The following is a 47,574-nucleotide window of genomic DNA, read 5'->3' as shown; positions in this document are numbered from 1 at the left end:
CTCTGAATTGGTCTGGTAAAAAGATTTAACGCCTATTCTAAACTTCAAACCTTCCATTTCTTCTGTAATATATGGTAAACCATAAAAATTTACTGGTTCAAGGTCGAAATAAGAATCGTTTCTTTTTTTATTTATGAAATAATTTAAGGAAGTTATATTCGGGAACTTTTCAACCAATGCATTTAAAACTTCTTCAATTTTAGATGTATCCTCATCTGCTACTTGAAGTACCACCATTATCTCTCCCGTAGAGGCCGTGCGTATCATCACGTTTCTAAAGAATCCTTGATGAGCTACATGGTCATAAAAAGGTAAACCGCTGTCATGTGCATAATCTCTAAAAAAATCACGAATAGCGTTTGATGGATCTCCTTGTAAATAGCACTTGTTCACAGGCAATACTTTTTCGAATCTTTTAGGAATATGAAATCCCAAGGCATCTTTCGATATTTTTTTACCTGAGTTTACTTCTTCATTAGTAAGCCACCTAGAGTTGGAGAAAGTGTATTCAAGTTTATTTCTATAAAAAGTAGTTTTTTCAGAGCCAAGTATCGGAATAATTTCTCCAATTTCTACTTTTCCGATCCTTGTTAATTGATCAAAAACTTGTTTTTGCTTTTGCTCGAGTTGTTTTTCGTAAGGTATGTGTTGCCATTTACATCCACCACAAACACCAAAATGACTACAAAATGGCTCAATTCTGTCTTTTGAGAATTTATTTATTGCTAATATTCGACCTTCCGAAAATTTCTTTTTTGATTTCGAAACCACCATTTTCACTTCGTCACCAGGACAAACATTGCTCCCTTCTACGAATATTACTTCCCCATCGTTTTTGACAATACACTTGCCTTCAGCCGCAAAATCAAGTATTTCGATGTTTTCAATAATGCGATTTTTGTTTTTCTTCATTTATAAAGAATTGTATTTCTTGAGATGTTATAAAAAAAATATAGACTAAATAATATTAATATTCACTAAGTCCAGAATTCTATTGAGCAAATAATTAATTTTGCGAACTTTAAAAGTATTCAAAAATTAATGGTAAAAGATAAAAGGCTTAAATATTTTGACATAAAAAAAGCGATGAATTTTTGTGATCCCGCTGGGATTCGAACCCAGGACCCATACATTAAAAGTGTATTGCTCTACCAGCTGAGCTACGGAATCAAGAACATTTATCGTGTCTCTCAAATGAGGATGCAAAATTATGCAAAAATGCTAAGAATGCAAAAGCCCTTTTTAAAATTATTAGTATTATTTTTTGGGGTTTTGATTCAAAGCCTTGATTGTAAGGCACAAAATGATGTAGCTAAAAAAGCAGATTCTTTGTTTAATGCAAGAAAATATGAGGAAGCTGCAAAAATATATGAAATCATTTTTCTGGATAATGGGGTAAATAAGGAAAATATATCTTTGAAGCTGGCTTATATAAACGAGAATTTAGGAGATTTTCCGAAAGCTATCTATTATTTGAACAATTATTATAACCTAAATCCAAAAGATGAGGTCTTTGAAAAGATGAATAAAATGGCTTTAGAGAATAAATTTTCGGGTTTTGAGAGAAGTGATTTGAATTTTGCTCTTGTCCTATACCAACAATATTATATTTATATTCTTTATTCTGTTATTTTTATTGGCGTATTTATTTTGATTATACTTTTTCGGAAAAAAATTCACAATATAGATATTTTAAAAAGGCACTTGATTTTAGTGGCACTTTATATTGTCTTTCTTGTAGTATTTATTAATCTTCCTAAAACCTATCAATCGGCTATAATTAATAAAAAGTCATTTTTTAGGTCTTTCCCTTCTTCTGGTTCACCTATAGTTGGCTCTATAGACAAAGGAAACAAAATCAATATATTTGGCCAAGAAGATATCTGGTTAAAAGTCCTTTGGAATAGAAAGATCGTTTACATTAATAAAAACGACACTTGGCTTTTAAATAGTTAAATTTAAATAAAATTTATACTGATATTTTTTAATTAGCCTTTCTTTTATACTTTTGCGGCTGCTTTGGCGAGGTGGTGGAATTGGTAGACACGCTACTTTGAGGTGGTAGTGAGCGAAAGCTTGTGAGAGTTCGAATCTCTTCTTCGTCACAAGAAATATTAAAGAGCAATCATAGGTATTATGGTTGCTTTTTTAATTTAAACTTTTTCTTTCTGTAAGATTTTGGATTTTCAACATAAAAACATTTTAAAGGGCTTTTAGGTAAGCTATGATAGATAGGAATGAACAATCCTGAATAGACAGATATTCCTCGAGGATTAAATGTGTTAAGCCAGCCAGTGATATTGTCTGATCCAAAAAAGAAGCCGTAATATCTGACAGAAAATCCAATATTGAGGTTTTTATAATTATTGTCTATGCCAATTGGTAATGAAGCTTCAAAGCTTTTTTTCTCATACCTAGGAATGACAGTAGCACCGGAATATCCAATTATTCCTCTCCTTTTTCCATTCAATAAAGATTGCCTCCAGTTAAAATTTACGTAAAAGTTTTCTTTAAGATGGTAGTCTATTGTGAAAATCGAACTCGCTGGCATCAAAACGATAAATGAGTTATTTGCGGGGTTGGTGTTACTTAGAATTCCATTTGTGGTTGCAATTACATTTTCGAAACCTTTAAACTTTCCATAAGTATGCGGAAATATGGTACTAGAATTTCCAGAATAGCCTGTTGTCTCTGATAAATTCCCAAACTTAACAAATCCTACATCTACCAAAGAAAAACCAATTTTATATAAATATTTGTTCTGTGTAGGATTAGAATATTTTTTGCCTTTTATATTTCTATAATAATTTTGAAAATCTGGTCGATATTCATAAATGATACCCAAATCACCCCCAAAACCTTTGCCAATACCTGAAAATTGGGTCATTTGGCTTGTGAAATTTGACGAGTTAATAGAACTAAACTGACTAGCATCTGTCACAGATCCATATACATTACTTAATCTTAAATCTTGCCTGTCACTTTCCAAGGCATTAGTGGTTATTTTAAAATCAAAACTGTTTGAAAAAATATTGTTAAAATTATTACTAACGTAATATTTAGCACTTGCTCCAATTTTAATAAATTTACTATCCTCCTGAACTAATACCTTGCCTAGCGTCCCATAAAACTCATTAAGAAATATCGAATTTAAGTACCCATGTTCATTATTGTATTGGTTTCCTAGTAGATCTGGGGACTTTGTACCTTGAATAATAATTTTACCGACTTCGTCAGATGTTTTAGTTAAGGAGTTTAGGTATCGGTATCTGACACCGGCAGCTACACCTAATCCCCATTTTTTTATATCTAATCCTATGGCAGGTCCTCTTGCTTCGCCATTTACATAAATCGATAAATCCTTTCCGCTATCTGATGGTTTAAGATATGGTACTTTCCAAATCACCTTAGATTTATCAGCGTTTCTATATTTATCAGGAGTGGTTTGCGTTACAAACCTAAGCAATGAAAACGGAGCGTTCCATCTGACATAGTTGTTTTGAACATCGGCTCCAACAGCAGCTAAGTTAATAAATACGTTTTGTCGAGTATCGACTACATTAGCGGGATTTGTTTCTATTGAAAGTACTCCTGAATAATTACTACCAGTAATTCCCAAAAAATTTTGAGAAAAAACATTCGTGCTTAAGAAAAAAAGAAAGTAAATTTTGTACTTTAAGGGCATCAATGCTAAATAGAGATAATTAACCGCAAAAATATCACTATTTAAATAGTTTATTACCATATTTTACCAAAGAAAAATGAACAATAATTTTATTAACTACCAAACTAGCAATTATTATGACGAATTGATTGCTGCAAAAAATAATCCGCACAAAGGGATTGAGATGGTTTATGATTTTTTCAATGATATGAGCATTGATGAATTAAAAACTCGTCAAAAAGGCCTTGAAACGGCCATGATTAACATGGGTATTACTTTCAATGTATATTCTGAGGAAGGTGGTATCGAAAGAATTATTCCAATTGATATCATTCCTAGAATTATTAAAGCTAAAGAATGGACGGTTTTAGAGAAAGGACTTAAGCAACGGATATATGCTTTAAATGAGTTTTTGAAAGATATTTATTCTGACCAAAAAATACTTAAAGATAAAATAATCCCCTCTGAGGTTATCTTTAGTAGTAAAGGTTTTGTAAAAGAATGTATGGATATTAGGCCCTTAAAGGATATTTTTATTCACATAACAGGAACAGATTTAATTAGGAATGAGAAAGGAGAATTTGTGATTTTGGAAGATAACTTACGGTGTCCTTCTGGAGTATCGTACATGTTGCAAGGACGAGAATTGTCAAAACAAGGTCTTTCAAAATTGATTTCAAAAGCAAAGGTGAGGTCTATTAGCGAATATACCGATAAACTTTTTGATGTTTTGCAATATATTTCCGGCAAATCCGAGCCAACAATCGCTGTATTGACCCCAGGTATTTACAATTCAGCTTATTATGAGCATTCTTATTTGGCACAACAAATGGGCGTGGAATTGGTGGATTACAGAGATTTAATAGTTACAAATGATACCTTAAAAATGCGGACAACTAAAGGTTTCAAAACGGTTGATGTCCTTTACAGGAGATTAGATGACGTTTTTATAGATCCTTTGGCTTTTAATAAGGAATCAATGATTGGTATTCCTAATCTTTTTCAAGCCTATAAGAAGGGGAATTTAGGTCTTGCAAATGCACTTGGTACTGGAGTTGCAGACGACAAGGTAGTTTATGCATACGTGCCTCAAATTATCAAATATTACTTAAATGAAGAGCCGATTTTGAACAATGTTGAAACTTATCTTTGTGAGGATAAAACTAGTATGAAATATGTTCTAGAAAACATTGAGAAACTGGTCGTAAAAGAAGCTAATGAAGCAGGAGGCTACGGAATGTTAATTGGACCTAGATCAACAAAAAAAGAGCAGGAAGACTTTAAAGAAAGAATAAAAGCCAATCCTAGAAATTATATTTCACAGCCTACAATATCATTGTCAACTTCTCCTTGTGTAATTGATGATACCATTGAGGGTCGTCATGTAGATCTAAGACCATATATTTTATTTGGAGAGGAAATCTATGTTACGCCAGGTGGTTTGACAAGGGTGGCACTTAAGAAAGGTTCTTTGGTTGTCAATTCTTCACAAGGAGGTGGAAGTAAAGATACTTGGGTGTTAAAGGATTAAAATTGCTTTTTATTCGTATGCTTTTTTTGTAATTTTGTGAAAAAATTAATTCAATGTCGAAATCAGAAATAAAATTGGGTGTAGTTTTGGGTCTTTTAATTGTTTTGGCTGCAATGTCAAGATTAGTGGATCATCCTTGGAATTTTACCCCAATGACCGCAATATTATTAATTTCAGCTGCGTATATATCCAATAATTGGATGAAAATAGCAGTTCCTTTTGCTATTATTCTATTTAGTGATATAGTTTTAGAAATGACCACTGGTTGGGGATTTCATGATGGAACTACTTCAGTATATTTTGGATATTTTATTATCTTTATAATTGGCTTTTTTCTTTTAAAGAAGGTTTCAGTTCTTAAAATAGCTGGAGCTTCGATATTAGGTTCACTTACATTTTTCTTGATTACAAATTTTGCATTTTTGTATACACCAAGTGTTGTACCTAATCCTTTGCAAGGTACATATCCTCATAATATGATAGGTATTTTGGCTTCTTATGAGGCTGGTTTGCCATTTTTCAAGAATATGCTTTTTGGTGATTTAACTTTTTCTGCGATTCTATTTGCAGCTTATTATTTGGTTCAAAATTTCGGATTGAAAATGACCAAAGCGAAAGCATAAAATTATTTAAACCAATTGAGGGTATTTATGAATAATAAATACCCTTTTTTTATATATGTATTTAAAAAATATTACATTCTCGGTGCTGAAAGAAGTTTCCAATGACTTTGAAGTTTGGCTAAAACCTGAAATAGAAATAATAAAAATTTGGGCTGAGGAAGTCTCGATGTTCAAACTTTTGACACAGGTAGATCCAGAAAGTATTAACTACTCAATTCAATTTAGCTTTAAATCAAAAGAGCAATTAGACATCTTTATGCAGCTTAATTTGGATCAGTTTTTAGCTAAAACCCAATCAAAATTTGAAGGTAAAATATTGCATTTTGTAACCCTGCTTGAGAAGTTTTAATCAAACAAAGGCCAATCTACTTTTAATAAAAAGTTTCTAGGCATAGCTAAATAGTAAGGACTCGTGTAAAATCCTTGGTATCTCAATCCTTGATTCGCATGGCCAAGTTTGAAAGCTAACCTGACCTTATTTATATGAAAAGAAACATAAGGGTCTATTGTTGCAACGCCCCAAACATTAAAGTTGTCTTGAAGGTAGAATTGGTTTAAAATAGGCGAATAGGCATCTGCTGTGTATTTTGATTTATAAAAAAGATCTAAACCAACATTAAGCCTAAGCACTTTTGCGTATAAAAAATTAAATTCTACATTGGTATAGTTAATCACATTAGGTAATTTGTAAATATTCTTGGCATTATGAATATTATAGATAAATTGATTACTAATATGAAAATGATTTTTTGTATAGGCTAAATTTAAAATAACATTGCTTATGTTTATTACAGTATCTGTTTGAACAGGTTTCAAATTTTGATTGATATAAACATAGTTTCCTAAGAGTGTATTGGCTATTTCAGGTTGAAATTCAAAGTTTTTAAAGTTCAATTTATATTTTGCATTTATGTAAGTCGTTGAAATTCCTTTGAAATTATTATTCCACCTAATTACATTGTAATCGAAAGTATCATAAAACAATCCAACTGGAATTACAGATTGATAAAATGTAGCCTCAAGTCCCTTAAACGAAAGCTTAGAATTTAGCAAAAAGTTTTTCAAATTTGCTGAAAATTCGGCATCAGCATTTAGGAAGTTGGAAGAGTCCACAAAATAATATCCAAGTGAACCACCAAGGAAAATTTCGCTTTTTAAGTTTGTTTTGTAGATTTCCGAAAATTTATTGTCCAATTGATAAAATCTTTGACGAGCATGCAAAAGGTAATTAAAGCCTTTGTACCTACCTTTTACTCCAAATTTATTTGATAAAGTTTTGAAAGTGAAATTTTGATACAATGAATCAGTCGATATGGTAGTTTCAGGTATATTATAACTAGACTGCAAAGAATTTATATTAAAATCAGGATCAACATAAACATGTTTTTGATGTTCATAATCCAAAACGTGAAAGGCTTGAAAACCGTTTCTTAAAACAAATTGCTGGTAAAGGTGAAAATTATTCCACCGTTCAGTATTGTAGACGCCTTTTGTATACTCCGATTCATAGAATTTTCTATAGTTGCTTTTTAGGTCTTGAATATCAATGGAAAGGTTTTCTTTTTTTAGAATTCCTCCTTGTTCGTTTTGGGTATGGTTAAAATGATAAAATGTTGCTAAGAGGGCGTATTTTTTATTTTTAGAGAAATAGTTAGTCGAAATATCGTAATTCCAATGGTCAATTAATTTTTCCTCTGATGTAGTGGCGTCTATTTGTTTTGAAGAATTAAATTTTGATAAATTCAGTGTAAAGTTTAATCTTTCATTGATGTTTTGGCTATGTGTAAAATCGAGCCTCAAATGCCCTCCTGAACCCTGCATATAAAACAAATTGGTATAAGGCGACCGAGTATTGTAATATTTAAAATCAGAGGGTTTTGGTGCGTATAAAAGAAAAGAATTATATCCCAATTTGGTAGCGGGATCTGTATTTTCTCTAAAAAGTATCGGTTTTGATGCCGTTCCAATATTTCCAAGGTCTTGATGCAGCCAATTTTCTCTTACCAAAATATCCGATTTGAAAAACAAATTCAGCGTGGTGTCTGGATGATATTCGGTTGTATAGTTTTTTTGAACATCCTTTTCTAAAATATAAGAAACACTTTTCGGCCCATACACTTGCTTTGTGGAGTCGTCAAGTATTTGGGCTTGTGAAATCTGAAAGGCAAAAAATGTTAAAATAATAAGGGGTATAAACCGCATATAGTCGTAAATACAATTTCAAAATGCAAATATCGTCAATTTAGCTCAAATTGGCTTTTTTAATAGACCAAAAATACAATCTCTAAAATCAGACTCGTTAAAGAAAATTACTTGTTGGCTTGCTATATAGAACGAAGACATCTCTTCAAGATTTATCAAATAACTTATTTTAACAAAATCTTTCTCGCTACAAACAATTTTAGTAACCAGATATTTATCCAAAATGGTTCGTATTTCTACCTTACTGAAAGTGTGGTGGTCCTTAAATTTAAAGTGTTCTAAAATTTTGTATTTTTTTGAAAGTGAATTTTTAAATGCTTCATTATCAGCCAATGCAGAAACCAAAACTATATTTTCGTTTTCTTTCAATGTTTCATTTTTATTGTTTCGAGGTATCTCGCTTTTGAAATTTGCAAAGAAAATGGGTGAATTAGATTTAGAATATTTTCTTATTTCGGTATTATAAAATGCTTTTTCATTTTCTGATATTTTTTGAGGACACTTTGTAACAACAATAATATTAGCCCTTTTAGCTGAACTTCTTATTTCTCTTAAATTTCCCATTGGCAGCACAAAATCCTTAAAAAACGGCTTGTTGTAATCGCAAAGCAAAATATTTATGGTTGGCTTTAAATATCTATGCTGAAATACATCGTCAAATATAAAAAGATTGATTTCAGGGTATTTCTCAATCGATTTTTTGTAACCTTCCACCCTATTCTCTGACACAAAAAAGTGTTTTTTGGAATGTTTGTTAAAAAGCATAAATGGTTCATCTCCAACGCTTTCTGGAGAATTGTTTTTGCTTATTTGTATAAAACCTTTTGTTTTTCGACCGTATCCCCTACTTATAGTTGCAGTGTTATAGTCTTCAAACATTTGCATTAGAAAATCCACCATTGGCGTTTTTCCTGTACCACCAACTGTTAGGTTTCCAATGCCTATTGTTGGCACTATAGGTTCAAATACCGATAATATATTTAGGTCAAACAAAAGATTCCTTATACTTGTGATACTTTTGTAAAGTATTGCAAATGGGAATAAAAAATATCTAAAAATCTTTAACATAAATGGCTTTAAAGGCTCAATTCTACAAACATACGTTAAATTTTAGTTTTGATGCAGGAACTTCTCGAGGAGTTTTGAAAAAAAAAGACTCGTATTTTATCAAAATTTTCAAAAAAGATAATCCCGAAGCATTTGGATTAGGTGAAGCTGGACCTCTGTTTGGTCTCTCACCTGATTATGGTGAAAGTGCTAGCGATAAATTAAATTCTATAGCAAATGTTATAAATTCAGGAGATTTTGAAGATTTGGAAAGTTTAAAATTAGGTTTAGAAGAATATCCGAGTGTACTTTTTGCTTTAGAATCTTCTATTCTGGATTTTGAAAATGGAGGGAAAAGAGAAATTTTTAAAACTAGTTTTTATAATTCTTCTGAAAAAATAGATATTAACGGTTTAGTTTGGATGGGAACTCCGGATTTCATGCAAAAACAAATTGTTGAAAAACTGGAAAATGGATTTGATACGATAAAACTCAAGATTGGAGCCATTGATTTTGATGAGGAACTAAAACTTCTGGCTTTTATAAGGAAGCAATTTTCTAAGGATAAAATAACAATTAGAGTTGATGCCAATGGTGCTTTTTTGCCAAGCGAAGCTGTTGAAAAGCTAAAAAAACTTTCTGAATTTAATATTCATAGTATAGAACAACCAATAAAAGATGGTCAAGTAGAATTTATGGCCGAATTATGCGAAAAAAATATTATTCCAATCGCCTTAGATGAGGAATTAATCAAAAATTCGGGTAAGGAAAAGAATCTTCTAGAAACCATAAAACCTCAATTTATCATCTTAAAACCTAGTTTAATGGGAGGAATATCTGGTTCTTTAAAATGGATACAAACTGCAGAAAGTTTAGATATTAAATGGTGGATGACTTCTGCATTAGAATCTAATATTGGTCTGAATGCCATTTGTCAGTTAGCTTCCCAACTTAAAAACCCACTTCCGCAAGGATTGGGAACAGGAAAACTTTTCACAAACAATTTCGAATCTCCCCTAACTGTGAAATCCGGTCAGATTTTTTATGACGCAAATAAAAAATGGGAATTGGATTTTTTCAAATCCAATTAACGCCCTTTTTCAAAAATTGCTGCGTTTCAAATTCTTTTGTGCCCGGTTTCAATTCGACATTATAGTCCCAGTCAGCATGTGGCGGAAGGCTCATTAGGATTGATTCAGTTCTTCCATTAGTTTCCAAACCAAACTTTGTACCTCTATCCCAAACCAAATTAAACTCTACATATCTACCTCTTCTAAGTAGTTGCCATTTTTTCTCCTCTGAGGTATAAGCTTTTGAATAATTTCCATGCATTAATTCTGTATATATTGGAGCAAAAGACTCGCCTACAGATTTAGTAAAAGCAAATAATTCGTCTTTGCTATGGCTAGATTTTGTTTTGGATATTTCTTGATTAGGTTTCAAGTAATCATAAAATATCCCGCCAATTCCTCGGGTTTCATTTCTATGTTCTATGTAAAAATAATCGTCTGCCCATTTGTTGAATGCTGGATAAAAGTTGGAGTTATGTGCATCGCAAGCAGTTTTGAGTTTTGTATGAAACCATTTGGCTTGCTTTTCATCAATATAATGTGGTGTCAAATCAATCCCACCACCAAACCAACTTTGACCATCGGAAAGCTCAAAATACCTTACATTCATGTGAATGATAGGCACAAATGGGTTTTCAGGGTGCATAACGATGGAAACTCCAGTAGCAAAAAAAGATAAGTCATCCTTAACTTTCAGCATTTTTTTCAATGATTCTGAAACCATTCCTTCTACTGCTGAAAAATTCACCCCTCCTTTTTCAATGATTCTACCTTTGGATAAAACACGAGTTCTTCCACCACCACCACTTTGATGTTGCCAATTGTCTTCCTTAAATTTTCCCTTGTCGTCAGTTAGTTCTATACTTTTGCAGATATTATCTTGAAGGGATTTAAAGTATTCTGATATTTCGTGTTTCATATTTTTACTTTTCGAAAAGTAAAAATATCTATTTCAGATTAAATTCCTATGGCTTTTGTCTAAATTTGCACCTCATTATTTTTTATTTATGGATTTTAATCAATTAATACGTCCTCATATTTTAAGTCTTCAACCCTATTCTTCTGCAAGAGACGAATATTCTGGTAGTGAAGGTGTTTTTTTAGATGCCAACGAAAACCCATTTCATTCAGTTTCAGGAAATGATTTTAATAGATATCCTGATCCATATCAGTGGGAAGTAAAAGTCAAATTAGCCCAATTGAAAGGTGTAAAACCTGAGAATATCTTTTTAGGCAATGGATCTGACGAACCCATAGATTTATTGATAAAAGCTATCTGTGAACCTAAAGAAAGCAATATCGTTATTATGCCTCCAACCTATGGAATGTATAAGGTTTGTGCAGATATCCAGCAAGTAAAAATTCAACAAGCACCCTTAAGTGAAGAGTTCGAAATAGATTTAGACAATGTATTTGATGCCGTAAATACTGCCACCAAAATCATTTGGGTTTGTTCGCCAAACAACCCAAGTGGAAATTTATTGGATAAAAGTTCAATTATACAGATTCTGAAGGCATTCCCTGAAAAAATTGTGGTTGTAGATGAAGCATATATTGATTTTGCTGATACGGATTCATTTTTAAAAGAATTGCCAAATTTCGAGAATCTTGTGGTGTTGCAAACTTTCTCAAAAGCCTGGGGAATGGCGGGACTAAGACTCGGAGTGGCGTATTGTCATCCAACGCTTATTGGTATATTAAACAAAATAAAATATCCTTACAATATTAATATTTTAACTCAAAAAGAGCTTTTGAAGGCTTTGGATAAGGAGAAAGAGAAAAATGATTTAGTTGCTGAAATAAATGTTTTGAAAGACAAATTAAGAGATGATTTGCTCAAACTAGAATTTACAGAAAAGATTTTTCCTTCAGATTCAAATATGCTTTTGGTAAGGTTTAAAAATGCGAAAGCGATTTTCAAATATCTTTTAGACCAAAAAATTATCGTAAGAGACAGAACAAATGTTGCACTTTGCGACGATTGCTTGAGGATTTCAATTGGAACAAAGGAAGAAAATAAAGCTTTAATGGAAAGTTTGTCGAAATACACCAAATAATATTCCGGATTTTAAAACTAAAAAACCTTGCAGAATAATTCTACAAGGTTTTTTTGTGGAGAAGATGGGGCTCGAACCCACGACCCCTTGACTGCCAGTCAAGTACTCTAGCCAACTGAGCTACATCCCCGAATCGCTTGCAAATATAGACGGACAAATTTACATTTCAAAGGATTTACCAACCTGCAATCATAAAATTAAAACCAGATATAACAGATTGCTTTTGCCCATTATATATTGGCAAAGCAACATAAGGCTCTACTATCAAATATCCTAAAACATTTATTCTCAAACTCATTCCTGTTGTATAAATAGGAGAAGTTTTGAAATTGATGGCATTTGACCCAAATGACTCAAAATTGTAAGATTCGCCTATTTTTCGCTGTTTTGACCACACCAAACCACCATCAAAGAAGAAATTAAGATCAGACGGGATAAACTCCAATGGAATCAAAGCTAGTTTTTTGGGTCCTGTAAAAGGTAAGCGTATTTCAAAATTCGCCACGGCCATTTGTTCCCCTTGTAGATTTGCTTGGGTAATGTATCCTATCTGCTTTGTTAAAGCCCTTCCATAAAAACCGTGCATGTACCATGGATATCCCATATAAAGTGGATTTATTTGGTTTAATAATTCAAGGTTTTTAGGATTTAGCCTACCTTCATACAAAAACCTCCCCGCAATGGTAATTGGTTTTAGATATTTATATTTTCTAAAATCAGCCAAAATCGAATTATAACTCGTGCTACCTATATATTTTGCCATTTCTAGTCTATACCTGTAACCATTTAATGGTGCGACAGTGCCAAAAGTGGTCTTATCCCCTACCAATGCAGCATAAATTTGTGTTAGATTAAAACCTTTCAATCCTAAATCTTTGGCTTTTAGCTTTATTTGTTTTCCATATTCTGCTACATTATAATCATAAACATTTCCATCAGAACTTAGTCCAAATTCTCCTGAAGAAGGATAGCCATTTACCCCATAGTAATACCAATTCTGTGAAAAACCAAGTTCCATTCTGGTACTCTTGCTAAAAGGCTTAAATACAAAAGTTGAAAACTGGTCAACATACAAATTGACCACTTTTTGTACAATTTCACCATTATAATAATCAAGATTGTTTCTTCTACCCAAAGTATCCTTTGGGTAAATATCTGTTTGACCAACAAAGCTGTAGGGAATATGCGAAACCGAAACGCCGAATTGAATAGGGTGTTTTTGATTTAAATAAAACGCCTGACCTCCAAAGTTTTGTAGCCCGCCATTTAATGCAATTGTGCCCATTAGCTGGTTGTTATTCAACATATCACTAAAAAGGGCTGTTATTCCGCCTCCCATACCAGTGCCGAATCTGCTACTGCTCAAGCCCATGCCTGAATTTGCCAAATATTCCAACTTAAAGTTGGGTTTGAAAGATTGATTCTCTGTTTTAACCTTTTCAGCACTTGGATGCATCCAGGTTTTATCAAGGTTTTGTTGGACGATATCCATTCCAATCATGATTTTTCCTGGTGCCAATATACCAGCATCAGCTTCAGGATTTTTAGAAACTTCTTGGTTTAAAAAATGAGTCTCATTTGCTATTACAATATTATAATCTCCCTTATTGAAGTAATTGTAGGCAATTTCTCCTGTTTGACTTGCAACAGAAAACGCTGGCGAATACATCGTAATTCCGCTTATGCCAGTGAAATAATTGCTTAGTTTAGTGATTTTTCCAGAAGAAATATTGTACTTATAAAGATCTTTAAATCCATTTGGAGAAGAAATGAAATACAAACCAAATCCATCGGGGCTCATTTGAGGATTCATATTGTCAGTATTCTCAAACAGACTGATTGTTTTGGTTTTACCTGTTTCTAAATTTAATTCCGAAATCTGAAAATTTTCTTTTTCAAGTCTAATGCCTTTTCCACCTCTGTCACTTACAAAGTATATTTTCTTAGCATCTGGAGACCAACAAGGCTGAATATCAGAATACTCATCATTTGTAATATTAATTACTTCTTGTGATTTAATATCAAAAAGATATAAATCAGTTTGGCCTTGATTTATTCCCGAAATCACGATTTTATTGCCATCTGGAGACCATGCTGGGTTTGTAAATGCCTCTATGTTTTTTGGAGAAAATTCCTTTTTTTCTCCGTTTATGACGTCAATTACCAATAGTTTATTTTTGCCTTTGGTCTGAATAACAATTGCGAATTTCCTACTGTCATGCGACCAAGTACCTGATGTTTCTATAAAACTATATGAATCCACATGTGCTCCAAGAGTTCCGCTCTCAATTTTCCTGATAGTTTTACCTGTTTCAACATCTGCAATATATATATCCAAAGAAATGACATTTTTTGAGGAAATATAGGCTACATACTTTCCATCAGGACTTAAAGCAGGCGAAATATTCATATCATCACCTTTTTTTGTATTTCCCAAAAGATTCCCTCTGATTTCTATTTCCTTTCCTGCCTTTTGGGCTGTGTAATATTGAACCAAGTCTTTTTTGAATTTTTCAGAAAATGCGTCTGTATCCATTTTAAATGCTCTAATAAAAGCATTTTCTATTCCATAAATAGCGGTTTCTTTGAATAGCGGACGAATAATATCATCCCCATATTGAGCAGTTACATAAGCCCAAAACATCTGACCCCAGCGATAAGGAAAGTATTTATATTGTTTGGTAACCATGTCTTTTATGCTCGGAATATCATTGTTCAGTACTGCATCACGCATCCACATAGCTGTATGCGGGTCTTTTCTGCCTAAAGACATATATTCTGCGAGTCCTTCTACCATAAACAAGGGAAGGTTCTGAATATTGGCCAATGTAGTGGAGTCGCTTCCATAGTTCATGGTTTGGTATTGGAAGGCATGGACTAATTCATGGCCTAAAACATGATCTGTCTGCCTTTTTGTAAACATTAGCGGCATAACTACTCGAGTTCTTAGGCCTTCAGTTACACCACCTGTTCCTTCTCCTATTTCGCCTCCAATGCTCGTTGTTTCTTGAAAATCGGGATGGGTATTGTAAAGCAATATTGGATTTGGTTTAATAAATGCCAATTTGAATACCTCTTGATGCAGTTTATACCAGTTTTCGCTATTTTTTAAGAATTCTGTAGCTACTTCAGGTTTTTCTAAATAATTGTAAAGCTGAAAATGTGTACTTTGAAGAACTTTGAATTTATTGGTTTTATTTCGTGGTTTATTTTGCCCGAAATATTGTGTTTGTCCGAAAAGACTTGAAGTAAAAAGTAATAAAATACAACCTAAAGTGATGCTTTTAAGCATATTTCGGACAATTTTAAAATAATAACGAAAAAATCAGATGCTTGGTCTAGTGGCCTTTACAAATTTAGGCATCCAATACTTAGAAAGCAAATTATCTTCTCTAACTCCCAAAGAAGTTGAAGCATGCAAAAAATAGATTTCGTCCTTATTTTCAATTCGTGAAATAATACCAGTATGGTTTATTCGGCTACTTTTGACCTTGAAATAGATCAAATCACCAACATTTATGTCATCTTTTTTTATTTCTTCAAAATATTCAGCTTGCTTGTACGATACCCTTGGAATGTCCTTCCCAACTTCTTTAAATGCCGTAAAAATCAAACCTGAGCAATCCATTCCAGACTTTGAAGCTCCGCCAAATTGGTAGGGAGTTCCAACATAAACGTAACATTTTTCTACTAGAACTTTATTTACATTCGAAGTTTTAGGAATACTATTCTTTTTACAAGAAAAAAAGAGGAAGGCTAAAATGAAGGGATAAACTAATTTTTTCATTTTTTATAAAGCAAGCTTTCAATATGATTAATCAGAGATCTACCTTCGTCTGTAGAAGGTTCATCTAATCTCTCTGAAATAATTGTGCCAGTTTTATCAATCAAGAAATAGTTAGGTAAAATTTCTGTTAAATAATTGCTTTTTAGGTCTTTATTCCCAAAACCTGAAAGATGTGTACCGAAATGCGGTTCTTCTTTTAAAAACCTAGCAAATTCGCTTGGATTATCTAGATTTATAAAAACAAAAATAAGGTCGTTTTCATTTTTAAAATAATTGTCAACTATCCGCATACTTTGCATGTCTTCTATGCATGGACCGCACCAAGTGGCATAAAAACCCAAAACAAGGTTTTTCCCTTTAAAGTCTTTCAATGCAACAAGATTGCCTTTTTCGTCAGGCAAGATAAATTGCTTTGCTTCCTTGCCTTCTCTGAGATTTTGAAGTTTGCTTAATTTATCCAGCAATACATTTATATAAATTTTGTTTTTCGAGAAATTTTTAAAAGAACCTACCAAAAGTTTTGTTTCTTCAGTAGCTCCAAAATTGTCCAAATACAAGGATATTTTATTCGCTAAAATTCTTTCTATCAATTGTTTGTCAACAAGGTCCAGTGGAGAAAAGTAGGCCATAATAGATTCATATTCTAGCATTATGGATTGGTCATATTTCTTTCCAATCACATTATGATTTTCAATTAAAGCTTCCACAAAATGGCCAAAATCATAGGATTTGCTCTGTGTTTTACCGTTGAAGGTTTTCAATGAAAAACGTTTGAATTCTTCTTCGTTAAAAATATGGTGAAAATTCAAGAAACTTAACTCCAAAGCACTGTATTTGCCATAAATATCTGCTCTTTGTAAGGAATAAAAATCCTCTGAGAGATTTTGTTTGTATTTGTTGAGCAGATTGATTTGTTCTGTAATAAGATAGTTTGTTAGGTCGAAATACCCTTTTTTACTTACTTTTTTGAGGTTTTCAAGTTCAAAGTCCCAGTCTTTGTCAGTTTCAAATGCTTTTTTTTGGGCTAAAAGATAAAGCCATTTTTCTGAGCCTTCGCCAGATATTTTAAATGTTTCTTGGAATGCATTAAAATCAGCATTCAAAATTATGTTGTCTTTCGGTTCTATTTTCCATAAATAAAAACCTTCATCACCAATATTTATGTCGCAATAGGCTATTTCTTCTAATGGAAACTCTACAACAAAATTTCCTTTTTTATCTAATTTCAACTGTAAATCTGTAGGTTCTTCTACCCAGTTTTTATAAAGAGTAAAGGAAATAGCATCCTCATCGAAATTCTTTATGTTACCCGAAAACTTAAAAAAGTCTTGTGCATAAAGTGATTTACCTGAGACAGATAATAAATTTAATAGAAGAAATACTGTAAATTTTCGCATCATAAATTTTGATATACTTCTAGCATTATTCCGTCTTTTAATCCTAAATCAGGCACAAACATTTTGGTAGATCTGGCCCATTTCATAGCTGAAAAATAAATTTCTGAAGCATATTCTATTACATCTGCCCTATCTGGATTCATTTTCAGTTTATTTATTTTTTCTTCAATCGTAAACTTGCTCAGGTATTTTAATGCTACATCAAGTTGTTCTAAAGTCGCCATACCTTTTTCATCTTTTTCTACAAACTCAAACAATTTCGAAATATTGCCTCCAGTTCCTATAGCTATCACATCTTTTCTGTTATGCACATTATCTTGGATCCAAGTGTTCATTTTTTTCCAGATGTCTTTTGCTACTTTTCCTTCCATAAGTCTCACAGAACCAATTTTGAAAGACTGTGATGTTTCTTTTATTTTTCCATTGTAAAGGTTTAGCTCTGTACTTCCACCGCCAACATCAATGTGTAAATATACTTGATTATCTTCTAATTCATTAACAATCACGTTGTTGATCATTTCGGCTTCCTTTTCACCCGAAATTAGATGAATGTCCATTCCAAGTTCTAACTTAACTCTTTCGCAAATATTTAGGCCATTTTCTGCTTCTCTAAGGGCAGAAGTAGCACATATTAAATAGGCATCTACTTGGTGTAATTCCATCAATAATTTATAAACCAAAAGCAATTTTTTTATTCTTGCTTCACTTTCGTTTTCTATTCTTCCAGAAGTAAAAACATCATGACCAAGACGCAAAGCAAACCTTACATATTCCACTTTTTTGAACGAAATTCTGCCTTCATCATTCAGTACAGAGGAGATTTGCATGCGGGCAGCATTGGAACCTATATCTATTGCGGCTATTTTCATTAATTGCTCTATTTTTTATTTCAATTGCAAAAATATGCATATTTTTGGATTAGAATAACCTCCTTTCTTATTGAATACCTTTGCTAAGTTAGTTTCAGCCATAGGAAATCCCTTGTCGATAGCCATATTTTTTGGGATATATCTCAATTTTTCGGGTAATGTACCCGAAAATCAGAAGTATTTTCCCTTGCTTTTTATAATGGCAGTTGCCTTACCAGTAAGTATTTACGTTTTTATCAATGTAAGAAACAAAAAGTTTGGCAATTACGATGTTTCGGATCAAGAAAAACGAAATGGGGTTTATAAATTGTTGATTTTCGTTTTTTCGATATTAAGTATTTTATTTTGGGTCTTGGATTTAGGTCTTAAAGGCAAGTTGCTCGTTTCTGCATTTTTATTCCACATCATTTTGTGTTTTTTAATAAATCAAAAAATTAAAGTTTCCTTACATACTAGCTTTACCTTTCTATTTGCATTTATATTTTATCCTTTAAATGCGGAAATAGCCATTGGTTTATTTTTCTTTGGTTTTTTAAATGCATGGTCAAGGCTCAAGCTCTCAAGACATTCAATTAATGAAGTTTTGTTCGGGTTTTTAACGGGAAATTTTACAGGAATTATTTATTTGTTGTTTTTTAATAGATATATATGATCAGTTTTAATATAGAAGTAGAAAAATTTAAAATTTCGGACATTAGAAAGAAAAAGGATTGGTTAAAAGACTTAGCTAAGGAACAGGGTTTTAAACTAAAAGAGCTGAATTACGTATTTTTATCAGATGAGGAACTGCTGAAAATGAATATTGAATACCTCAATCACGATACGTATACTGATATTATCACTTTTGATAATTCTGAAAAAGAGACTGAAATCGAGGGAGATATTTTTATAAGTGTAGACCGAGTGGCTGAGAATTCTGGAAAATTTCAGGTCGAATTTGAAACAGAGCTTTGTAGAGTTATGGCCCATGGTTTGTTGCATTTATGTGGATATTTGGATAAAAAACCAGCAGATGTTAAATTGATGCGGGAAATGGAAGAAAAATACCTAACAAAATATGGCGAATTTTAATATTGATGCTAAGGAAAATAATACCTACGATGCAATTGTTGTCGGCTCGGGTATTTCGGGTGGTTGGGCTGCCAAAGAACTTTGTGAAAAAGGCTTAAAAACCTTGGTTCTAGAAAGAGGCCGTGATGTAAAACACATCGAAGACTACCCTACCGCGATGGCCAATCCTTGGGATTTTCAACACCGAGGACGAGAAACTTTGTTGGATAAGATGGAAAATCCAATTGTCAATAAATGCTATGCTTATGAGGAAGCCACCCAACATTTTTTTGTAAAAGACAACGAACATCCATACGTCCAAGAAAAGCCCTTTGACTGGATTCGTGGATACCAAGTCGGCGGAAAATCATTGATTTGGGCTCGACAAACACAGCGTTGGTCAGATGCTGAGTTTGATGGGCCAGCTAGAGACGGTTTTGCTGTAGATTGGCCTATTCGGTACAAAGATATTGCTCCTTGGTACAGTCATGTGGAGCGATTTGTAGGAATAAGCGGAAATAAAGACGGTATTGACACACTTCCAGATGGGGAATTCCTGCCTCCTTGGGAACTAAACTGTGTTGAAAAACACGTTAAAGGGCGAATCGAGTCATACTTTAAAGATCGAAAAGTAATTATTGGCCGCTGTGCACACCTTACTGAACCTACGAAACAACATCTAGAACAAGGTCGAGGACAATGTCAGGCTAGGCATTTATGCTATAGAGGATGTCCTTATGGTGCATATTTTTCCTCAAATTCTTCCACTTTGCCTTGGGCGGCAAAAACAGGAAATTTAACGATGAGGCCTTTTTCTGTCGTTCATTCCATTATTTACGATGAAAAAACGCAAAAAGCCAAAGGAGTAAAAGTAATTGATACAAATACCAAAGAAGAGTTTGAATTTTATGCCAAGGTAATTTTCCTTAATGCGGCATGTTTAAATAGCAATTTGATTTTGCTAAATTCTAAATCTTCGAGATTTCCTGATGGATTGGGTAATGATTCTGGTGTACTTGGAAAATATATAGCATTTCATCAATATCGTGGGCAGGGTTCTGCCAAATATGAGGGTTTTGAAGATCAATATTATTTTGGAAGAAGGCCAACTTCAGCTTTTATGCCCAACTTTAGAAACTTGCACAAACAAGAAATGGACTATCAAAGGGGCTATATGGTGGCTTTTTCTGCGGCTAGGTCGCAAGGGATACCTTCAAATGAGGAATTCGGAGCTGAGTTCAAATCTGATAAGACAAAACCAGGAGAATGGGGCATATATATCCAGATGCAAGGGGAATCTATACCTAAAGAGAGTAATTTTGTGAGGCTTTCAGATAAAGAAGACGCTTGGGGAATACCTCAATTGGCCATAAATGTAGATTATGATGAGAATGATTGGAAAATGACCAAAGACTTTATGGCTACAGCAGAAGAAATGCTGAATATAGCTGGCTGTACAAATATCAATATGTTTGATAGTCATCAAAACCCCGGTTTGGATATACACGAAATGGGCGGTGCCAGAATGGGAAAAGACCCCAAAACATCCATATTGAACGAATGGAATCAAATACATAGCTGTCAAAATGTTTTCGTAACAGACGGTGCTGCGATGACCTCTATCGGAAATCAGAATCCATCCTTGACTTTTATGGCTTTAACAGCTCGTGCCGTAAATTATGCTGTAGATGCTATCAAAAGGTTGGATTTATAAACGTTATCATTTCTGTTTTTCTAATTTTTTAATACTAGTATCCGAGTAAAAATAAATAAATGTGGTTCATTATATCAGCCAGCACTGTTTGAACGCAATCAAAATTCTCTTTCGAAAAAATTACTAACATAAATTACTGATTAAGAGAATTTTGAGTGCGTGAGTTTGTGGACGGTCGGCCGCAGCCGTGCTGTTTTTTTGGTGGTACGCCACTCCGATTCGTTTTTTTTGAAAAAAAATAAGGGCGGACGGCTAGTCCCCAGGCGGCAGCCGACACAAAAGTATATAGGGGGTCTTTTCACCCAAGATAATAAAAGTATCTTGAATGGCCATTCAAGACCGATTTGTTTATAAAATATATTTTTGTCGGATGCCAGTAATTTTTTATTTGAATTAGGCTTGCATATTTTTCTTGTTTTTAAACTTTAATAGAAATAGACTGTTTTTATTAATAATGATTGGATAAATATGAAGTTTAAATTCCTTATTTTAATAGCCTTCTCTTTTTTTCTTAGTTCTTGTTTTAAAAAATACATTGTAACTGAGAAAGAGATAAAGCAACACTATGACACTTTAGGTTTTAAGCCTAATTACAAAGTTCAAAAAGGGCTTGATTATAAGTTATTTACGGCCACTTTTGGTTTAGATACTTTACAACCTATATTGTTTATTCATGGTGCACCTGGTAGATGGGAAGGATACCGAAAACAATTAGACGACACATTTTATCATTCCAAATATCATTTATTGGCACCAGATAGACCGGGCTATGGATTTTCATATTACAAGAAAAAGCATAAAAAAGTCTCTATAGAAAAGCAAGCCCAACTTTTAGAAAAAACTTTTGAACTAAACTTGTCTGACAAAAAACCAATAATTGTAACTAGAAGCTATGGTGCACCTATTGGAGCCTATATGGTAGCAAAAAATCCTGAAAAATATGCAAAGTTGATAATGATGGCTCCAGCCATAGACCCTGACAATGAAAAATTCTTTAAGTTTACAAAATATGGGAAATGGCCAGTTTTACGTTGGTTTATTCCCAATAGATTTGTCACCGCCACCGATGAAAAATACGACCATGTGAAAGAACTACGGGCAATGGAGGATATTTGGGGAAAAATAACAATACCTACCGTGGTTATGTATGGAGGGAAAGATTGGGTGGTGACAACTGAAAATTTTGAATATGCTAAAAAGAAATTGCCTTCGGATTCCACAAAAACATTTATATTTATACCCGAAGCTGGCCATAGAATAAGCAGGTCGCATGCTGAATTATTAAAAGAAGAAATTGTTAAATAAAAGCTTCAATTTTTTTTACACACATTATACTGTTTTAGTAAGATTTTTAAAGTTTTTTATTTTTTTAAACCCAATTATGAAAAGAAGGCAACTGACCTTATTTGTATCTGACAAAAACGCTAGTGAAATAGAAATCATAAGGCAAAAATATAATCCACTGCAATACGAACTTATAAAGTCCCATGTGACATTATGCAGAGAAGATGAGATATTAGACTTTGAAAAGATTAGCTTGAATTTAAAAAACTTGTATCAAAAACCATTTTTTATAAATTTTGGATTGGTAAAAAGGTTTTCTGAAAATAACGGAGTTTTATTACCTTCCATAGGTAAAAACAAAGAATTTCATGGTTTAAGAAGAAAGATTTTAGCAGGTATTACACCAAATCCAAGAAATCACGAGCCTCATATTACTTTAATGCATCCTCGAAACTCTGAATGTACAGATGTAATATTTCATGAGATAGAAGCTGTAAAATTTCCAAGCCAAATACTTTTCAATAAAATCAGCTTAATTGAGCAAGAAGAAGGAGAAAAATGGCAAGTTTTGGAAGAATTTGAATTATAATATTTGTAGATAATATTCTGTAAATCAAACAAATCTGATATTTTTGGGTTGTTATTCTATCTGACCTTTTAATCCAATAAAATCATGAAAACTCTTTTAGCTATTTTGTGTTTTTCCTGGGGCAGTTCTTTCTCCCAAGAAATGAAAGAAATTGTTAAAAGCATTTATTTTGGTGGAGGGAGCTATTACGTAGATAAAAATCAAGCCCAACAATTGGAAGACTTGGTCAAAAGTATCAAAAATCTGGAATATTACGAGATAAACATTATGAGTCATACGGATCCTGTCGGTGGCCGAGAGTTTAATGAATATCTCAGCAGAATGAGAAGCCAGTCGGCAATAGATTTATTAAAAAAGATGGATATCCCACAAGAAAAAATCAGATACAAAGACTTCGCCTTCGATGATCCTCTTTATGACAACAACACTTGGGAAGGCAGAGCTAGAAACCGAAGAGTTGATATTCAGTTTAAGCCAATAGTGTTTTAAGTATGGATTCTTAAAAATAAAAAAACCGACAAATTTGATATCTGCCAGTTTTCTTCTTAAAGTTTATTATTGTACTTCCGGAGCTTCAATTATCTCAAAGTTTTCTGCTTGGTTTTGGATATCGTCTTTAACTTCCCAAAGGAATTTAAACATGGTTATGGTTTGCTCTATCCTGTTTAATTTTTGTTTAGCGTGTTCGTCAGCTCTTTCTGAAATTTTTTGTTTCATTGTGTCTGCAGCTTCTAAAAATGCCTCTTGATCGGCAACATTTGTGTAAAGAAACTTTACATTCGAAGTTTTGTAGTTGTAGATGGTTTCTTTAAAAACTTCCCAAGGGTTTTCGTTGGTTACGCTGTTTTGCTCAGAAAGATTTTGTTTTTCGGTGGCGTTTGACTGAAAACTGATTAAACCTAATCCTAAAATAATAATAAATGATTTCGCTAAATTTTTCATGATGTAATTGTTTTTAATTGATTATTTGGTTCTTTGACCTATGGATTGTCCAAAGGTTTAGTGATTGATAATCAGTATTCTACAATTACACTTATTCTATCTATGGATGGTGGTTTTTACTCTATGGTTGAGTTTGAGGATAGTTAGAATAAAATTAAACAGTGTAGTGTTTTCAGGCTTTAAGAATGTGAAATTTGGTATATTCTTTATACTTAGAGTTTTAAAAATGTTAAATATTGATTAGAAATTGGATAGAAACAATCACTAGATAAGCAATCATAGTAATTCGGAAAATGGTAAAACTATCATTATTCACTAATCCTTCATTTCTTGTCGAAATACCAAAAAGGTATAGCCACATAATCACCCCAAACTTTTTTGGGTAAACTATCAATCTCTAGTGTTTTTATGTAGAGCGTGTTGCGGCCAATCTTGCATTTTTCGGTATTTAGATAGATTTTTATACCTTTGGCTCGATCAGTTTTTTCAAAGAAAAACTCGTTGGAATTCATCGTAGAGTCGTTAAGAGAAATTTGAAAGTATTCTCCCAAGCATTCCAGCCTTGCCTTGTCTTTTATTGGTCTTTTTTGTGAGTTTTTAAGACTATCGGCTAGCACAGGCTCTTTGCATATTTTGGATAAATCTTCATCCAGAACTTTAGAATAATTGATAAAAAGCTTCAGAAAAGGCTCTTGGATGACATCAGATTGGATACTTGCTTCAGGCATTTCATCATTTTCGGCTCGCTGGTTATCATAAAAACTCGAATTTATTTGGTACTCAGGCGATCCGGAGGAAAAGAAATTCCGAGATTCCATCATAGAAATTCCAGCGTGCTCGAATAATTTGGTTGTATAAATGCCAATAGAGAGGGTAAAGAAAATAAAACCAATGACCATCACGGACTTGAAGTATTTTTTGTGAGGCATATTGGAGCCAAACGTAAAATTGATATATTGAATGGGCTTATACATGCCCATATACAGAAATGTGCTTTTTTCGACAGTAGCTTTATATAGTTTTCTGATGATGGGATGCTCCCTATATTTTTCTGTGTAACCAGCCGCCATAATTAGCATAGAAAACAGCCAAAGTACCCCTAATAGTCCTAAAAATACAGGCTTTGTTATTTCGTAAAGCGACGGTAGATAGGTTTTAAAACCAATTGTGGCCACAAAACCCAAAATGTAAAGCAAGGCCATCATGATACTAAACAAAACCAACACGAAAGCTATAGAGAAAATCTGACTACAGAGCTTGTCTAACCGCACAATAAAACCATCTAAGGAGTCAAACTTCTCTTTGTACATTTCTGCCATTTCTTTGGTGGTGTTCGGAAGGTTGTCGAAGTTGATTCCTTGAGGGAATGCCGCTCTTAGACCCACCAATGCAATCCAAAAAGCACGAAAAATAAAATGTACTATAAAAGAAGATATCAATAAATACGCAGAGGCCTTTCCGAAACTATACGCAAGCGTGGGTAATACCTGGCTATATAAGTCACTGCTTATCTGGTAGTTTTGATAATAGCTCGCTATGGCACTATCGGTGAGTTCGGGTAGAAAAGAGGTAGAGAAAATAGCAGCTCCCGAAACCACCAGTTCGAGGTTCCAACTTTGATTTGATAATTCTTGAATCCAATTGCTTTTTTCGTGAGGATGATTTTCCATTGCTTTTAAAAAACGAAAGGTTAGGTTTTAACAAATATAATTTGTTTTTATTGGAATTTAGGGATAGGACGTATTGAAAATCCTATTCATCTAGCTTCGACATTGTTCTGTGGAATATGGTGAAGAGACGAAAATTTGATAATTTCCTTAAAAATTAAAGGAATCAACGCCTTAAGACTTCGCTTTGAATTTCTCTCCTGAGGATATAATACTTGTTTTTTATTTTCATTACTTACATAATGTTTGCCCAAAATCTAAAACTTCACCAATATTAATTCGAGTCGTTGCGTTTTTCTCAGCTACTCCTACATCCATAAGCTCTTTTTTTTGTTTTTCATCAATTGCCCAAATTTCTTCTATATCATTGACTTTATTATTTGTTCCCTCAGCTCCGTTTACTCCGTAAATTTTGCCATTTGCCTCAAAGGTTATATAAATACCGCTTTCACACCGGAGAATACCACTTTCTACTGTAAAAGGCCAATTTTTAAACTCTTTTTTGGAGATTAGTTTTGAATGTTTATCATTAGATTCTGAAACAGAATCATTATTTGATTGTGTTGGATTTGAAGAACATGAAAAATGGAGGATAAATACGAAAATATATATTCGATTCATTTTGTTGAATTAACTATGATGTAAATAAAATTAGTGTTAAAATTAATTTCATGGATTCCTTCTATTGAGGAATATCTAACAACCGTTCCTGAATTCATAAAGGATGGAGTTGTCTTTGGTAATCCTAATTTTGTAATTGCATTTTCATCAGTTGATAAATTCTGAGTATCATTTATAGTAATTCTATCAATTTTTCCTTCTTTGAATATTATTTCATATTTCTCTTTCTCAAAAAAAACTCTTTCACAATTTGCATTTTCACAAGGATAACCTTTTACTTTTTCTTTTTTAGTAATTTTGCCAAGGACATTTTCAAGCTCAGAAACGGACATATTTAAAACTGTTTTTACTTCTAAAATAGGTTTTTCAATTGTACTTTCTGTCTTTTGAGAATCTCCGTTACCACAACTTGAAAGTGAAATTGAAATTGTGAGAAGCAATAACTTAATAAGTGTCTTCATATTTTAATGTTTAAAAATTTCCTATGGCCGCAAGCAATTTGCTTTTGGAGTAGATTTTGATTTAATTAATTGATTAATAGGTACTTACTTGCTTTCATTGAAATTTATGAACTTTGGACGCTTTTTATACCGAGTGCCCCGATTAATGTGAATTTGAAAAACTAAAATCCAGCGAATTTTACCCTTCGAATATGCCTCTGAATTAAAAGCTGTAATACAATTTTGGTAGTATAACATAAATTATCTATTTTAATTTTCCGTCCTTTACAGTAACATAATTCAACCATGCTGGCCAACCCTCAACATATTTCCCATCTTGAGCTATTTCTCCGTTGAGATATACAAAGTCTCCAGAAGCATATCCTGCACTATGTTTGGTTCTAATTTCAAGTTTTCCTTTATCGGTGTTAAGCCACCGTATGTTGTATGAACTTTCAATTTGTGTTTGATTGTCAATTGAAATGCCAATAGTATCTTTTAAAATGTTTTGGGCATTTGGGTCTAAATATCTTTTAGTTAAAAAATCGGCAATTTTATCAAGTGAACACAACTCTCCGTCATATTTATTTTCATTGACTAAAAAAGCGTATTCTTCTTTACTATCAATTTTTAACGCTAAAACATTCTCATCAAGAAAACCATGTTTAAATAGATAACTCCCTTCATTTTTATCAATAAGCAAAGAATTATTTCCTAAATATTCCCATTTAGCTTTTTCTACCCTTCCATTTTGAGAAATGAGTAATTCATTCCCTGACCTGAATATATATACAATCTTAAAACTTGAAGCCGTGTCTACAACAACTCAATGCTGATTCGTCAACTTAGTCAGGTAGTCAAGTTTTTGAGAAAATCTTTGTAATTTTGGGATTAGTTCAAAAAAATAAGTTTTCATTTTTTGTTTATGATTCCTTCAACCAACAAAATGATAGCAATTTAGTGATTTTTTTTAATTAACTTATTACCAATTATTTAAAAAACACTTTGTGTTGGAGATAAAAGAAATTAGTGCCAATACTGTAAAAAAACTTCCCGGTATATTGAGGGCTAAGGACTAAAAAACCTATAAACTTCTGTGCCTAAAAGTCACTCACCTAATTTGAATTACAATTTCTTAAAAAAGATATTTAAAAGCAAAAGAATTTATTTTTCGGAGTAGAAATCCTTTTTATCTTGCTTCTGGATTGTCCTACTGAAAATCTCGAAAGCTGAGAAAAATTAATTCTTTTTTGGTGGAATAGGTGGTGGAGTAGCTCTTGGCATATTATTACTTCTTTGATTACCTCGATCGCTCTCTTTTAAAGGAATTGGTTTAGGTGGTGGGTTTGAGTTTGGATTATTTTTAGCCATATTTTTATTAAGAGTTAAAAAGATTTGTTAGATAATTTTGCATTTCCCTTTCAGATTGCTCCGTGATTTTTTTCGGATGTTCTATAATAGTTTCATTCACAGTTTGATTTATTTCAGATTCCGAATCTTTTATTTCATAAAACTTTTCAGCAGATTCAAATTCTGTAATTTTATTATTGTAATAATTATAAAATAATCTTTCAAGTTTATTATAATATTCAGAATAAAAGTTTTGTATAGCAATTAATTTTGAGATTTTATCTTCATCAAAAATTATATTGTTTTGCATTTGCTTCAATAAAGAAGAAATTGCTATTATTGCAGATGCTATAACTGGTGCAATATCCCAAACTTTCCAACTCATAGCACCTGTGGTTGAAGTGGCTATAATAAAAATATTAAACCAATTTAGATATTTCCTTTGTCGCATAGCTAAAAGTGAAGCAAAAATTTCATTTTTCTTAGCTTGTGATAATTCTAACCATATTCTATGGTAAATATCCATAATTATTATTTTTTTATTTTCCTACCACCAGCATTATGATGGTTTTAGAGTAATTTTAGATTTATTTTTTTAAAATAAAGTCTTTATATGCTCCTTTATTAAAGACAAAGCAAAATTGAACACCAACACCGATAAAAAGTTACCCGTTATAATATATTCTAAGAACTAAAAAACATAGAAACTGCTCTGCCTAATTGTCGCTTACCAAATCTGCAAACCAAGTTCTGAAAAAAGAATTTGAAAAGCAAAAGAATTTATTTTTCGGATTGAAAATCCTCTTTATCTAGCTCCGAAGTTGTTCTGCAAATTTCTTAAATAGCGGTGTGATTTTTTTAAATTACAATTGATTAAAAATGGTTTAAAGTGATTACTATTTTTTTTGATAGTAATAATGAGGTACTTTTTTCAGTATTTTAGTCAATTTTATTCCATGTTTCTCTAAATCCGCAAACGTTCCTTCATTTGGAATATTCCTTATCTTGAAATCATAATAACCTTCGATTTTAGAATTACTAAATATGACAAAAGGAAATTGTTTATTCGTCAATAATGTAAATAGCCGCTGAATAGTATAATGTTGAATATCAAAAATATGTTCATCAGATATATAGGTTACAATACTTTTTGAATTTGGTTCCAAAAAAGACTTTATTAAAAAAAGAGTATCAATTGAAGTTACTTCATAACCAATGATATCTTTTAAATATTCAGTCTCCGAATAATTTAGTATTTCTAAAATTTCTTTTTTCAATAAATTGTTGAAATCTTTTGAAGATCCCTCGTTTGGTCCAAAATATTCAATATCATATTTTTTGTTTTCAGGTATATTTTTGGTTTCTAATCTATTCTTATGGATACCAGTAAAATGACTTATAAGATCTTTGAAAGTAACACCTTTTATAGAAATTAAACTATCAATCTTAATATAATCATATTCGTTATTTTTCGAATTCTCCAATTTGAAATACGATATATTATTTTGAGCTATTGAATTAATGTTATAAATAAAAATAAAAAGTAATAAGTTGAATATTTTCAAAATACAATTTGTTAAAATGAATAAAAACCTCTTGGTACTTAAAAAAATCAGAGAACCTTCCAAAAAAAAGCAGCCTTCCAGCTGCTTTTTTACTATTTAGAAATTTAAAATCCTTACGCCAAAACCTTGGTAATCAATTCAGCAGCATCTTTCAACAATACCGCAGAGTATACTTTTAGGCCTGATTCGTTTATGATTTTTGAACCTTCTTCGGCGTTGGTTCCTTGTAGTCTTACGATAATCGGAACTGGTATTTCTCCAATCGATTTGTAAGCTTCTACTATACCTGCAGCCACCCTGTCGCAACGTACAATTCCTCCGAAAATATTCACGAAGATTGCTTTTACGTTCGGGTCTTTCAATATCAATCTAAATCCAGCTTCTACCGTTACGGCGTTTGCACCACCACCTACGTCAAGGAAGTTAGCGGGTTCTCCACCATACAATTTGATGATGTCCATCGTAGCCATCGCTAGTCCAGCTCCGTTAACCATGCAACCTACGTTTCCGTCTAATTTTACATAGTTTAGGTCGCTTTCAGAAGCTTCAACTTCTGTAGGATCTTCCTCAGCTTTGTCTCTAAGGGCAGCCAAGTCTTTATGTCTGAAAAGAGCGTTATCATCTAAATTTACTTTGGCATCTACAGCCAATATTTTATCGTCAGAAGTTTTCAACACAGGGTTGATTTCAAACATCGATGAGTCCGTATCTTCGTAGGCATTGTAAAGCGATATCAAGAAATTCACCATTTCCTTGTTGGCAGTACCAGTTAGACCCAATTTATAAGCCACTTTTCTAGCCTGAAAACCTTGCAAACCAACACGTGGGTCAATCCACTCTTTAATGATTTTCTCTGGTGTATGTTCTGCAACTTCCTCAATGTCCATTCCACCTTCAGTAGAGGCCATGATTACGTTGCAAGCTCTACCTCTATCTAACAAAATAGATACATAGTATTCTTTAGGCTCAGAAGCACCAGGATAGTACACGTCTTCTGCAATCAAGACTTTGTTCACTACTTTACCTTCAGGACCAGTTTGAATCGTCACAAGCGTGTTTCCAAGCAAATTGGTAGCGATAGTCGAAATATCATCTGCCGACTTGGCCAATTGCACACCTCTTTGTTCTGTACCTACAATCTTTCCTTTTCCTCTACCTCCTGCATGTATCTGAGATTTTACTACAGCAAACTTCGAATTTGTCCTTTCAGCGATTTGCTGATAGCCAGCTACGGCCTCTTCTACAGTGTTAGCAACAATTCCTTGTTGTATTCTTACACCGTATTTTGATAAAATTTCTTTACCTTGGTACTCGTGAATATTCATAATTTATTAAATAAAAATTGAACTTTTCTAATTTTTTGCCAAATTAGCAAATTATTAGACTTTATAAAAATTTATTTATAAAAAATACGCAAAGAAATAAAGAAAACAATATGCTGGAAGGAAAGAATATTTTTAAGAAATATGGCTCAATAGAGGTTTTAAAGGACATTTCGCTCGAAATACAGCCTTCGGAGATAGTTTCGATAGTTGGGGCATCGGGTGCAGGCAAAAGCACGCTTTTACACATTTTAGGTACATTGGATAAAGCAGATTCTGGTCATATTTTTTTGGATAAAATAGAGTTGAGCCAATTGGACAACAAGGCCTTAGCTAAAGTAAGAAACGAAAATATTGGATTTATTTTTCAATTTCATAATCTTATGGCTGAGCTCACGGCCAAAGAAAACATTTGTTTGCCGGCCTGGGTAGGAAAAAAGAGCAAAAAAGAAACCGAAGAAAAAGCGGATATACTTTTGGATGCATTAAAAATCAGCCATCGAGCTGAGCACCTACCCTCAGAAATGTCGGGTGGCGAGCAGCAGAGAGTAGCAGTAGCAAGAGCATTGATAAATTCGCCAAAATATGTTTTTGCAGACGAGCCAAGCGGTAATCTAGACACTAAAAATGCTGAAGAACTGCATTCTTTGTTTTTTGAATTGAGAAACAATTTCGGTTGCTCTTTTGTTATTGTAACACATAATCCATCCCTAGCCGAGCGTTCCGATAGGATTATTGAATTAAAAGATGGAAAGATAGTTTGAGTTGGAAGTTTGTTATATGGATTCTTTTATCCTTACCATTTATAGCTATTGTATTGGATAAAATGTAAAATCCTACTAATCAAATGATAAAAAAAATGATCCTTAAAATATTGAATATAAACATTTGACTTTTTCAAAATAATTACTAATTGTTCCTTATATTTTTTGAACCGTCCGTTGTGAAATTTTTGGCAGATTAGGTTAATAAATTGGGAAAATGTGAATCCAAAATTTCACAGAGGATCATTGCGGTCCGCCGCTGCGGTTCAAAAAGTGTTTTTTTTGTTACTTTTTTTCAACGGTGCGGCGATCCGCAAAAAAGTAAGCCTGCCTGGCAAGGCACACAAAGTTTATAATTTACTGAGCAATTTAACCCTGAACTTTAGTATATAATTTAAAATTATACCCTATAATGACATTTACAGCCAATAAAAAGCAAATACTCTTCATAATTCTATGTGGAATATTCATAACCAATGCAATAGTCGCCGAAATAATTGGAGCAAAAATATTCTCTTTAGAGGCCACCTTAGGTCTAAATCCTGCTCAAATAGACCTTTTAGGCTACAAACTAGATTTCAATATGACGGCAGGAGTCTTGAATTGGCCCATTGTTTTCATAATATCTGATATCATTAATGAATATTTTGGCGTAAAAGGCGTGAAAATCATCTCTTATCTTACTACTGTATTAATCGTTTACACCTTTTTCTTATTGTATGGAGCAGCTTCGCTTCCTCCGGCCCAGTTTTGGTTAGATGTAAATAGTGTAGACAAACAAGGCAATTCGCTAAATATCAACAATGCTTTCGGGATAATTCTACGCCAAGGCATGGGCATAATAATAGGAAGTGTGATTGCTTTTCTTTTGGGCCAAATGTTGGATGCCTTAATATTTAGAAAAATTCGTCAAATGACTTCGAACAAACACATTTGGCTACGTTCAACAGGCTCAACAGTAGTTTCGCAAATGATAGATAGCTTTGTAGTAATTTTTATTGCTTTTTATCTTTTCGGCAATTGGAAATTTAGCCAAATAATAGCTGTAGGCTCTGTAAACTATGTTTACAAGTTTTTTATAGCCATTTTGATGACGCCAGTAATTTATCTGATTCACTATGCCATAGACAAATATCTTGGCAAAAAAGCATCAGATGAGCTAATAGAAGAAGCTACTTATCTTTAGAAAAAGCCGAAGCTGAAGGACATGATGAGCAAGAGCCACTTGAGCAAGTTCCGCATTCTCCTGTTGGTTTTTTCTTAAAGAATAGACTGAAGAGGTATTTGATAGCTAAACCAAATACAATCAGAATAAAAATATTTTCTAATAAGATTTTCATTAGTTCAATACCAATTTTATGTGTTCTAAATGATGTTCAGAATGCCATCTGTATAAGGCAATCACATTTCTAAGGATATAAGTCCTTTGGTAACCATTGTGGTAGAAAGTCTTTTCAAAATCTTCTTGTTTCATGTCTCTGAAAAGAAAAACCAATCTTTCATGCAGACCTTCTATTATTTTCAAAGAACTCTCAATCGGCAATTTTGAATCTGGCAATTTAGCCCAATCGCTTTCAGAATAGCCTTTTATTGTGGGATTTACCTCTGTTAAAGCACATTTTACTCGGATATACATATTTGCGTGCGAGTCTGCCACATGATGCACAACTTGGCGAGCGGTCCAACCATCTGGACGATAAGGTGTATCTAAAATGTCATCTGGAAGGTCACTGGTCAATTCCCTAAGCATCTTTGGAAAATCTTCTAAGTAATTTATAGCTTCACTTAAAGACTCGTAAGGGTATTCCTTCGTATTGTCAAATTTGCCAATTGGGTATTTTAGATTTTCCATAGTTTGATTGCTTATTTAATACCAAAAACGTTTTATTTCTTTTAAAAGTTCTGTTTGTACAGGTCCACCTGCTATAATATCTCCTCCAAAAAGATAATTGTCTCCTCCCGAAAAATCACTTACCTTCCCTCCTGCTTCGGTCACCAAAAGTACACCTGCGGCCATATCCCATGAGTTAAGATTATATTCGAAAAAGCCGTCGTACATTCCGGCAGCTACATAAGCCAAATCCAATGCAGCCGAGCCGAACCTTCTCAATCCATGTGTTTTCTGCATCAAAGATTCGAGAATATGGATGTATTTTTCCATTTCTTCGAATTTATAATATGGAAATCCCGTTGCAAATAGACTTTGTCCAAAAGTTTCATTATTTGAAACACTTATTGCCTGACCATTTTTAAAAGCTCCGCCGTTTTTTGTAGCCCAGAAAATATCTTTGGTACAAATATTATAAACTACGCCAACTAAAACGTCTTTTCCATCTGCCAAAGCTAAGCTTACAGAATAATGAGGTAATCCATGCACAAAATTGGCCGTGCCATCTAAAGGGTCGATTATCCAATTTAAACCATTTATGTCGTCGGTTTCAGCCGTCCCTTCTTCTGTTATGAATCCAATTTTTTCATCAATGCTTCTAAGACCCGCAACTATCATAGTTTCGGCTTCTTTATCTACATAAGATACAACATTGTTAACATCTTTGTATTCAATTGCGTTGGTCTTGAATTTAAAGGCTTCGTTTTCAATAAATTCTCCTGCCTGAAGAGCTATGATTTTTACTTTTTCAAGAATTAGATTTAAATCCATAAATATTTTTTAGAATGAAAGCTATACGTATTAGAATTGTTAAAATTATGGGAATCAATGCGATGGAAATTTCCTGAGGAATTACTTTCCATAAAAGCAAAAGAAGGATATTTATTATTCCATAAAACAAAAATAAGGGTTTTGCTATTTTTTGATTTTTTATAAAAAAAGCAATTGGAAATAACAATGGGAAAGCCCAAACTAAGTTGAAGTTTTTCTCAGTAACGCCATGATCTGTGAAGAACCACAATAAAAACAATATCCAACCCGAAATACCTAAAATGGTAAAGAAAACTTTGTCAAACAATACGAATTTACTTTTTTTGCGAAACTGCCAAAATGTATATCCAGCTATAATGAAAAAGAAAATGCTAAAAATCACGAATGGAGTGACTGTTTTTTCCTTAATAATAGGGTTAATATAATTCAAATCTCTTTCACCCAAAACAAAAGGCTGATACGCTCCATTTTTTAAAATTTTAGCTTTGTTAGCAGCAAACATCAAATTGTCTGGTAAAAACATTGCATCGCTCCAGCCCGTTTTTCTATCAGATGGAACGCCTATTGCCAAATCCATAGCAAAGTCAGCCCAAGGTTTATTGTTATTGATGGCATACTTGTCTATCCACTGTCTAAAAGTACTGTCAGGCTTTAATTGTTTGTCAAAAACTAAACTATCGCCGCAAGCTTGTTGGAATACATCCCTGAGTCTAGTTGAGCAATTATCCGTGAAAAATTTATAATTGTATTCCCTGTTTTCAGGTAAAAGGTTATTTTGAAGGAAATCGAAAACCTTTTGTTTTTGGCTTAAAGTAAGATTTAGCCCTTGCTCTTTTACGCCTCTATTTTCTTGGTTTGCCCAATAATTCATCTCAAGATAAAAATCATGAGCAGAGATTTGATAAGGTAATTGGCCTCTTAAAAATTTAATATAGAAATTTGGTGCATTGAAGTTAAAAGTTCCATAATTGAAGTTTACATCGATTCCGAGTTGAGGATCTACAATTCTAATAGCACTATGTCCAAAAGTTGAATACAATTCTTCACCTGGTGAGATTGTTAAAAGAGATACCCTGGATTGGTCTGATAAAGTTTGAGCCCAGACGCTTGATGTAATAAATAAAAATAAGAAAAGTAGTTTTTTCATAAACAAAAAAAGCACGAGAATTTCTTCTCGTGCTATCTAATTAATATTTGAAATTATTGTTCAATCGCTTCTTCTTTTGGTTTTTTTGTGAATTTCAGCGTTTCTTCGCTGTCTTCATGGTCTACCAAAATCACATCTCCTTCACTCATGCTACCTTTTAGGATTTCCTCAGCCAATGGATCTTCAACATATTTTTGGATAGCCCTGTTCAATGGTCTAGCTCCATATTGTTGATCATATCCTTTTTCCGCTAAGAAATCTTTGGCTTTTTCGGTCAATTCCATTGAATAGCCAATATTAGAGATCCTTTTGAAGAGTTTTTTCAGGGAAATATCAATGATTTTATGCAAATCTTCTCTCGCCAATGAATTAAACACAATAACATCATCCAATCTATTTAAAAACTCCGGAGAGAAAGTCTTTTTCAATGCATTTTGAATAGTTGATTTTATCATATCATCTTGGTTCTCAACTCTTGATTTGGTCGCAAACCCAATTCCCGAACCAAAGTCCTTCAAGTCTCTAACACCAATGTTAGAAGTCATGATGATAATCGTATTTCTAAAATCAACTCTTCTGCCTAAGCTATCCGTAAGAATTCCATCATCTAATACTTGTAAAAGAATATTGAAAACATCTGGGTGAGCTTTTTCGATTTCATCTAACAGCACAACAGAATACGGCTTTCTACGAACTTTTTCGGTCAATTGACCACCTTCTTCATAACCAACATATCCTGGAGGAGCTCCTACCAAACGAGAAATACTGAATTTCTCCATGTATTCGCTCATATCTATTCTTATCAAAGCATCTTCTTTGTCAAACAGATACTCCGTCAAGGTTTTAGCAAGTTCCGTTTTACCTACGCCAGTTGGTCCTAAGAAGATAAACGTACCAATTGGTTTATTTGGATCTTTAAGACCTACTCTAGTTCTTTGAATAGCTTTCACAAGCTTCTCAACAGCAGCATCTTGTCCTACTATTCTTCCACGAAGCGAATCTCCCATTTTAAGGATTTTATCACTTTCGTTCATGTTTACTTTTCTAACAGGTATTCCCGTCATCATAGCTATAACCTCACCCACATGGTCTTCGGTTACTACATGTCTCAAAGTTTTAGACTCTTCTTCCCAAGCTTGTTTCGCGTTTTCAAGTTGTTCCAAAAGCTTTTTCTCACGGTCTCTCAACTGTGCCGCCTCTTCATACCTTTGACTTTTAACAACTCGGTTTTTCTCAAGCTTAATTTCCTCAACGGCTTCTTCTAAATCCAAAACCTCTTGTGGAACATTTATGTTCTTGATATGTACCCTTGCTCCTACTTCGTCTATTACGTCAATAGCTTTATCAGGCAAAAATCTATCTGTTATATATCTTTCAGAATATTTTACTGCTGAAACTATAGCCTCGTCAGAATACGTCACATTGTGATGATCTTCGTATTTGGTCTTGATATTGTTTAAGATTTCTATAGTCTCGTCAATAGATGTTGCATCTACCATTACCATTTGAAATCTTCTTGCCAATGCTCCGTCTTTTTCAATATATTGACGGTATTCGTCTAGCGTAGTTGCTCCTACACATTGAATATCTCCTCTTGCCAAAGCTGGCTTGAACATATTAGAAGCATCCAATGAACCGCTCGCTCCTCCGGCACCTACTATGGTGTGTATTTCATCAATAAACAGAATAATTTGAGGGTTTTTCTCAATTTCAAGCATTACTGCTTTCATTCTTTCCTCAAATTGTCCTCTGTATTTGGTTCCAGCAACCAATGACGCTAGGTCTAAGGTTACAACTCTTTTGCCAAACAACACTCTTGATACTTTCTTTTGAGCAATTCTAAGTGCTAAACCTTCTGCAATGGCTGTTTTACCAACACCAGGCTCACCAATCAATATAGGATTGTTCTTTTTTCTTCTAGAAAGTATCTGTGCTACTCTTTCTATTTCTTTTTCTCTACCCACTATCGGGTCAAGCTTTCCTATTTCAGCCATTTTGGTTAAATCTCTTCCGAAATTATCCAAAATTGGCGTTCTAGATTTTTCTCCAGATTTCGTATCAGCTCTTTGTCCGCTGAAACCACCCCCACCGAAGTTTTTGTCGTCATCGTCAGTATCTGAGCTGTCCATAGAAGGTTCTTGTCCAGTCAACTGATATTCCAACATTTCTTTTATTAACTTGTAATTGATTCTGTAACGGTTCAATATCTGACAACCTAGATTGTCATCATCGCGTAATACCGCCAAAAGCAAATGCTCAGTGCCTATAACATCAGATTTGAAGATTTTTGCCTCCAAATGGGTGATTTTTAGGACTTTCTCTGATTGTCTTGTCAAGGGGATGTTAGAAAGATTTTTTATTGTGTTTGTCGCAGTGCCTCTAGTTGAGTTTTCAATAGAAGTTCTTAATTCTTCAGGATTTAAACCTGCTTTCTGAATTAGCTCTAAACCCAAACCTTCTCCTTCACGAATCATACCTAAGATTAGATGTTCTGTCCCGATATAATCGTGTCCCAATCTCAATGCCTCTTCACGGGCAAGAGAGATAACTTCTTTTACTCTTTGTGAAAACTTGGGTTCCATTTAATCTCCTTTTTTTATACGAATTAACAATATTTTTAGACACATTGTTCAATTTATAGATTTAATTGAACTTTTTAACAAATCCACGCTTTCTGGTCCTTTCGAAAAAAGAAGATCTATTATGCTAAGGTTTTGCTCAAACTTATTGCCAAAATTTTGAAAATAAGGCCTTGAAACAAAATAGTCAGGTAATTCGAGTCTATTCTTTGCATTAAAGCTAATAAAATCGTTTTTATTCTCAAAATACGAAAATTCACCTTGACAAATTGTCTTGTTTATTTTTAATATTTTAAGACATATTGACAGAGATTCGTGATTAAAGTCGATTAAGTGTGAAAAAGTCTTGATAAATAAGGGCTCAAACAGATATTCATAAAACTCAAAATAGGTACTTTTTTTGTAACAATTTGAGATAGTTTTAAAATGTGACCTTTGCCAACTTGTTCTGTTATCTATTTGTATTTCTTTTATTATTTCGTTATTTGGAGCATTTAAAACAGGAATGTTTAAGGTTTCGACTTGGTGCGGCCCTAAAATATATGCTCGAGTTCGGTAAGATTGTTTCCGATATTGCTCTCCAATATTTATTTTTATTTCGGGTTCTTGTAAAATACCTGCGAAATATGCTAAACATGGCAAAAAATTTGAGGAGTATATCACCAATAAGAAAGTTTTATATTCGTTTGGAATTAAAAGAACAAAGATAATAAGGTAATTTGATGAGGAGAAGTTTTGTGTTTTTAGTTTTTATATTAATTGGAATCTTTCAAACAGTTTTGGCAAAAACTCCAGGAAATATAAAAATTTATATGGTCTTGGTAAATAGTTTTGATGGAAATCAGATAATGTCTGATTTTCAAATAAAAGTGTTCATGGAACCTAGTGGAAAAGAAATCAAACCGACTTCCAACAAAAAAGAGAGCTATTATGAAGTTCCGGAAGGTAAAAGTATTAAAGTTATCGCTTCGGCTGTGGGTTTTTATGAGGAGCAAAAGGTATTTGAAACAAATAATGTTTTAGACGGAGATATGCTCGAAATGCAACTCAATCCTAAGCCTTCTGGTGGATTGGTAATTCGAACTATTGACGCAGAAACCAAAGATCCTGTAGCTTCTGAACTATTCATTGTGTTTTTTTCTAGAAAAAATAAATTATCAATTAACGAACAAAGCCCTCAAGCTAACTATTTCTACGAGCAAAAAGGAAAATATTCAATTTATACAACTGCCACGGGATATTTAAATGATGCTCGAGAACTGGATTTGGATATTTCGGCAGATTCGAAGATTCAAAGTCTTGTGATTGAATTGGTTAAAAATCGATTGAAACAAGAAGTTGAAATTTTTGATAAATCTACTAATAGCAAAGTAAACTCTGGAATAGCCTCTGTAACTCACGTTCTAACTGGCCAAAAAGTATTTGAAGGTAAAATAGTTGATGGAAAAATTGCCTTTATAGCAAATCGAAATGAAGATTATATTTTATCGACAAAATCAGAAGGTTTTACAGATTTAAAAGAACCTTTTACGCTAGATGGCTCTTCAAAAAAGTTCGGTTTAAGTCCTAACTCAAGCCTACAAATTGATATTTATGATGACGAAACCAATGAAAGAATGGGTTTGGAAATCGAGATTGTTAGTCCGACTGGCAAAAAGTTTAAAGTGATCACAATGTCAAAAACTCCATATACTTTTATTCCTGAAGAAAAGGGAACTTATACGATTGAATCTAAAGCCAAAGGCTATATCAACAGAACTGGGACTTTTAATATTAAGTCTATGTCTGCTGGCAATACTTTTTATACATTAAGACTAAAAAAAGGCTCCAATGAATATGTAATAAAAGTATATGATATTGAAACCAAAAACCCTATCAATAATGCAATGATCAAGGTTTTCAATGAGCAATCGAGGGAAATACAAGGGAAGGCTTTGAAAAATGAGAAAACAGTAAACTTAGATGTAGAAAAAAAGCATTTCTTTGAAGTATCAGCTACAGGATATTTTGATTATACTGCAAATATTGGTTTTGATAGGTCGGTTCAAGTATATATGAAAAAACTCCAAGTTGATTCATTGGCCTCTTATACAATCCAAATTATCGATTCTCAGACTTTATTACCTATTAAAGATGCTAGAATTAGAGTTTTTGAGAATACTTCGAAAGCTATAGCTCTGAGCTTTGATAGTAAAAATTCTTTGTTTAAAACCGATAAAATTAATCCAAAACTTAAATATTCTTATTCTTATGAGCTCTCTGCCAAAAATTATACAAATCTGAGAGAGCAGCTAAATATTTCTAAAAGTGATATCGTAATAAATCTTTCGCCATTTGATATCAAAACTTACTATTTTAAATTTATTGACGGTTTTACAAAAAAAGATATCAATGTTGATTTTAAATTATTAGTGGACGAAGTTGAGATCAAAAATGAAAAAGAAGGAGATAGAATAAAGGCATCAATGTCAACTGCAAACAATTATAAGATTGAATTAAACAAAGTAGGCTATACCAACCTTTCTAAAATAATTGACAAAAGAGAGGCCAAAGAAAATGAATTTGTAATTCCATTAATGAAGGAAAAATATGAAGTTTTCTTCAAAATCAATAACGACTTAAGGGCTGTAAATTCGAAAAGTTTTGTTGCAAAAATTAAAAACAAACAAAAAAATGATTCCGAAAAATTAGCTTTTGATGAGGCAAAAGGTGGTTTTATGGGAGAAATTAATCCTGAAGGTTCTTATTTAATACAAGTAGAGTCTGATGATTTCGAACCGTTTAGTACCGCATTTATGCTGAGCCAAGCTAATCCTGAGACAATGGAGTATGTTTTGACACTTAAACCAAAGAAAAAAGAGCCTGAAATGAAAATTGAGCCTGTAGTTGAAAAACCTATTGCTAAAATTGAAACGCCAAAAAAAGAAACGATTCCTGAGGCTCCGAAAGTCGAAGTGGCAAAAGAGGTTGTTGCCATCGTTGAATTAAAGAAAGGTGTTAAATATCCTTTGGAAGGTGTAAATTTTGAAAAAAGTAAAACAACGCTTGTAAGTGGAGCAGAAGTAAAATTGGACGAAATAGTAAATTATTTGAAGACAAATCCAAATTTTCAAGTAGAGATAGTGGGTCATACCGACAATGAAGGTTCAGATCAAAGACTTAATCAACGCTTATCAGAATTTAGAGCTAAGGTGGTTGCAAATTACTTGTTTAATAAAGGGATAAGTCCAGAAAGAATGACAACTTTAGGAAAAGGGTCTTCTGAACCTTTGGTAGCAAACGATACTGACGAAAATAAGGCAAAGAATAGAAGGATTGAAATCTTAGTTTTGGAAGATTAAGATTTGGCAACAGATCTTCTTAATCTATCATTAATCGCAATACCAAGCCCTTTTTCAGGGACTAATTCAATGTAAATCTTTTCGATTGGAAGTTTGTCCAAATACCTAAGTCCTTCAAAGAGTCTAAATGCAGCTTCGTTTAGGTCTTCTTTTTCAGAAAGAATAAATTGGTTTTCTATTCCTTCAAGTTTTTTTGAAAATCCTAAAAAACCGATTTTTTTATTTCCAAATTCCCGAAATTGGTCTGTTTTATCCCACAATTCCATCCTTTTATTGGGTGAATAATGTTTCGAAAGCATACCTGGAGCTTGAGGATTAGAACTTGAATGGTCTTTTATCCTTATTTCACCTGAAAAAACTGATTGCAGATCTTCAATGGCTAATCCACCCTTTCTGTAAATAACTAGTTCTTCATTTTCCATCCCAATAATAGTTGACTCCAAACCTACTTTTGAAGATCCTCCATCAAGAATATAAGGAATTTTTTCGCCTAATTGGTCAAATACATGTTGGGCAGAAGTCGGTGAAACATATCCAAAAGGATTGGCACTTGGAGCAGCCAACGGAAAGTCAAGAGATTTTAATAATTCTAATGTCAGTGGGTGATTTGGGATTCTAAGTGCAACTTTTTCTAATCCAGAAGTGGTTAAATCAGGAATAATAGATTTTTTCTCAACTAAAAATGTAATTGGACCGGGACAGAATTTTTCAGCAATTATAAAAAGTTCTTTTGGGAAGTTTTTAGAATAAAGATCAAATTGTTCTATTTCTGAAAGATGTACTATTAATGGGTCAAATTTAGGCCTATTTTTCGCCTCAAATATTTTACTAACTGCTAGTGGATCTAATGCATTTGCTGCCAAACCATATACGGTTTCTGTAGGTATTCCAACCAAATCACCTGATTCTAAAATATTTTTTGCTTTTATTAAATCTAAACCTATTTCAGCCTTCATAATTCCTTCTCAAAATAAATAATATCCTCTTCTGGGTTATAATTGTAGGGTTTTGTAACTTTAAAATCTAAACTTTTATACAATCCAACAGCTGAATTCAGTCTTTCTAAAGTATCTAACTTCATAGTTATATAACCCAAGCTTTTTGCTATTTCAAGGAGTTTTTCTGCGAGTTTTCTTCCAAGACCATAACCTTGATATTCAGGTAAAACAAAAAGCCTTTTCATTTCGCAGATACCTTCACCCAATTTTTTTAGGGCAATTATACCAACCGGCTTACCTCTGTCTTTGGCTAATAGGATTCTTCCGTATGGTTCACCATAAATCTCGTTGAATCGCTCAAGTTCTTCATCAAAATTTTGAAAGCAAAGCGAAATGCCTAGGTTTTCTTGGTATTTTATAAAAAGTCCTTTTACAATTTCACTATCTTTTTCTAAAGCTTTTTCAATGGTAAACTCCATTTCAAAATAATTTTCAGGGTAATTTACTTGTTCTAGGGTCAGGCCTTCCGGTTTAGCTGCAATTCCTGCCTTGTTTCTATCTTTGGCTAAAATGATGTTTTCGAAATCCGGTATTGATATTTTTCTTATACTAACATCTAATAATGTACCGACAATAGCCCGAACCATTCCTCTTAAAAACCTATTCGCTTTGATATGAAACTCAATTACGTTTCCATTTTTTACCCAAAAAACTTCCTCGATTTGGCATTCAAAAGTTCTAACATTGGTTTTTACTCTGCTGAAACTCTTAAAATCTGTATGTTTTAATAAAATTTTTGAAGCCTCGTTTAGCAAATCCAAAGAAAGATTTTTGAAATATAAGGCCGCAAAACCATGAACAAAAGGATCTTTTGTTTCTATAATTCTATAAATATACTTTCTAGTGAGTGCATCAAATCTAGAATGGCTTGTGGGAGAAACTAGATAAAACTGTTTTATAGAAATATCTGAATGTAAATATCCATTCAATCGATTTTTCAGACTAATAGGGTCTTTTATTTTATGAGAAGTATTAAAATGAGCAAATTGCTGCATCGCATGGACACCTGTATCCGTCCTACTGCTACCCATTATAGTGATTTTTTCTCCTAAAATTAAGCTCAAAGCAGCTTCTAAATCACCTTGAATACTGTTCTCTCGAGGTTGAATTTGCCATCCATGAAAATTTGTACCTAAATAGGCAACTTCTATAAAGTATTTCATAGTGCAAAATTAAAGTTTTTTTCAGCAAATAATTGGCAAAATGATTTTTTAGCGATTAAAAAAATGCTTTTTTTGTGTATTAAACAAAACAATAAAACCCTATTATTATATGAAAATGACCGTTAGGATTCAACTTGTGTTGATGATGTTTTTGATGTTTTTTACTTGGGGAGCTTGGTATGGACAAATGGGAAAATACATGTTTACCACTTTAAAAGCCTCTGGAGACCAAATAGGCAATGCATATGCCACTTTTTCTATTGCTTCCATTATTGCTCCGTTTTTTATAGGAATGATTGCTGACAGGTATTTTTCAGCTCAAAAAGTAATGGGCGTTTTGAATTTGTTAGGAGCTGGAATCTTATTTTTCCTAATTAAAAACCAATCAGCAGATACATTTTTCTGGTATATTTTAGCCTACACGCTGACTTTCGCTCCAAACTTGGCTCTTTCTAGTGCTATAGCCATGAACCAAATGAAAGATCCAGGAAAAGAATTTCCAGTCATTAGAGTTTTTGGTACAATTGCTTGGATTGTTGTTACGAATATTATCGGATTTTATGGAATTGGCGACAAAGTTGACATTTTTCAAATCGCCATGTTTACATCTATTGCGTGGGCAGTTTTCGCTTTTACTTTGCCCAATACGCCTCCAAAAGCAACAGGTAAAGCCACTATTGGTCAAATCTTAGGAACCGATGCTTTTGTTTTATTCAAAGACCGTTCTTTTCTGATTTTCTTTATTTCTTCTGTTTTGGTGTGTATTCCTTTAGCTTTTTATTATGCTCATGGCAATTTATCATTGACGGAATCGAATATGACAAATGTTGAAAATAAAATGTCGCTTGGCCAAGTTTCAGAAGTAGGTTTTATGCTATTGATTCCTTTTGCATTACAAAAGTTTGGCATTAAGAAAATGTTGATTGTTGGACTTGTAGCATGGATTATCAGATTCGTATGTTTTGGTTATGGCGATGGTATTTCTTCAGAATGGATTTTATATATAGCAATATTGTTACACGGCGTTTGTTATGATTTCTTCTTTGTAACTGGCCAAATATACACGGATAACAAAGCTGGTGAAAAAATCAAAAACTCTGCTCAAGGTTTAATAACTTTTGCTACCTATGGAGTTGGTATGGGAATTGGATCGTTTTTATCAGGAAAAGTGCTAACTGCTTATAGTTCAGAGGTTGATGGAGTAGTAACACATAATTGGACAGGCGTATGGATGGTTCCTGCATATATTGCTGCAGCAGTTTTGGTTTTGTTTATTTTGTTTTTTAAAGATAATACAAGGAAAACGGCCGAATAAATTGTATAATTCTAAGTTTGATATTAGCCGATTGAGATTTAAATTTGTAAAAAAAAAAGAAATATGGAATATAGAATAGAAAAGGATACTATGGGGGAAGTTCAAGTCCCTTCGGATGTATATTGGGGTGCTCAAACCCAGAGGTCAATTGAGAACTTTAAGATTGCCCAAGACATAAACAAAATGCCTAAAGAGATTATAAAAGCATTTGCTTATCTTAAAAAAGGGGCAGCCTTGGCAAATTTAGAAGCTGGTGTATTAGATGAAGAAAAAGCAAAACTTATTGGTGTTGTTTGTGATGAGATTTTAGCTGGAAAACTCGATGATCAATTTCCTTTGGTAGTTTGGCAAACTGGCTCAGGTACACAATCTAATATGAACTGTAACGAAGTTATTGCTTATAGAGGACATGTGTTAAAAGGTGGCGAATTGACCGATAAAGCGAAGTTTTTGCATCCAAATGACGATGTAAATAAGTCCCAGTCATCAAATGACACCTTCCCCACTGCCATGCATATCGCTGCTTATAAGATGCTAATGGAGACCACTATTCCAGGAATTGAAAAGCTTAGAGATACTTTGGCAGCAAAGTCTAAGGCGTTTATGCATGTGGTGAAAATTGGTCGTACGCACTTTATGGATGCCACTCCACTAACCCTTGGCCAAGAATTCTCAGGTTATGTTGCTCAACTTAATCATGGTTTAAAATCAATAAAAAATTCTTTAAGCCATTTGTCTGAATTGGCTTTGGGCGGTACGGCTGTTGGTACTGGAATAAATACACCGGATGGATATTCTGAAAATGTTGCTGGTCAAATTGCTAAATTGACGGGATTACCTTTTGTAACTGCAGAAAATAAATTTGAAGCCTTAGCAGCACATGATGCGATTGTAGAAGCACATGGTGCTCTAAAAACTATGGCTGTCAGCATGATGAAAATAGGAAATGATATCAGAATGTTGTCATCAGGGCCTAGATCTGGTATTGGGGAGATTCATATTCCTGATAATGAGCCGGGTTCTTCAATAATGCCTGGAAAAGTAAATCCAACGCAATGTGAAGCAATGACTATGGCTGCAGCTCAAATTTTAGGAAATGACGTTGCAATCAATATTGGTGGTTCAAATGGCCATTTTGAGTTGAATGTTTTCAAGCCAATGATGATTTATAACTTTTTGCACTCAGCTAGGTTGATTGGTGATGTTTGTGTTTCTTTTAATGATAAATGTGCAGTAGGCATAGAGCCATTGTATGATAATATCCAAAAACATGTTAACAATTCATTGATGCTTGTAACTGCCTTAAATACAAAAATTGGTTATTATAAAGCGGCAGAAATAGCTCAAACAGCTCATAAAAATGGAAGTACTTTAAAAGAAACCGCAATTTCTTTAGGATATTTAACTGGGGAAGAATTTGATGAATGGGTTAAACCTGAAGAAATGGTCGGAAAAATCTCTTAATTTCCTTTTGAATTTTGATCAGTTAGTATTATTTTTGATAAAAAAAACATCAGATGAAAAGATTTACATTGGTTTTGTTCTTATTTATTGCTAGTTTTTCATTGACTAGTTTCGGAATTATCAGTAATCCGAATGCTTCCGTAAAGCAGAATAAGGAATGTAATACTTTGGTTGTTAACTCTAAATCAACAGTTAAAATACAGCAATGTTTAGCCAAACCATTGGTAGAGGCTAATGATGTTGAGTTAAAGGATGATAATCAAAAAAGTTTTCTAAGAAGTTTTTTTGGCATTGTTTATAATGCAATTACAAAAATAGTCTTAGCTATAATTTCGAAATAGAAATTCAATGTATTAAAATATAATTTTAAACGTTGTTCTTAAACGAACAACGTTTTTTTTATGAAATATTCAATCCTTTTTATTTTTCTTATTTCATTTTCATGCAAAAAAAGCGATGTTGAGCAGCCTATTTACTTTACAAAAGGTTCAGCTTTGATATTAAATGGTGCTGAAAATAGCATTTCTGTGATTGACACTAAGGGTTTTACAGAAAAATCTAGATTTTTTATTGAAAATCAAGGCAACACTTTTGCTCACCATATATATTTCTCAGCAGACAAAAGTAAATTGTCAATAGCCTTACCTGAGTATGATTTTTCAAATGGGCATAATGGTTTACATGGTGCAAATGTTCTGGGTAACGTTGCAGTTATTGACGTAAAAGGAAACAAAACGGAAGGTAGCTTTCCTGTTTCTTTTGCAAATCATAATGCCATTTTTTCTTTAGATGGAAAAGAGATTTGGACAAGTTTGGTTTCACATTCGGGAAAAATAGCAATCTACAATTCAGAAAATTATAATTTGATTAAAGAAATACCAGTTGGCCCTGATCCATCGGAGGTTATTTTTGCTAAAAATGGGCAATTAGCTCTAGTTGCTTGCGGCGAAACTTCATTCTTAACTGTTATTAACACTGAAAGTAAAGAAGTCATTAAAGAAATTAAAATAGACCCTTTCCCAACCAATGTATGGCCTGGTTGGGCTCAGAATATTGTTTTCGTTGAAAATGGAAATCAAAAGACCATAAATATTATTGATTTAGACACTTTTAAGGTTGTAGATTTTGTTGATCTAGATTTTGTACCAGGATTTACTATATTTAATTCAATGACCAATGAACTTTGGATATGTGCCCCAAGAATCAATAAATTAAAGGTATTTGAAAAAACTGGTGATGCTTGGAAATTAAAAAATGAAATCGAAACAGATAATGAGCCACATCAAATTGGCTTTATCAATAGTTTATCTCAAGTAATTGTAATTAATCAAAAGAGTAATACCGCACAGTTAA

The 47,574-nt window shown here is 33.0% G+C and carries 44 protein-coding genes and 3 tRNA genes (1 of these 47 only partly in view); 20 read left to right on the top strand and 27 right to left on the bottom strand.

Translation table 11 applies throughout. From position 1 onward, the window contains the following. Nucleotides 1–912: class I SAM-dependent RNA methyltransferase (locus EGI22_RS18845; RefSeq protein WP_369010882.1), on the bottom strand; the 912-nt coding region annotated here is incomplete at its 3' end. A 185-nt stretch (nucleotides 913–1,097) separates the two neighbouring features. After that, a tRNA-Lys gene (locus EGI22_RS18840) sits at nucleotides 1,098–1,170 on the bottom strand. Nucleotides 1,171–1,227: 57 nt separating this feature from the next. Here EGI22_RS18840 and EGI22_RS18835 point away from each other — a divergent pair. Continuing rightward, a complete protein-coding gene (locus tag EGI22_RS18835; RefSeq protein ID WP_255069995.1) occupies nucleotides 1,228–1,956 on the top strand; it encodes an SH3 domain-containing protein in 729 nt (242 codons plus the stop codon). A 65-nt stretch (nucleotides 1,957–2,021) separates the two neighbouring features. Next, a tRNA-Leu gene (locus EGI22_RS18830) sits at nucleotides 2,022–2,105 on the top strand. 29 nt (nucleotides 2,106–2,134) lie between these two features. Here EGI22_RS18830 and EGI22_RS18825 read toward each other — a convergent pair. Beyond that, nucleotides 2,135–3,745, bottom strand: a complete 1,611-nt coding sequence (locus EGI22_RS18825; protein ID WP_255069994.1) for a DUF5723 family protein — start codon at nucleotides 3,743–3,745, stop codon at nucleotides 2,135–2,137. A 16-nt stretch (nucleotides 3,746–3,761) separates the two neighbouring features. Here EGI22_RS18825 and EGI22_RS18820 point away from each other — a divergent pair, with 16 nt between their 5' ends. From EGI22_RS18820 to EGI22_RS18810, 3 genes are read left to right on the top strand one after another with little or no spacing between them, the layout of a single operon-like run. Further along, entirely contained in the window at nucleotides 3,762–5,195 is a 1,434-nt protein-coding gene (locus EGI22_RS18820; RefSeq protein WP_255069993.1) for a circularly permuted type 2 ATP-grasp protein, read from the top strand. A gap of 53 nt (nucleotides 5,196–5,248) precedes the next feature. Next, complete coding sequence (locus EGI22_RS18815) at nucleotides 5,249–5,818, top strand: DUF6580 family putative transport protein (protein WP_255069992.1); 570 nt, start codon at nucleotides 5,249–5,251, stop codon at nucleotides 5,816–5,818. A gap of 55 nt (nucleotides 5,819–5,873) precedes the next feature. Then, entirely contained in the window at nucleotides 5,874–6,167 is a 294-nt protein-coding gene (locus EGI22_RS18810) for a DUF4286 family protein (RefSeq protein WP_255069991.1), read from the top strand. Here EGI22_RS18810 and EGI22_RS18805 read toward each other — a convergent pair. Further along, on the bottom strand, nucleotides 6,164–8,020 hold the full coding sequence (locus tag EGI22_RS18805; RefSeq protein WP_255069990.1) for a putative porin: 1,857 nt from the start codon (nucleotides 8,018–8,020) through the stop codon (nucleotides 6,164–6,166). The genes EGI22_RS18810 and EGI22_RS18805 overlap by 4 nt on opposite strands. 45 nt (nucleotides 8,021–8,065) lie before the next feature. Beyond that, nucleotides 8,066–9,088 carry a tetraacyldisaccharide 4'-kinase gene (gene lpxK / locus EGI22_RS18800; RefSeq protein ID WP_255069989.1) on the bottom strand — a complete coding sequence of 341 codons (1,023 nt, stop codon included), beginning with the start codon at nucleotides 9,086–9,088 and terminating at the stop codon, nucleotides 8,066–8,068. Nucleotides 9,089–9,090: 2 nt separating this feature from the next. Here lpxK and menC point away from each other — a divergent pair, with 2 nt between their 5' ends. Continuing rightward, nucleotides 9,091–10,158, top strand: coding sequence for an o-succinylbenzoate synthase (gene menC, locus EGI22_RS18795; RefSeq protein WP_255069988.1), 1,068 nt, complete (start codon nucleotides 9,091–9,093; stop codon nucleotides 10,156–10,158). Here menC and hemF read toward each other — a convergent pair. Beyond that, the gene (hemF, locus tag EGI22_RS18790) at nucleotides 10,145–11,056 is read right to left on the bottom strand and encodes an oxygen-dependent coproporphyrinogen oxidase (RefSeq protein WP_255069987.1); all 912 of its coding nucleotides are present in this window, start codon (nucleotides 11,054–11,056) and stop codon (nucleotides 10,145–10,147) included. The genes menC and hemF overlap by 14 nt on opposite strands. Nucleotides 11,057–11,144: 88 nt before the next feature. On the opposite strand from hemF, the gene hisC reads away from it, so the two are divergent. Next, nucleotides 11,145–12,194: a histidinol-phosphate transaminase gene (gene hisC / locus EGI22_RS18785; RefSeq protein ID WP_255069986.1), complete on the top strand. Its 1,050-nt coding sequence runs from the start codon at nucleotides 11,145–11,147 to the stop codon at nucleotides 12,192–12,194. Nucleotides 12,195–12,250: 56 nt separating this feature from the next. Here the strand turns inward: hisC and EGI22_RS18780 are convergent. The 5 genes from EGI22_RS18780 to EGI22_RS18760 form a co-directional block, all read right to left on the bottom strand. Continuing rightward, nucleotides 12,251–12,324: transfer RNA gene (locus EGI22_RS18780), tRNA-Ala, on the bottom strand. A gap of 45 nt (nucleotides 12,325–12,369) precedes the next feature. After that, nucleotides 12,370–15,486, bottom strand: a complete 3,117-nt coding sequence (locus tag EGI22_RS18775) for a hypothetical protein (protein ID WP_255069985.1) — start codon at nucleotides 15,484–15,486, stop codon at nucleotides 12,370–12,372. A gap of 33 nt (nucleotides 15,487–15,519) precedes the next feature. Continuing rightward, entirely contained in the window at nucleotides 15,520–15,981 is a 462-nt protein-coding gene (locus EGI22_RS18770) for a C40 family peptidase (protein ID WP_255069984.1), read from the bottom strand. Next, a complete protein-coding gene (locus EGI22_RS18765; RefSeq protein WP_255069983.1) occupies nucleotides 15,978–17,381 on the bottom strand; it encodes a TlpA disulfide reductase family protein in 1,404 nt (467 codons plus the stop codon). The genes EGI22_RS18770 and EGI22_RS18765 overlap by 4 nt, the downstream gene beginning before the upstream one ends. Beyond that, a complete protein-coding gene (locus tag EGI22_RS18760) occupies nucleotides 17,378–18,247 on the bottom strand; it encodes a Ppx/GppA phosphatase family protein (protein ID WP_255069982.1) in 870 nt (289 codons plus the stop codon). Before EGI22_RS18760 ends, EGI22_RS18765 begins: the two co-directional genes overlap by 4 nt. 70 nt (nucleotides 18,248–18,317) lie before the next feature. Between EGI22_RS18760 and EGI22_RS18755 the strand changes: the two genes are divergently transcribed. The 6 genes from EGI22_RS18755 (at nucleotide 18,318) to EGI22_RS18730 (ending at nucleotide 23,373) form a co-directional block, all read left to right on the top strand. Further along, on the top strand, nucleotides 18,318–18,899 hold the full coding sequence (locus EGI22_RS18755; RefSeq protein WP_255069981.1) for a hypothetical protein: 582 nt from the start codon (nucleotides 18,318–18,320) through the stop codon (nucleotides 18,897–18,899). Beyond that, entirely contained in the window at nucleotides 18,896–19,318 is a 423-nt protein-coding gene (gene ybeY / locus EGI22_RS18750; RefSeq protein ID WP_255069980.1) for an rRNA maturation RNase YbeY, read from the top strand. Before EGI22_RS18755 ends, ybeY begins: the two co-directional genes overlap by 4 nt. After that, a complete protein-coding gene (locus EGI22_RS18745; RefSeq protein WP_255069979.1) occupies nucleotides 19,305–21,011 on the top strand; it encodes a GMC oxidoreductase in 1,707 nt (568 codons plus the stop codon). The genes ybeY and EGI22_RS18745 overlap by 14 nt, the downstream gene beginning before the upstream one ends. A 468-nt stretch (nucleotides 21,012–21,479) precedes the next feature. Continuing rightward, on the top strand, nucleotides 21,480–22,316 hold the full coding sequence (locus EGI22_RS18740) for an alpha/beta fold hydrolase (protein ID WP_255069978.1): 837 nt from the start codon (nucleotides 21,480–21,482) through the stop codon (nucleotides 22,314–22,316). Nucleotides 22,317–22,392: 76 nt separating this feature from the next. After that, a complete protein-coding gene (locus EGI22_RS18735; protein WP_255069977.1) occupies nucleotides 22,393–22,884 on the top strand; it encodes a 2'-5' RNA ligase family protein in 492 nt (163 codons plus the stop codon). A gap of 84 nt (nucleotides 22,885–22,968) precedes the next feature. Beyond that, nucleotides 22,969–23,373, top strand: coding sequence for an OmpA family protein (locus EGI22_RS18730; protein ID WP_255069975.1), 405 nt, complete (start codon nucleotides 22,969–22,971; stop codon nucleotides 23,371–23,373). 66 nt (nucleotides 23,374–23,439) lie between these two features. Here EGI22_RS18730 and EGI22_RS18725 read toward each other — a convergent pair whose 3' ends face one another. From EGI22_RS18725 to sucC, 8 genes are all read right to left on the bottom strand, one after another. Continuing rightward, the gene (locus EGI22_RS18725) at nucleotides 23,440–23,826 is read right to left on the bottom strand and encodes a hypothetical protein (RefSeq protein ID WP_255069974.1); all 387 of its coding nucleotides are present in this window, start codon (nucleotides 23,824–23,826) and stop codon (nucleotides 23,440–23,442) included. Between the two features lie 323 nt (nucleotides 23,827–24,149). Next, nucleotides 24,150–25,496: a hypothetical protein gene (locus EGI22_RS18720; RefSeq protein ID WP_255069973.1), complete on the bottom strand. Its 1,347-nt coding sequence runs from the start codon at nucleotides 25,494–25,496 to the stop codon at nucleotides 24,150–24,152. Between the two features lie 228 nt (nucleotides 25,497–25,724). Continuing rightward, the gene (locus EGI22_RS18715) at nucleotides 25,725–26,114 is read right to left on the bottom strand and encodes a YebY family protein (RefSeq protein WP_255069972.1); all 390 of its coding nucleotides are present in this window, start codon (nucleotides 26,112–26,114) and stop codon (nucleotides 25,725–25,727) included. Next, nucleotides 26,111–26,575 (bottom strand): hypothetical protein, encoded by a 465-nt coding sequence (locus EGI22_RS18710; RefSeq protein ID WP_255069971.1) that lies wholly within the window; start codon nucleotides 26,573–26,575, stop codon nucleotides 26,111–26,113. The genes EGI22_RS18715 and EGI22_RS18710 overlap by 4 nt, the downstream gene beginning before the upstream one ends. 244 nt (nucleotides 26,576–26,819) lie before the next feature. Beyond that, nucleotides 26,820–27,257, bottom strand: coding sequence for a hypothetical protein (locus EGI22_RS18705; RefSeq protein ID WP_255069970.1), 438 nt, complete (start codon nucleotides 27,255–27,257; stop codon nucleotides 26,820–26,822). 675 nt (nucleotides 27,258–27,932) lie between these two features. Then, entirely contained in the window at nucleotides 27,933–28,430 is a 498-nt protein-coding gene (locus tag EGI22_RS18700) for a hypothetical protein (RefSeq protein ID WP_255069969.1), read from the bottom strand. A gap of 370 nt (nucleotides 28,431–28,800) precedes the next feature. Continuing rightward, a complete protein-coding gene (locus EGI22_RS18695) occupies nucleotides 28,801–29,388 on the bottom strand; it encodes a hypothetical protein (RefSeq protein WP_255069968.1) in 588 nt (195 codons plus the stop codon). Nucleotides 29,389–29,582: 194 nt separating this feature from the next. Continuing rightward, nucleotides 29,583–30,794 carry an ADP-forming succinate--CoA ligase subunit beta gene (gene sucC, locus EGI22_RS18690; RefSeq protein ID WP_255069967.1) on the bottom strand — a complete coding sequence of 404 codons (1,212 nt, stop codon included), beginning with the start codon at nucleotides 30,792–30,794 and terminating at the stop codon, nucleotides 29,583–29,585. A gap of 110 nt (nucleotides 30,795–30,904) precedes the next feature. Here sucC and EGI22_RS18685 point away from each other — a divergent pair, with 110 nt between their 5' ends. Together EGI22_RS18685 and EGI22_RS18680 are read left to right on the top strand one after the other, a co-directional pair. After that, nucleotides 30,905–31,555: an ABC transporter ATP-binding protein gene (locus EGI22_RS18685; RefSeq protein ID WP_255069966.1), complete on the top strand. Its 651-nt coding sequence runs from the start codon at nucleotides 30,905–30,907 to the stop codon at nucleotides 31,553–31,555. 412 nt (nucleotides 31,556–31,967) lie between these two features. Beyond that, on the top strand, nucleotides 31,968–32,741 hold the full coding sequence (locus tag EGI22_RS18680; RefSeq protein ID WP_255069965.1) for a queuosine precursor transporter: 774 nt from the start codon (nucleotides 31,968–31,970) through the stop codon (nucleotides 32,739–32,741). Here EGI22_RS18680 and EGI22_RS18675 read toward each other — a convergent pair. From EGI22_RS18675 to EGI22_RS18650, 6 genes are read right to left on the bottom strand one after another with little or no spacing between them, the layout of a single operon-like run. Continuing rightward, nucleotides 32,728–32,895 (bottom strand): hypothetical protein, encoded by a 168-nt coding sequence (locus EGI22_RS18675; protein ID WP_255069964.1) that lies wholly within the window; start codon nucleotides 32,893–32,895, stop codon nucleotides 32,728–32,730. The two genes, EGI22_RS18680 and EGI22_RS18675, sit on opposite strands and share 14 nt — an antisense overlap. Further along, nucleotides 32,895–33,407 carry a YfiT family bacillithiol transferase gene (locus tag EGI22_RS18670; RefSeq protein WP_255069963.1) on the bottom strand — a complete coding sequence of 171 codons (513 nt, stop codon included), beginning with the start codon at nucleotides 33,405–33,407 and terminating at the stop codon, nucleotides 32,895–32,897. Before EGI22_RS18670 ends, EGI22_RS18675 begins: the two co-directional genes overlap by 1 nt. A gap of 15 nt (nucleotides 33,408–33,422) precedes the next feature. Continuing rightward, nucleotides 33,423–34,214 (bottom strand): inositol monophosphatase family protein, encoded by a 792-nt coding sequence (locus tag EGI22_RS18665; protein ID WP_255069961.1) that lies wholly within the window; start codon nucleotides 34,212–34,214, stop codon nucleotides 33,423–33,425. Further along, complete coding sequence (locus EGI22_RS18660; RefSeq protein WP_255069960.1) at nucleotides 34,192–35,361, bottom strand: DUF4105 domain-containing protein; 1,170 nt, start codon at nucleotides 35,359–35,361, stop codon at nucleotides 34,192–34,194. The genes EGI22_RS18665 and EGI22_RS18660 overlap by 23 nt, the downstream gene beginning before the upstream one ends. 53 nt (nucleotides 35,362–35,414) lie before the next feature. Beyond that, entirely contained in the window at nucleotides 35,415–37,943 is a 2,529-nt protein-coding gene (locus EGI22_RS18655; protein ID WP_255069959.1) for an ATP-dependent Clp protease ATP-binding subunit, read from the bottom strand. Nucleotides 37,944–37,991: 48 nt separating this feature from the next. Next, a complete protein-coding gene (locus EGI22_RS18650) occupies nucleotides 37,992–38,603 on the bottom strand; it encodes a WbqC family protein (protein ID WP_255069958.1) in 612 nt (203 codons plus the stop codon). Between the two features lie 59 nt (nucleotides 38,604–38,662). On the opposite strand from EGI22_RS18650, the gene EGI22_RS18645 reads away from it, so the two are divergent. Continuing rightward, the gene (locus EGI22_RS18645) at nucleotides 38,663–41,281 is read left to right on the top strand and encodes an OmpA family protein (RefSeq protein ID WP_255069956.1); all 2,619 of its coding nucleotides are present in this window, start codon (nucleotides 38,663–38,665) and stop codon (nucleotides 41,279–41,281) included. On the opposite strand, the gene EGI22_RS18640 is transcribed toward EGI22_RS18645, so the two are convergent. Together EGI22_RS18640 and truA are read right to left on the bottom strand one after the other, a co-directional pair. Next, nucleotides 41,278–42,237: an L-threonylcarbamoyladenylate synthase gene (locus EGI22_RS18640; protein WP_255069955.1), complete on the bottom strand. Its 960-nt coding sequence runs from the start codon at nucleotides 42,235–42,237 to the stop codon at nucleotides 41,278–41,280. The two genes, EGI22_RS18645 and EGI22_RS18640, sit on opposite strands and share 4 nt — an antisense overlap. Beyond that, nucleotides 42,234–43,442 carry a tRNA pseudouridine(38-40) synthase TruA gene (gene truA / locus EGI22_RS18635; protein WP_255069954.1) on the bottom strand — a complete coding sequence of 403 codons (1,209 nt, stop codon included), beginning with the start codon at nucleotides 43,440–43,442 and terminating at the stop codon, nucleotides 42,234–42,236. Before truA ends, EGI22_RS18640 begins: the two co-directional genes overlap by 4 nt. 109 nt (nucleotides 43,443–43,551) lie before the next feature. Between truA and EGI22_RS18630 the strand changes: the two genes are divergently transcribed. The 4 genes from EGI22_RS18630 to EGI22_RS18615 form a co-directional block, all read left to right on the top strand. Further along, entirely contained in the window at nucleotides 43,552–44,757 is a 1,206-nt protein-coding gene (locus EGI22_RS18630) for an MFS transporter (RefSeq protein ID WP_255069953.1), read from the top strand. Nucleotides 44,758–44,820: 63 nt separating this feature from the next. Then, the gene (gene fumC / locus EGI22_RS18625; RefSeq protein WP_255069952.1) at nucleotides 44,821–46,221 is read left to right on the top strand and encodes a class II fumarate hydratase; all 1,401 of its coding nucleotides are present in this window, start codon (nucleotides 44,821–44,823) and stop codon (nucleotides 46,219–46,221) included. Between the two features lie 53 nt (nucleotides 46,222–46,274). After that, nucleotides 46,275–46,562 (top strand): hypothetical protein, encoded by a 288-nt coding sequence (locus EGI22_RS18620; RefSeq protein WP_255069951.1) that lies wholly within the window; start codon nucleotides 46,275–46,277, stop codon nucleotides 46,560–46,562. 60 nt (nucleotides 46,563–46,622) lie between these two features. After that, a protein-coding gene (locus EGI22_RS18615) for a hypothetical protein (RefSeq protein ID WP_255069950.1) crosses the window boundary here: on the top strand, nucleotides 46,623–47,574 show its 5' portion. 77 nt of this gene lie beyond the right edge of the window; 952 of the gene's 1,029 nt are visible here — the first part of the coding sequence; its start codon is at nucleotides 46,623–46,625; the stop codon falls past the right edge of the window.

Source organism: Lacihabitans sp. LS3-19 (assembly GCF_024343575.1).
GTDB lineage: Bacteria > Bacteroidota > Bacteroidia > Cytophagales > Spirosomataceae > Leadbetterella.
Note: the sequence above shows the minus strand (reverse complement) of the source record. Positions and strands in the feature narration are given on the sequence as shown.

Coding starts and splice junctions, on each gene's coding strand:
- EGI22_RS18835 (WP_255069995.1), top strand. CDS start 1,228: ATGCAAAAGCCCTTTTTAAAATTATTAGTATTATTTTTTGGGGTTTTG.
- EGI22_RS18825 (WP_255069994.1), bottom strand. CDS start 3,745: ATGGTAATAAACTATTTAAATAGTGATATTTTTGCGGTTAATTATCTC.
- EGI22_RS18820 (WP_255069993.1), top strand. CDS start 3,762: ATGAACAATAATTTTATTAACTACCAAACTAGCAATTATTATGACGAA.
- EGI22_RS18815 (WP_255069992.1), top strand. CDS start 5,249: ATGTCGAAATCAGAAATAAAATTGGGTGTAGTTTTGGGTCTTTTAATT.
- EGI22_RS18810 (WP_255069991.1), top strand. CDS start 5,874: ATGTATTTAAAAAATATTACATTCTCGGTGCTGAAAGAAGTTTCCAAT.
- EGI22_RS18805 (WP_255069990.1), bottom strand. CDS start 8,020: ATGCGGTTTATACCCCTTATTATTTTAACATTTTTTGCCTTTCAGATT.
- lpxK (WP_255069989.1), bottom strand. CDS start 9,088: ATGTTAAAGATTTTTAGATATTTTTTATTCCCATTTGCAATACTTTAC.
- menC (WP_255069988.1), top strand. CDS start 9,091: ATGGCTTTAAAGGCTCAATTCTACAAACATACGTTAAATTTTAGTTTT.
- hemF (WP_255069987.1), bottom strand. CDS start 11,056: ATGAAACACGAAATATCAGAATACTTTAAATCCCTTCAAGATAATATC.
- hisC (WP_255069986.1), top strand. CDS start 11,145: ATGGATTTTAATCAATTAATACGTCCTCATATTTTAAGTCTTCAACCC.
- EGI22_RS18775 (WP_255069985.1), bottom strand. CDS start 15,486: ATGCTTAAAAGCATCACTTTAGGTTGTATTTTATTACTTTTTACTTCA.
- EGI22_RS18770 (WP_255069984.1), bottom strand. CDS start 15,981: ATGAAAAAATTAGTTTATCCCTTCATTTTAGCCTTCCTCTTTTTTTCT.
- EGI22_RS18765 (WP_255069983.1), bottom strand. CDS start 17,381: ATGATGCGAAAATTTACAGTATTTCTTCTATTAAATTTATTATCTGTC.
- EGI22_RS18760 (WP_255069982.1), bottom strand. CDS start 18,247: ATGAAAATAGCCGCAATAGATATAGGTTCCAATGCTGCCCGCATGCAA.
- ybeY (WP_255069980.1), top strand. CDS start 18,896: ATGATCAGTTTTAATATAGAAGTAGAAAAATTTAAAATTTCGGACATT.
- EGI22_RS18745 (WP_255069979.1), top strand. CDS start 19,305: ATGGCGAATTTTAATATTGATGCTAAGGAAAATAATACCTACGATGCA.
- EGI22_RS18740 (WP_255069978.1), top strand. CDS start 21,480: ATGAAGTTTAAATTCCTTATTTTAATAGCCTTCTCTTTTTTTCTTAGT.
- EGI22_RS18735 (WP_255069977.1), top strand. CDS start 22,393: ATGAAAAGAAGGCAACTGACCTTATTTGTATCTGACAAAAACGCTAGT.
- EGI22_RS18730 (WP_255069975.1), top strand. CDS start 22,969: ATGAAAACTCTTTTAGCTATTTTGTGTTTTTCCTGGGGCAGTTCTTTC.
- EGI22_RS18725 (WP_255069974.1), bottom strand. CDS start 23,826: ATGAAAAATTTAGCGAAATCATTTATTATTATTTTAGGATTAGGTTTA.
- EGI22_RS18720 (WP_255069973.1), bottom strand. CDS start 25,496: ATGGAAAATCATCCTCACGAAAAAAGCAATTGGATTCAAGAATTATCA.
- EGI22_RS18715 (WP_255069972.1), bottom strand. CDS start 26,114: ATGAATCGAATATATATTTTCGTATTTATCCTCCATTTTTCATGTTCT.
- EGI22_RS18710 (WP_255069971.1), bottom strand. CDS start 26,575: ATGAAGACACTTATTAAGTTATTGCTTCTCACAATTTCAATTTCACTT.
- EGI22_RS18700 (WP_255069969.1), bottom strand. CDS start 28,430: ATGGATATTTACCATAGAATATGGTTAGAATTATCACAAGCTAAGAAA.
- sucC (WP_255069967.1), bottom strand. CDS start 30,794: ATGAATATTCACGAGTACCAAGGTAAAGAAATTTTATCAAAATACGGT.
- EGI22_RS18685 (WP_255069966.1), top strand. CDS start 30,905: ATGCTGGAAGGAAAGAATATTTTTAAGAAATATGGCTCAATAGAGGTT.
- EGI22_RS18680 (WP_255069965.1), top strand. CDS start 31,968: ATGACATTTACAGCCAATAAAAAGCAAATACTCTTCATAATTCTATGT.
- EGI22_RS18675 (WP_255069964.1), bottom strand. CDS start 32,895: ATGAAAATCTTATTAGAAAATATTTTTATTCTGATTGTATTTGGTTTA.
- EGI22_RS18670 (WP_255069963.1), bottom strand. CDS start 33,407: ATGGAAAATCTAAAATACCCAATTGGCAAATTTGACAATACGAAGGAA.
- EGI22_RS18665 (WP_255069961.1), bottom strand. CDS start 34,214: ATGGATTTAAATCTAATTCTTGAAAAAGTAAAAATCATAGCTCTTCAG.
- EGI22_RS18660 (WP_255069960.1), bottom strand. CDS start 35,361: ATGAAAAAACTACTTTTCTTATTTTTATTTATTACATCAAGCGTCTGG.
- EGI22_RS18655 (WP_255069959.1), bottom strand. CDS start 37,943: ATGGAACCCAAGTTTTCACAAAGAGTAAAAGAAGTTATCTCTCTTGCC.
- EGI22_RS18645 (WP_255069956.1), top strand. CDS start 38,663: ATGAGGAGAAGTTTTGTGTTTTTAGTTTTTATATTAATTGGAATCTTT.
- EGI22_RS18640 (WP_255069955.1), bottom strand. CDS start 42,237: ATGAAGGCTGAAATAGGTTTAGATTTAATAAAAGCAAAAAATATTTTA.
- truA (WP_255069954.1), bottom strand. CDS start 43,442: ATGAAATACTTTATAGAAGTTGCCTATTTAGGTACAAATTTTCATGGA.
- EGI22_RS18630 (WP_255069953.1), top strand. CDS start 43,552: ATGAAAATGACCGTTAGGATTCAACTTGTGTTGATGATGTTTTTGATG.
- fumC (WP_255069952.1), top strand. CDS start 44,821: ATGGAATATAGAATAGAAAAGGATACTATGGGGGAAGTTCAAGTCCCT.
- EGI22_RS18620 (WP_255069951.1), top strand. CDS start 46,275: ATGAAAAGATTTACATTGGTTTTGTTCTTATTTATTGCTAGTTTTTCA.